This is a genomic window from Brevundimonas sp., assembly GCF_016463485.1.
In the GTDB taxonomy this organism is placed as follows: domain Bacteria; phylum Pseudomonadota; class Alphaproteobacteria; order Caulobacterales; family Caulobacteraceae; genus Brevundimonas.
This window is the reverse complement of the sequence record NZ_JAEMRD010000010.1, coordinates 1-46,520: the sequence shown is the minus strand read 5'-3', so window position 1 is coordinate 46,520 and position 46,520 is coordinate 1. Positions and strand designations below refer to the sequence as shown.

Here is a 46,520-nt window from a genome sequence, read left to right as displayed (position 1 = left end):
CCCCGACGACGAGGATGACGCGGTCGCCGATCCGTCCGAAGAGGCCGGCATGGGCTCGACCGACGGCGACGACGACGTCCTGGCCGACGACGACGACGATTCTGTTCCCTTCATCGAGGATGAGGACGACGACGCCTTCGACGAAGACCTGGCCAAGGGCGGCAAGGACGACGATCTCTAGGAGGCCTGGCGCTTGGTCGCGTGACTTGAGGCCGGTTGGAAAACCGGTCTCAAGCGGTATTTCGATCAAGCGAAAATAAACTGGCCAATCGGGGTTGATCGAGAAATCGCCCTGACATAGGTATCGCCGCCTCGCCGGGGACACCCGACGATCCGACCCGGGACAGCCCGTCTCAGGTTCGGGGCTTTAGCTCAGCTGGTAGAGCGCTTGCATGGCATGCAAGAGGTCAGCGGTTCGACTCCGCTAAGCTCCACCAATTTTCGAAGGGGTTAGCGGGAAACCGCTAACCCCTTTTTCTTGCTGGATAACGTCGGGGTAACAATCAGCGTAATCCTGGCCCGCAGGAGAGCCACGGTGTTGAGGCGGCTTCAGGCCGCATCCAGCTCGGTGCGGGCTCGGCCGCCGCCGCAGTCATTATAGTTCAGACTGTTCACCCATCTTCCACGAGCGGCGGATGGTCACAACGCGTTGCCCTGCAGTTCGGCAGCAGGCTCTCGGAAGTCGACAACACGGCTGGCCTTGCCCTGGGAGCGGGGGAGGGTTCCCTCCGGTCGAATCTGGATGTCGACCGTGATGCCGATCAGGTTCTTGATGCCTTCAGCCAGTTTGAGGCGATCGGAGCTCTGGGCCGGCTCGTTGGTGTCGGGCCTGCATTCGACCAGGATCCGCACCTGGTCCATTCGACCCGGTCGGGTCAGTTCTATCTGGAAGTGGGGTGCAAGCGCGGCGCAGCCAAGGATCTGCTCCTCAATCTGGCTTGGAAAAACGTTGACGCCACGGATGATCAGCATGTCGTCGGATCGGCCCGTGATCTTGTCCATTCTCCGCATCGTCCGGCTGGTGCCCGGCAGTAGGCGGGTAAGGTCACGGGTGCGATATCGAACGATGGGCATGGCCTCCTTGGTGAGGGAGGTGAACACCAGTTCGCCGAGCGACCCGTCCGGCAAGACTTCGCCAGTCACCGGATCGATCACCTCGGGATAGAAGTGGTCCTCCCAGATCGTTGGCCCATCCTTGGCTTCGACGCACTCGGAAGCGACACCCGGGCCCATGACTTCGGACAGGCCGTAGATGTCCACCGCGTCGATCGCGAAAGCCTGTTCGATTTCGCCGCGCATGGCGTTCGTCCAGGGCTCAGCTCCGAATACACCGATCCCGAGCGAGGAGGCGCGGGGATCCAGCCCCTGACGTTGGAACTCGTCCAGGATCGCCAGCATATAGCTGGGGGTCACCATGATCAGATCGGGCCGGAAGTCCTCGATCAACTGAACCTGTTTTTCAGTTTGCCCGCCTGACATCGGGATGACCGCGCACCCCAGCGCCTCGGCGCCATAATGGGCCCCGAGCCCGCCGGTGAAAAGGCCGTAGCCGTAGGCGACGTGAACCTTCATTCCTGCGCGACAGCCGGCTGCGTAGAGGGATCGCGCCACCACCCCGGCCCAGGTGTCGATATCCTTGCGCGTGTAACCTACGACCGTGGGCTTGCCGGTGGTGCCGGACGAGGCGTGAATGCGCGCCAGGCGATCCTGAGGAACGGCGAAAAAGTTGAACGGGTAGGCATCGCGAAGGTCCGCCTTGGTGGTGAAGGGGAACCTGGCCAAGTCCGCGAGACTCAAGAGGTCGTCGGGATGGACACCTGCGGCGTCGAACTTTGCCCGGTAACAGGGATTGCCTGTGTAGGCGTGAGTCAGCGAGTCCTTCAGTCTCTGAAGCTGAAGCGTCTCAATCTCGTCGCGCGACGCCGTCTCGATGGGGTCAAGACCTCGTAACTGCATGCGTCGCCTCCTGTATGCGGACGCGTGGCGTCCTGCCGACCGGTGAAGTCAAAGGGCGTTCGGGTTCGTCGCGACATTTCATACTGTCGGCTTCATTCCTCAACTGCCCGGTGCTCCGCCGCTCCCCTGCCCGACGTCGTCGCGCCGCTGTTTAATAGAATGACCGGACGAACAATTATTATCAAGGTCGAAAATTTGCGCTACGACGGTGCTTTCGGACGCCACCTCAGAACAGGGAAGCTGCATGGAAATGTCACGGGACGCCGTCGTCGTGGTCGTGGGGGCCGGAGCCATGGGAGGCGGGATTGCCCAGGTCGCCGCCCTGGCCGGGCATGTCGTTCGCGTTATAGATCCGTCTGCCGCCGCCCTTGACCGTGCTCGAAACACGATTTCGGCATCCTTGGCTGCCCTGACGAAGCGAGGAACCCACAGCACGTCAGAAACGAATGCGGCGCTGGCGCGCCTGACGTTCACGAAGGAAACCTCGTCTGCATCCGGCGCGACGCTGGTGATAGAGGCGATCGTCGAGCAATTGGCCGCCAAGCTGCAACTCTTTGAGGTCATGTCCCGCGTCGTCGGGCCCGACGCCATACTCGCCAGCAATACGTCGTCCCTTTCGATTGCAGATCTGGCGAACGCAACTCCGGGACCTCATCGCGTCCTTGGCCTGCATTTCTTCAACCCCGCGCCGATCATGCGGCTGGTCGAGATCGTGCCCGGTCCCGTGACGCCGGTGGCGACGATCGACGCCATGATCGCGCTGATGCGCACATGGGCCAAGCATCCGGTTGTCGTTCGCGACGTTCCCGGGTTTATCGTCAACCGCGTTGCACGACCCTACTATGCCGAAGGCTTCGCCGCCCTCGGTGAGGGTATCGCGCCGGAACGGATTGACGCCGCCCTCACGTCCTCCGGGGGGTTTCGTCTCGGGCCCCTGGCGCTCGCCGACCTCATCGGCCACGACGTGAACTATGCCGTGGCTTGTTCCATCTTCGACGCCTACGGCGGCCAGACGCGCTTCAGGCCGCAGAGCACCCAGAGGACGCTTTTCGAGGAGGGTCGGCTAGGACGGAAAACTGGCTCGGGGGTCTATGACTACGCGGCAGCCATGCCCTCCGCGACGGTCGAGGTCGACGGGCCTGAACCCCGGAAGATCCAGGTTTCGAGCTGCCCGGGCCGGTTCCTCGGACTGGCGACCGTTGCCCGTGAGGCCGGTCTTCCCCTGACGGTGGATCACGATCTGGGCGATGAGCGACTCCGGGTCGGAAACGAGGTGATCGCTTTCGGGGATGGACGACGCCTGCGTGATCGCCCGGGTGTGTCCGGCCTGATGGATACGCCGAGGGATCCGTCCGACTGGATGACCTGGGTCGCCAGCGCCGCTTCGCCGAGCGCCAGGGCCGTGATTGCCGGCCTCGCCGGCGCGCTCGGCCGGACAGTCCTGTTCGTGCCTGATCGTCCGGGCCAGATCGTCCTCAGGACCCTTGCTCAGTTGGCCAATTCCGCAGGCGACGCGGTACAGGATGGTGTCGCGTCGGAGGAGGGGATCGACGACGCCATGGTTCATGGTGCCAATCACCCCCAGGGCCCGTTGGCATGGGCGAGACGGCACGGCTTGGACAGGGTTGCACGGACGCTGAACAATATCGCCGATGCAACGGGCGAGGACTTCTATCGGCCGTCCCCCTGGTTCCGCGAGGCGCGATTGACACCTCGCCGCGCCGGAGGTGTTCGATGACCAGCTCCGCAGACCTCCTTTCGGACCGACCGGGCCCGGGGATACTTCTGCTTCGTTTGAATCGACCCGAGCGCAGGAACGCTTTGGCGACACCCTTGCTTCAGGCTGTGGCGGACGCGCTTGATCGGGCTGGGGGAGATCCTGACGTCCGAGTGGTCGTCGTGACCGGTGGTGAGCGTGTCTTCGCAGCGGGAGCCGACATAGACGAACTCGCGGCGTCCACCTCCTGCGATCCGATCGCCAGTCCCCGCTTCGATGCCTGGCGCCGGATACGGTCCTTTCCGAAGCCCCTGCTGGCGGCAGTTGATGGATGGTGTCTGGGTGCAGGCGCAGAGTTGATGATGTGTTGCGACATCGTCGTGGCCGGTGTCTCAGCAAGGTTCGGTCAACCGGAGACCAACCTGGGCATCATTCCCGGCGCGGGGGGCACCGCGACGCTCACTCGGTTGGTAGGACGGGCCCTCGCCATGCGGATGGTGCTTACTGGAGAGCCGATCGACGCGCATGAAGCCTGCCGGTCAGGATTGATCTCAGAAGTCACTGCGGATGGCGACACTCTTGCCCGCACCTTGGATCTGGCGGCGCTGATCGCCGCCAGGTCGCCAACGGCGTTGCGCGAAGCGAAAGCCAGCATACGCGATTATTCTGAACTCACCGAAGACGAGCATTTGCTGCACGAACGTCGGCGCTTCGTCTCCTTGCTGGACAGTTCTGACAAGTCGGAAGGCATCGCCGCCTTCAGAGAGAAAAGGCCGGCGGTCTGGGCGCTGGAGGCCTGATGGAAAGCGGAGCGGAGTTTCGAAATCCACCACGTCACGCTCACCATTCCGGGCCAATAATTGACCGTCCAGACGGTCTTCCAATTGGGTTTGATCAGTGTTAGCTGTTTCTTCGACCAAGCGGACGGCGAATGCCGCCATTCAAAAAACGGGAGGATGACAATGATAATTCGCACTCTGAAAGCGTCTGTGGCGGTGAGCGTTCTAATGGCCGCTGGCGCTGTGCAGGCCCAAGTCGCGACGCCGTCGCGCGGCCCTGACCAAGACGTCTCTGCGCTCGACGAGATTATCGTCACCGCCAATCGTCGCGCCGAAGCGCTGCAGGACGTGCCCGCGGCAATCACCGCCATTTCTGGCGAGACCCTGACAAGGGACAATATCAGTGGCCTGGAGGGGGTCGCGGACCGTACGCCTGGCCTGACCTTCGCTGCCTTCGCCGCCGGTCAACCCGAAATCGCCATTCGAGGCGTCGGCACCAAGGAAGACGGTCCGGCGGCGAGCGATTCAACCGTCGTGTCTGTTGACGGTGTCTATATCGCGGCGCGCTCGGCTCAGGTCTTCGATCTGTTCGATCTCGAACGGGTCGAGGTGCTTCGCGGGCCTCAAGGTACGCTCTACGGCAAGAATTCGATCGGCGGTTCGATCAACTTCGTCACCCTAAAGCCGACCGACGACTTCCGCCTGCGGACACGCGTAAAGGTCGGCAACTATGGACGCCTGGATGCGGCTGGCCTGATCAGCGGCGAGATCGCCGACACCCTTTTCGGCAAACTGGCCGCCAGCTATCGCTCGAGCGACGGCTATATCCGCAACGTCCTGGTCGGAAGCCCTCATTTCGGCGCGCGATGGGGCGAGACGGAGTCGCTGAGTCTGCGCGGCACGCTTCGCTGGCAGCCGACCGATCGCTTCGAGGCCATCCTTACTCTGGACGGCGCCCATGACGACAACGGGGCGACCAATCGTGAACCGGTGGGCAGCGCCGGGCCTCTCCATAATTGCGGGTGCGCGTCCGACCCGGTGGCGGTCAACGTTGCCTTCGGTGGTGCGGGGAGTCCCTTCACAAGCCTGGCGGATGTCGAAGGCTACTCCAAGCGGGACATTTTCGGTGCGGCCCTGACCCTGAATTACGAGCTGGACTTCGCCACTTTCTCTTCGATCACCAGCTATCGCCGTACCGAGTACGACTATCTTGAGGATTCGTCCGGTCTTCCAAGGTCCGCGGTCTTCACCGACCTGACCGGAGCATCCGGGAGTCCGAACGCGGTCCTGCTCTCGCCCGCGACCAACGGCTTCACCTTCAAGATCACCGACGCGGTTCAGGAGCAGCCGAGACAACTCACTCAAGAGCTTCGGCTGACGTCGCCGTCCGGGGATGTGTTCGACTGGATCCTCGGGGCTTTCATCAGCCATGAGGAAAATGCCCGGACCGAAGGGTTCAACTTTCCTTCCCTGGGTCGCGCGGACAGACTTCCGAGCGTTTCAAGTTCCTACCAGACCAACGACGGCCTGGCTTATGCAGCCTATGCGCAGGCTTCCTGGAGTCCGCTGGAGCGGCTGAAGTTCACGGGGGGGGCTCGATACTCGTCGGAGCGAAAGGAGATCACCTCGGAAGCGAGGATTGTTTCAGGTCTTCCGCTGCTCCTGCAAGCCTATCCCGCCGTCGCCGCAGAGGACAGCTGGGAAAACGTCACCTGGAAGCTTGTGGCTGACTATGAAGTCGCGCCGGGGATCATGACCTATGCGAGCGTGGCGACAGGCTTCAAGAGCGGAGGTTTCACCGGCACGGCCTCGACCGCCCTGGTCGCCAGCACCCCGTTCGAACCCGAGCAGGCGACAAACTACGAGATCGGGGCCAAGACCGAGTTGTTCGACCGTCACGTCCGATTGAATGTCTCTGCCTTCTACACGGACTACAAGGATCTCCAGGTCACGCGATTCTTTCAGCCTGCGGGGACCACGTTCGGGCAGTTCATCACCGAGAACGCCGGCGCGGCCGAGATCAAGGGGGTAGAACTCGAGGCCACGATCCGTCCGACGACGGCCTTCGAATTCGGCGGGACCGCCTCGATGCTCGACGCCCGGTACACGGAGTTCACCGGCACCCCGTCGCAGGTGGTCACGGGCGACTTCACGGGCAACCGCCTGCGCCAAGCACCGCGTTTTTCCTCCAGCGCCTACGCGAGTTACACCCACGATTTCGCTGACGGCGCAGCGCTCGGCGCGCGCGTAACCTACAAATACCAAAGCCTCAGCTACTACGACGCCGACAACAATCCGATCACGACAATTCCGGCTTACGAACTGGTCGACGGATCGGTCACCTACACAACCGCCGATCAGCGGATCGACGTCAGTGTCTGGGGGAAAAACCTGGGCGACGAGGAGTACCGGACCCATGTGTTTTCGCAACGCGACAGCCGGGTCGCCTTCGCCCTGTTCGGGGAGCCGCGAACCTACGGGGTAACCCTTTCCTACAACTACTGACCGGATGCCGGGATGACGACTCAAGCGGTGGCCGAAGGCGACGCCGATGCGCTTGCGCGCCGGGTCGCCGAGGCGATGCGGATCGGGGAGGGCCCGACGGCCCTTCTCGGTCTGAGCCTCGATTCCATCGGTGACGGCTACGCCCAGGCCTCACTGACTCTGGACCCGAGGATGCTGAACGGCCTGGGCGGAGCGCACGGAGGCATTCTGTTTCTGCTCGCCGACAATGCCTTTGCCTACGCCTGCAACTCCCGGAACGCCGCGACCGTGGCCCAGGCCTGCACCATCAGCTTCCTGGCACCCGGGCGTGACGGTGAGCGGGTAACCGCAGAGGCGCGACGAGCCGGAGAGGCGGGGCGGTCCGGCGTCTATGATGTCCGCGTCACGGGCGATGGCGGTCGGCTGATCGCCATCTTCCAGGGTCTGTCGCGTGCGCTCGGCGGGCCCGTTATCGATCCCGCCACCGGAGACCTTGTTCATGGCTGACGCCTTCATCTGCGACGCTGTTCGCACACCGATCGGTCGGTTCGGCGGCTCCTTGGCACAGGTGCGGGCTGACGACCTTGCCGCCGTCCCGATCCGCGCTCTCAAGGCCCGCAATCCCGGCGTCGACTGGTCCCGCCTAGACGACTGCGTCCTCGGGTGCGCCAACCAGGCCGGAGAGGACAATCGCGATGTCGCGCGCATGGCGGTGCTGCTGGCGGGGCTGGGCGAGACCGCGCCGGGCACGACGCTCAATCGCCTGTGCGGCTCGGGCATGGACGCCATCGGCGTCGCGGCGCGCGCCATCAAGGCGGGTGAGGCCGACCTCTATGTGGCCGGCGGGGTCGAGAGCATGACCCGGGCACCGTTCGTCAGCGCCAAGGCGACGTCCGCCTTCTCTCGGGATGTGCAGGTGTTCGACACCACGATCGGCTGGCGGTTCGTCAATCCGGAGCTGAAGCGTCAGTTCGGGACCGATTCCATGCCGGAGACCGGGGAGAACGTGGCTCAGGAGTTCGGGATCAGCCGGGCGGATCAGGATGCCTTTGCGGTCCGAAGCCAGGACAAGGCGGCCCGCGCCCAGGTCGAAGGGCGGTTCGACGCAGAGATCGTTCCGGTCGTCATCCCGCAACGAAAGGGCGATCCGGTCATCGTCGACCGCGATGAACATCCCCGCGCCACGTCGATGGAGGCGCTCGGCAAGCTCAAGCCGATCGTGCGGCCTGACGGTACGGTCACGGCCGGCAACGCCTCGGGCGTGAACGACGGCGCGGCGGCGCTTCTGATCGCCTCGCAAGCCGGCGCGGCGCTGCATGGGCTCACGCCCCGGGCGCGCGTGGTCGCCACCGCCGTCGTCGGACTGAGCCCGCGGATCATGGGCATGGGTCCGGCGCCGGCCTCCCGTGCGGTCCTCGCCAAGGCCGGCCTGTCCCTGGCGGACATGGACGTGATCGAGCTGAACGAGGCCTTCGCGTCGCAGGGTCTGGCGGTGCTTCGCGATCTTGGTCTGGCCGATGACGCGGCGCAGGTGAACCCCAATGGCGGTGCCATCGCGCTGGGCCATCCACTCGGCATGTCGGGGGCCCGGCTGGTGTTGACGGCGATTGAGCAGTTGCATCGAACCGGAGGCCGCTATGGCCTCTGCACCATGTGTATCGGCGTTGGTCAGGGCATCGCCATGATCGTCGAACGCGTCTGATCTGCATCGATAAATTAATTGACCGACCGGTCAATAAATGTTAGACCGACCGGCTAGCGAGGAGTCCGTCCATGTACGTTCAAGAGGTGAAATCCGCCGTCCGTGAAGCGCCCGTGGTGCTGGGTGTCGTCGAAGACCCGGAACGTCTGGCCGCGTTCGAGGCGCGGGTCGCGGCCGACGAATTCATCGAGCCAAAGGACTGGATGCCTGAGGCCTATCGCAAGACCCTCATCCGCCAGATCTCCCAGCACGCACACAGCGAGATCGTCGGCATGTTGCCCGAGGGAGCCTGGATTTCCCGGGCGCCGAGCCTGAGGCGCAAGGCGATCCTCCTGGCCAAGGTGCAGGACGAGGCCGGCCATGGGCTCTATCTCTATTGCGCGGCCGAGACCCTGGGCATCTCGCGCGACCAGATGACCGATGCCCTGCTGTCGGGGAAGGCCAAATACTCGACCATCTTCAACTATCCGACCCTGACCTGGGCCGACATCGGTACGATCGGCTGGTTGGTCGACGGTGCGGCGATCATGAACCAAGTTCCGCTGCAGCGCACCTCTTACGGGCCCTACGCTCGTGCCATGGTGCGGGTTTGCAAGGAAGAAAGCTTTCATCAACGCCAGGGCTATGAATCCGTCATGGCGTTGATGGCGGGGACGCCCGAGCAGAAGGCGATGGCGCAGGACGCACTGGACCGCTGGTGGTGGCCGTCGCTTATGATGTTCGGCCCGCCCGATGATCAGTCGCCCAACTCGGCCCAGTCCATGCGGTGGCGCATCAAGCGCGACACCAACGACGAGTTGCGCCAGAAGTTCGTCGACATGACGGTTCCCCAGGCTGAGGCCCTCGGCCTGGTGATCCCGGACAAGGCTCTCGTCTGGAATGAGGTCAAGGGCGGCTACGACTTCGGCACGCCCGATTGGGATGAGTTCTTCGCGGTCGTCCGGGGCGAGGGGCCAATGGCGTCCGAACGCCTGGAGGCTCGCCGCAAGGCCTGGGACGACGGGGCCTGGGTGCGTGACGCGGTCATGGCCCATGCCGACAAGCAGGCCGAACGGCTGGCGGCGTGACGCCGCAGATCCCTGATCGGAATCCTTGAAATGAGTCGTGAAATACCCCTCTGGGAAGTCTTCGTCCGCGCGAAGAACGGCCTGTCCCATCGCCACGTAGGCAGCGTCCACGCCGCAGACGCCAGGATGGCGATCGAGAGCGCGCGGGACGTCTATACGCGGCGAATGGAGGGTGTGAGCCTCTGGGTCGTGCCATCGACCGCGATCACGGCCTCGGACCCCGGCGACGCCGCCGCCCTGTTCGAGCCTGCCGAAGACAAGGTCTATCGCCACCCGACCTTCTATGTCGTTCCCGACAACATAAAGCACATCTGATGCCCGTCGACGCCCGTTTCGCCTATGTGGCCTCCCTCGGCGACGACGCACTGGTCCTTGGCCAGAGGCTCGGCGAATGGTGCGGCCATGCGCCCACCGTCGAACTCGATCTGTCCCTGGCCAACCTGGGACTGGACCTGATCGGCCAGGCCCAACACCTGCTCGGCTACGCGGCTGAACTCGAGGGAGCGGGACGTGACGCCGATGCCCTTGCTTTTCGTCGCGATGTCCTGGCGTTCCGCAACTGTCTGATGGTCGAACAGCCCAACGGCGACCTGGCCCGCACCCTGGCCCGTCACCTCCTGTTCTCGACCTGGCAGAAGCTGATGTTCGAACAGATGACCGCGATCCGTGACGACCGGCTGGCAGCGATCGCCTCCAAGGCGGTCAAGGAGGTCGCCTACCATGTGCGTTTCGCCTCCGAATGGGTCATCCGACTTGGGGACGGCACCGAGGAAAGCCACCGGAGAATGCGAGAGGGTCTGGCATGGCAATGGCGGTTTTCCGATGAAATGTTCGAGACACCGGACGATCTGAAGGGGCTGATCGCCGATGGCCTCGCCGTCGATCCGGCGACACTGCGTCACGACTGGGACCGGGCGATCGACGTCGTCCTGGCCGAGGCGCGGCTGTCGCGTCCACCCCAGGCGCGGGGCGTTACGGGTGGAAGGCAGGGGCGTCATGGCGAACATCTGGGCCTGATGCTTGCCGAGATGCAGTTTCTGCCCCGCGCCTATCCAGACGCCATCTGGTAGGACGATGATCACCCCCGTCTCCCTTGGCGATTCCGGGATAGCGGCGCGCCTTCTTGCTGTCCTGGCGGAGGTGCCGGATCCTGAAATCCCCGCCATCAGCCTCGTCGATCTCGGGATCATTCGCGACATCGAGACCGACCCGTCAGGCGCAACCCGTATCGTGATCACCCCGACCTATACGGGGTGTCCGGCGACGCTGGTGATCGAGACCAGCATCCGGGTCGCCCTCGACCGTGCCGGCCTCGAAGACGTCGCCATCCGGTCCCGGCTGTCGCCGCCGTGGACCACCGACTGGATCACCGACGAAGGGCGCGAAAACCTGCGCCGGTACGGTATTGCCCCGCCGGAACGCGGCGACGGTCACGGCAGCCTGAAGGCGGAAACCCCTGCGGCCTGTCCCCAGTGCGGGTCCGTCGACACCGTTGAAGTGAGCCGGTTCGGCTCGACGCCATGCAAGGCGCTGTGGCGCTGCCGGGCCTGCGCCGAACCGTTCGACCGCTTCAAATGCATCTAGAAAGCCGTCGCCCCATGGCCGTGAAGACCGAATTCCATTCCCTGACCGTCGCCGAGGTTCGCCAGGAAACGGCGGACGCGGTCTCGATCCGATTCCAGCTGCCTGAGGAGGCGCGGGAACGGTTCGCCTTCCAGGCGGGCCAGTATCTGACCTTGCGTGCCGAGATCGCCGGTGAGGATATCCGGCGCAATTATTCGGTTTGTTCTTCGCCGCTGGATGGCGAGCTCCGCGTCGCGGTCAAGGCGCTCGAAGGCGGCGTCTTCTCCGGCTATGCGACCCGCGACCTGAAGCCCGGAGACCGGATCGATGTCTTGCCGGCGACCGGGCATTTCACGGCCCCGTTCGCCGAGGGTCAGAACCGTCACTACGTGGCGTTCGCCGCCGGCTCGGGCATCACGCCGATCCTGTCGCTGATCAAGACCGCGCTGAGCGTGGAGCCCCAGAGTCGCTTCACTCTGTTCTACGGCAATCGCATGAGCGCCCAGATCCTCTTCCTTGAGGAGTTGTCCGGCCTGAAGAACCTCTTCATGGGCCGGCTTGAGATTTACCACTTCCTCACGCTGGAGGAGGAGGAAATCGATCTGTTCAACGGCCGGCTCGACCGTGCGAAATGCGACGAGATTCTCGACACCTTGATCGACCCCGCCGGGATCGACATGGCTTTCGCCTGCGGACCGGAGGGGATGATGCTGGCCGCGGAAGCCGCGCTCCTGGCCCACGACGTACCGGCGGATCGAATTCTGCTGGAGCGGTTCGCCAGCGGCGGAGCCCGGGTGCTGGACGCCGCGGCGCGTGAGAAGGCCGATGCCGCCAAGGGACGCCGGGTGGGCGTGGTGCTGGACGGCCGCAAGCTGACGGTCACCTTTGACGCCGAGGCCGGAAACATTCTCGACAGCGTGCGCAAGGCGGGGGCGCCGGCTCCGTTCGCGTGCAAGGGCGGGGTCTGTGCGACCTGCCGGGCCAAGGTCGTGTCCGGCGAGGTCGAGATGCGGATCAACTACGGCCTGACGTCCGAAGAGGTCGAGCAGGGCTACATCCTGACCTGCCAGTCCGTGCCGCTCAGCGACGACGTCGTCGTTAGCTATGACGGCTGATCATGAGACTCCAAAGGAACAGGGCATGACGAACGCAGTCGGTTTCAATCGGTTTTGGGCCTGCCTCGGCCTGTTGCTCATCTATCTGCCTATTCCGATCCTGGCGGGTCTGGCGGCGCGGCCAGGGTGGCTCGCCCTTTCTCCTCTCGGTGTCCCGGCTGCGTTGTGGGGACTGGGCGCTCTCATCATCGCCTTCGTCGCGGCCAGTTTCCTGGCCGCAAGCCATTCCGAGGCAAACGGATGACGCCGACAATTCCTGCATTTCTGGCAACGATCGCCATTACCTTCGCCATCACGATCTGGGCGTCCCGGCGAGGGGCAAGTCGCGAACAATTGTATACGGCGGGCGGTGAATTGAGCGGCGGCCAGAACGGACTCGCCATCGCCGGCGACTTCCTGTCCGCGACCACCTTGCTGGGCACCACCGCGCTGTTCTACGCCAGCGGCGTCGACACAGCGATCTATTATCTCTGCCCATTGGTCGGTCTTGGCATGATGCTCCTGCTGATTGCCGGACCCCTGCGTCGATTGGGACGGTTCACCTTGGGTGACGTTCTGGCGACCCGGCTCAAGGCGCCGCGGTTGAGGCTGTTCACAGGCATCAGTTCGCTGATCATTTCCCTGATCTACCTGGTCGCCCAGATGGTCGGGGCCGGCGCGCTCGTCTCGGTCCTCTTCAATTTGTCTTTCACGGCTGCTGTTGTGATCGTGGGAGCCCTGTCGACCATCTACGTTGGGTTCGGGGGCATGCTTGCCGCCACCTGGGTGCAGATCGTGAAGGCTGTCCTTCTGATTGCGACCATCGCTCTCCTGTCCGGCCTGGTCCTGGCCGAAACCGGGGGCTTTGCTGCCCTGTACGAGCGGGTCAGCGCGACCCACCCTCTGGGTGAGGCGTTGTTCCTGCCCGGCGGCTTCAAGCTCGATCTGTTCTCCACCGTTTCGCTGTCGCTGGGGCTTATCCTCGGGATGATGGGATTGCCCCATCTGCTGATCCGTCTCTTCACCGTCCCGGACGAGGCCGCCGCTCGACGCTCGGTTCTGGTCGCAACGAGCCTGATCGGCGCGGTCTTCTTCCTTCTTCTGGTCGTCGTGGGCCCCGGCGCGGTCGCCCTCGTGACGGGTGAGGCCCGCTATTTCGACGAGGCGGGCAAGGTGCTCGGCGGAGGCAATATGGTCGTGCTTCACCTGGCCGATGCGCTGGGCGGGGGTCTCTTGTTCGGCGTCCTCGCCGGCGTAGCCTTCGCGACGATCCTGGCGGTAGTTGCGGGGCTCACGGTCGCCGCGGCGTCATCAACCGCTCACGACATCCTGGGGGCGCTACGCCCGAGCCGGCCTCTGAGCGAGGCTCAGGAGGTGTTGGTGTTCCGGGGCGCGACAGCAATCGCGTCTCTCATCTCGGTGTTGCTGGCGCTTGCGTTTCAAGGCGTGAACGTCGCCTTCCTCGCAGCCCTCGCGTTTGCCGTGGCGGCCAGTACGAATTTCCCCGTGCTTGTCCTGACCCTCTATTGGGATCGCACCACGGCCCGGGGCGCGATCGTCGGCGGGGCCGTCGGGCTGATCTCGTCGGTTTTGCTGATTGTGGCTGGGCCGGCGGTCTGGGTCGGGGTTCTCGGGCACGAGGCGGCGCTCTTTCCGTCAGACTATCCCACCCTGATCACCGCGCCTCTGGCCTTCCTCGTGGCAGTTGTGGTCTCGCTGACCGACCGAACCGGCGTTGCGCGAGCCGGTGGTTCCGATACGTTCCAGGCTGGGGATTAAATTGACCGTCCGGACGATCTATTCTAGGTCAATAGCAGGCGGCATCACGATCGCCGGGGGAGCGACATGAGCTACGAGACGATCATCTTTGACGTATCCGCCGAAGGCGTAGCGACCCTCACCCTAAGCCGGCCTGACCGTCTCAACAGCTTCACCGTGCAAATGCACGAGGAGGTCCGCGAGGCGCTTGACCGTCTGGAGGCCATGAGCAACGTCCGCGTCCTGCTGCTGACCGGAGCCGGTCGCGGCTTCTGCGCCGGGCAGGATCTTTCCGATCGCGCCGTCGCTCCGGGCGGCGACACCGTCGACCTTGGGGATTCGGTCGAGCGCTTCTACAATCCGCTGATCCGCCGTCTGGTCGCCCTGCCGATCCCGGTCGTCTGTGCGGTCAACGGCGTAGCGGCCGGCGCCGGCGCCAATCTCGCCTTGGCCGCCGACATCGTCATCGCGACGCGCAGCGCCAATTTCATCCAGTCCTTCGCCAATATCGGCCTGATCCCCGACTCGGGCGGCACCTGGATCCTGCCTCGACTGATCGGGCAGGCGAGGGCGCTGGCGATCGCCATGACCGGCATACCCGTGACCGCCGAACAGGCCGAGGCCTGGGGCATGATCTGGCGAGCCGTCCCGGACGAGGACTTTACCGCCGAAACCCAAAAGCTGGTCTCCGGCTTCGCCAAGGCACCGACCCTGGGCCTCGCGGCGACCAAGACCCTGATCCGCGAGAGCGGCGCCCACAGCCTCGACGAAGAGCTCGATCTCCAGCGCGCCACGATGAGCCGGCTGGGGCGCACCGCCGACTACGCCGAGGGCGTCGCGGCCTTTCTCAACAAGCGCACGCCGGTCTTCCAGGGCCGCTGAACACCAGGAGCACTCCCCATGGGTCTACTCACCCTGCAGAATTTCGTCGGCGGCGAATGGCGCGGCGCCACCGCCGGAGCCGTCGAGGTCCCGTCCGCCCTGACCGGCGCTCCGGCGGCGGCGCTCGGATCCGGTGGTCTGGATTTCGGGGCCATGGCGATCCATGCCCGCACCGTCGGCGGGCCGGCCCTGCGCGCGATGACCTTCCACGATCGCGCCAGGATGTTGAAGTCCCTCGCCGAAGCCATCATGGCGCGCAAGGACGAGCTCTATGCGCTGTCGGCGATGACCGGCGCGACCCGGACGGACGGATGGGTCGATATCGAGGGCGGCGCCGGGACCCTGTTTGCCTATGCCTCCAAAGGAAGGCGCGAACTGCCCAACGACCGGGTGCTGCTGGATGGCGCTGTCGAACCCCTGTCCAAACGGGGATCCTTCGTCGGCCAGCATGTCCTCAGCCCGCTACAGGGCGTCGCTCTGCACATCAACGCCTTCAACTTTCCTGCCTGGGGCATGCTGGAGAAACTGGCACCCACCCTGCTCGCCGGGGTGCCCGCTATCGTCAAGCCGGCCTCCTCGACCGCCTATGTGACCGAACACTGCGTGCGCATCATGCTGGAAGCGGGCGTCCTTCCCGAGGGAGCCCTGCAACTGATCGTCGGATCGACCGGCGATCTGTTCGAGCACCTGACCGGTCAGGACGTGATCTCCTTCACCGGCTCGGCCGCTACCGCGCTCAAATTGCGGGCGCACCCCACGATCCAGAGCGAGAATGTTCGCTTTATCGCTGAATGCGACAGTCTGAACGCGACGGTCCTGGGGTCGGACGTGACGCCCGACGCGCCGGAGTTCGACCTCTTCGTCAAGGAGGTGGTGCGCGAGATGACCGTCAAGGCCGGTCAGAAATGCACCGCCATCCGCCGCATCTTCGTACCCGCCTCGCAGATCGACGCCGTCCAGGAAGCGATCACGGCCAAACTCTCCGCCGTGGTTGTCGGTGACCCCGCCATTGAGGGCGTCACCATGGGCGCCCTGGTCAGCCGCGCTCAGCTGGCCGACGTACGGGCCAAGGTGGCCGAGCTCGCCCAGGAAGCCCGGATCGTCTTCGGCGATCCGAATGCGATGCCCGAGGCAACCGACACCGCCGGCGCCTTCATGAGCCCGGTTCTGCTGCGCTGCGACACCCCGTGGGATGCCCCTCGCGTTCACGACACCGAGGCCTTTGGGCCAGTCGCAACCCTGATGCCCTATGCCGATCTCGTCGACGCCGTGGCCTTGTGCCGGAAAGGCGAGGGCTCGCTGGTCATGTCGCTGTTCACCTATGACCCGGCCGTCGCGGTCGAGGTCGTGGCCGGCACCGCAGCGTATCACGGCCGTGTGCTGATCCTGGACCGGGATTGCGCGCGGGAGTCCACGGGTCACGGCTCGCCGCTGCCGGGTCTGGTTCACGGCGGTCCCGGTCGTGCCGGTGGCGGCGAGGAGATGGGCGGCCTGCGCGGCTTGAGCCACTATATGCAGCGCACCGCCCTTCAGGGTTCCCCGCGCATGCTCTCCGAGATCGGCCATCGCTGGATCAGGGGGGCACCGGAGCTCAAGGAAGGACCACATCCTTTCCGCCTGAAGTTTGATGAACTCGCGCTCGGCAAGACCTTCGACAGCGCCTCGCGAACAATCTCGCTGGACGATATCGAACATTTCGCCGACTTCACCGGCGACACCTTCTACGCACACATGGATGAAGAGGCTGCCGCGGCCAATCCATTCTTCCCTGGCCGGGTCGCGCACGGCTATCTGATCCTGTCGTTTGCCGCGGGTCTCTTCGTTGATCCCGCCCCAGGCCCGGTCCTCGCCAACTACGGACTGGACAGTCTGCGCTTCCTCAAGCCGGTCTCGCCGGGCGATGCGATCGCCGTCCGCTTGACGGCCATGTCCAAGAGTCGTCGTAACGATGAATACGGCGAGGTCCGTTGGGACGCCCAGGTCACCAACCAGGACGGGGAGACGGTCGCCTCCTACGAGCTCCTGACAATGAACGCGATCTGATCGCGGACCGACCGGTCGGGTTGTTCGACCGGTCGGACTGGCGTCGAGACGGCCTTTCGCCTAAGCCTCTGGCGAACGGTAAAGAGGCAATTCATGGCGCGCACCCAGGCGCTTGATTACGACAAGCGACGTCTGGCCATCATGGAGACGGCCGCGTCCCTTTACGCCTCCCATGGTTTTCTCGGCACCTCGGTCGCCCAGATCGCCGAGGCTTGCAAGACGTCCAAGTCGCTGCTTTATCACTACTATCCCTCCAAAGAAGATATTCTCTTCGACGTGATGGACTCCCACGTCCTCAGCCTGATCGAGGCTACGCGTGAGATCGAGGCGCTCGACGCTACCGCATCGGAAAAGGTCCGGCGGCTTGCCGACGCCCTGATGGGCATCTACGTCGGCGCGCAGGCCCACCAGAAGGTCTTGCTCAACGAGTTGACCAATCTGGCCGAAGATCGGCGCACCACCATCATCAGCCACCAGCGGGAATTGCTGACTCTTGTCGACGGCCTGGTGTTGGTCTTGAGGCCCGATATGGCTAAAGCGAAGGCCGAGCGGAGGGCGCTGGTGATGCTGTTCTTCGGCATGATCAATTGGGCCCACACCTGGTACGACGCCGACGGGCCCGTGAAGCCGGCGGCGTTCGCCAAGATGGCGTCGGACCTTTTTCTGGGCGGGCTCGAGGCGGGGGCCGGATCAGCCGAGGCCGGCTGACGGTTACGGTATCCCCGAGGGGCGCGGATGGTCACCTCATTCTGTGCCAGCGCCACGGCTCAGAAACGCTAAAAGGCTCGCAGCGCTGAACAGGACCATGACGGCCGGTGCCGCAACGATGCCTGCGACATCGGATGTTGCGGCGACGAGCAGGCTCGCCAGCGCCATACAGGCCATCTGGAACGTATTGAGCAAGGCCGAGGCGAGGCCGGCCAGGTCTCCCATGGGTTCAAGTGCCGCCTGGGTCGCCGCCGGGGTGATCAGCCCATAGCCGAAGGTGGCTGTGACCAGGCAGATAGTGATCGACTGCAGGGATGGTCCGCCCAAGAGGATCAAAGCCAGGGCCACGGCTGGCGCTCCCGTCGCCAGGATCAGGCCGCCGCCGATGAGGTGTCGCCCGCCGAGACGCTTTCCGAGTGCACCCGAGACAGCAGACCCCGCGACGATTCCGAGTGCGGTGCAGGCGAAGAGGCCGGCATAGATGTGTGATGAGACTCCGTAGGCACCGACGAAGAGCAGCGGAGATCCCGCCACATAGGCGAACATGGACCCGGCGCTGAGCCCCCGGATCGCTCCGTTTTGCAACGGAATCCGTGAAAATATCCGGGCGAACAGTCGTCGTCCGGAGGGGGCGGCAGCGTTGGAGCGTCTCTCCGCCGGCCAGGTTTCCTCGAAGCCGAAGCTCACCCAGAGGACGAGGATCGCACCTAGCGCTGTGAGAACGGCATATATCGCTCGCCAGTCGCTCAGACTCAGGATGGCGGCGCCCAGACTGGGAGCTATCACCGGGGCAATGCCGAGAAGCATGCCCAGTGCGGCCAGACGCCGATGCATCGCGGTTCCCTGAAGTCGATCTCGGGATGCTGCGAAGGCCAGCGTCGGGCCTACGCCGGCACCCATTCCCTGCACCACGCGCGCAATCAGCAGCATGTCGACGGACGACGCAAAGGCGCAGCCCAGACCTCCAAGAGTGAAGAGAAGCAGGCCCAGGATGAGCGGGGCCTTGCGGCCTAGCCGATCCGACACGGCGCCGTAGGCGATCGGAGCCAGGGCGAAACCGGCCATGAACAGGCTGAGCGTCAGGCCCATCGCCAGCGGCCCGCCGCCCAGGTCATTCTGGGTCTGGATCGCCGCCGGAAGCGCCATGTCGATCGACAGGGGCGGGAGGGCGCAGAGCGCGCCCAACAGCAACAGACTGGTCGGCCGTTGGAGCCTGTCCGTCATGGTTTCCTTTCTGCGGCGCGGGGCCTGTCATGTCGTCTCAGGTCGTCGCTGGCCGACCCGTGTTCCCATTCCTGTCGATGCCGGGTCGCGTCAGGGTCGGTGCATGTCCCAGGCGGAAAGCCCAGCCGGGAGAGGAGGGCGGGCCGTCAGCGATTCAAGAGGTTCACCACTCTCGAAGCGCGTGACCATTTCGTCAGGGTCGAAGATCACGCCCATGAAATTCTCGACGTAGTTTCCGGCCTCGAAGAAGGCATTGACCTCCGCCGGGGTCCGCAACACGTCATACTGCAGTTCGACCTTCAGGCCGTCCGGATCCCGGTAGTAGATCGAGACCGTGGGTCCGTGGATGATCGGCCAGAAGGGTTCGATGCCGACCCCCTTGAGCCGAACATAGGTCGCCAGAAGCTCGCTCAGCGTCTCGAAAGTGAAGGAGATGTGTTCGACCCCGCATGAGGTCGCAACCAGGGGGGTGGCGTCGCGCGCATTGATGATGCCGATCCGATGGTGCTCATCGTCATAGCTCAGGAAGGCCACATCGTCGTTCTCGAACGATATCTCCGCGTTCAGCACCGTCAGATACCATGCCTTCGCGCGTGAATAGTGGGCGGTGCGCACGACGACGTGAGCGAGCTTGCTGGGCTTGGGCGGGACCTTATGCAACTCGGCCAACAGGGGGGTAGACATACTCGGGCTCATCGGTCCTCGCTTAAGCTCAACAAAGCCACACCCTATCTTGGCAGATTGTCGACCATATGCAATATGCAGGATGGGAACGGCCCTAGCCAAGACGCCTGGGCGGGGAGCCCGGGAAAGGCAGCCAGGTTTGAGTGCGCTGCATGACCATGAAGATCGAGGCATTGGCCTACGTGAGCGAATCCGCCAGCCCAGACCCTTCGGTTCTGAGCCTGGCGACTATTCTGGCCGCTTCAGAGCGCAACAACAGCAGGGACCAACTGACCGGTGCCCTGCTGCACAGCTCGGGCCGCTATTTCCAGGTGATCGAAGGCGACGCTGCCGATGTGGGGCGCCTTCTCCAGCGGTTAGAGAACGACCCTCGCCATCGACAGCTGACCATCCTCAGCCACGAGCGAAGCGCGGCACGCCTTTTCGCCCGGTGGACGATGATGACGCCACGCTTCGACCCTGGTCGCCGGGCCCAGATTGATGAGATTATCAGCCGCTGCGAGATCGATCCGACTGCAGCGGTCCGAAAGACCCTCACATTGGTCGAGGGGACCATGGCAGTTTGACCCGGGGCTATTACGATCCGCCTCACACGCACGAATGGGCGCAGTTTTCCTATCGGCTGGAAGGCATGGTGGTGATCCGTGCGGGCGAGGCCGCGGCGTCTGGATTCCGCCCGGCACGGTCCATGAGGTCTCCTGCCGCGGCCCGTCGCCTACACCGACGGCGCGCCGGCCCTGTCGGGTGCCTCACTCTGGCGTCCACGATGCAGTTCGCGATTGGCACAGACCAAACGTGCCGCGCGAGGAACGCAAATGTGCGACCTGGTCAAATCACGGTGCTGGACATGCCGCAGACCACCTGCGGACGGAAGTCCGATCTTTGAAGATTGTCGACCATATGCAATATTGTTGAAATGGTCGGGAGTCGAACATGAAGATCGCGATGCTGGGCACGGGCATCATGGGGTTCCCCATGGCGCGTCGGCTGGCCGAGAAGGGTTTGCAGGTCTCCGCGTGGAATCGCACCAAGGCCAAGGCTGCGCCTCTGGCGGCCTATGGCGTGCGGCTTGCGCCGACGCCCGCCGACGCGGTCGCGGGCGCCGACGTCATCGCGACCTGCCTGACAGACGCCGAGGCGCTGCGCAGCGTCCTGTTGGCGCGCGACGGCATCCTCGAGGCCGCGCCAGGGGTGCTGATCATGGACTTTTCGACCAGCAGTCCGGAAGCCACCCGCGTGCTGGCGGAGGCTGCGGCTGCAAGGGGTCGCTCCCCCTGGATCGACTGCCCGGTGTCCGGAGGCCCCTCGGCGGCGGCATCGGGCTCCCTGGTGGCCTTTTGCGGGGGAAACGCGGCAGACATGGCCACCGTGGATCCCGTGCTGAAGGCACTTACACGCCGGTTCACACACATGGGTCCGTCCGGTTCCGGCCAAGGCGCCAAGCTGTGTAATCAGCTGATCGTTTCAGCGACGATGATCGCCATCTCGGAGGCCGTGACACTCGCGCACGCCTTCGGCATCGACCCCGCCCGTCTGCCCGCTGCGCTTGCCGGAGGTTACGCGGATTCTCTGCCCTTGCAGATCTTCGGACCGCGCATGGCGGCAGAGACTCTGGAACCGCGGATCAGCGAAGTGGCTACAATGCTCAAAGACGTCCGCGAAGTCGCGAGCGAAGGTCGTCAGGAAGGCCTGTCGCTTCGCTTGGCCGAAACGTTAGAACTCATCTACTCTACAGCGGAGACGAAGGGGTTCGGCGGAGACGATCTGGCGATCCTGCCCCGACTCTCCCAGCCGGCCCGCCGCCCCGATACAAGCCGCTTCGCCGACAAGATCTTGTCGGCGACGTAGCCAGGACCCCAGAATGATGAACGACGACACCGCTGAGATTCTTAAGCTGCAGCCTCACTCCCTGCAGGCTCAGGTACTTGATCGCCTCCGCGACGAGATCATTCGCGGCGTGTGGCGGCCCGGCGTGCGCCTGCAGGAACGCGCGCTGTGCGAACGGTTCGGAATCTCGCGGTCACCGCTTCGCGAGGCCTATCAGGTGCTGGCTGCTGAAGGATTGCTTGAACTGCTTCGCAATCGTGGGGCCGTCGTCTCTGCCCCGAGCCTGCCGCTGGTGCTCCAGAATTACACCCTGCTGCGGACGCTAGAAGTCCTGGCCATCGAACTCGCCTGCGATGCGGCGACGGACGGCGACCTGCAGGCGATCGCCGCCACGCACGAGGAAGAAAAGCGCGCCGTCGATCCGGTCAAGGCGTTTGAACTGAACAACGCGCTTCACCGCATGATCGTGGTCGCCAGCCACAACCAGCCGGTCATCGATGCACACCATGTCGTCTCGCGACAGATCATCAGGGTGCAGAACGTCAATGGCTTCCCGGAACCCCGCGTGATGCCGGGTGACGAGCATGACACCTTCATCGATCCGCTGTTGAAACGTTCGAAGGCCGGGGCGGTCAAGGGGTTGAAGGCACATCTGACCCATGTCGAGGACAACCTCCGCCAGCGTCTGACCACGCTGGCGGAGACGGAGGAGTACCGGGTCAGCGCGTGATGTCGATCACGATCTTGCCCTGGGCCTGTTTGGTCTCGCAATACAGGTGGGCGTCGACGATCTGGTCCAGGCCGTAGACGCGATCGATGACCGGCCGGATGCGACCCTCGTCGACGAGGGCGGCGATGGTCCGCAAGGCCGCCCCGTTGGGCTTCATGAAGGCCCATTCGTATCGGCGCCCCAGTCGCGCCTGCTGAGCCTTCCGATCGGCGAGGAAGGCCTCCCCCCGGGCGATGCCATCCTCCAGACCGAACTGATCAATCATGTGCAGCTTGGGGGTCACGATGCTGACATAGGCGGCGTCGGCACCCGTCTTCAGCGTACCCAGCAAACCCTCTTCCGTATCGAAAGCGGTGTCGAAGGCGACGTCGTAGTCCTTCAGGACCTCCCGAAAGTCCTCCCGGGTGTAGTCGACAACCACATCCGCGCCCAGCGACCGGACGAGATCGACGTTACGGGTGCTGCATACGGTCGCGACATGGGCGCCCCAGGCCTTCATCAGCTGGATCGCGAAACTGCCGACTCCGCCGGCTCCGCGTGGGACGACGACCCGTTTGCCTTGCGTCGTCTCCGGCGTGAGGCCGAGGATGTCCACGAGCGCGGTCCAGGTGGTCAGCGCGACATAGGGCAGGGAAGCCGCTTCTGGAGTCGAAAGGGTGAGGGGCGCAGGTGCGGCCCACGCTGCCGGCAGCCCTACCTGTTCGGCGGACGCGAAGTTCGGAACGCCGGCGTAGACTCGGTCCCCCACCCTGAAATCGGAGATATTCGCGCCGACCGCAGCCACCACGCCGGCGACGTCTCGCCCGGGAATCAGTGGAATGCGGATCAGTCCCTCGCGGAGGAAGAAGGCGCTTCCGTAGCCGGCCCGCACGGCGCAATCGATCGGGTTGACGGTAGTGGCCCCGTTGTCGACCAGAATGTCATCCGGGCCGATTTCCGGAACAGGTGCGTCGGTGAGGACCTTCAGGACATCGGGTGCCGCACCGAAGACCGAGAACTGGGCCGCCCTCATGGTTCGGCCGTAACGGTGTTGGAGATTCGGCCCAGGCCCCCGACCTCGATCTCGACCGTCTGGCCGACCGTCAGGAAGCGCGGAGGATCCATAAGGGCGCCGACCCCCGGCGGGCAGCCGGTGCTCAGGATGTCGCCAGGCTCAAGGGTGAAGACCGTGGACAGTTCCTCGATCATCTGGCCGATCGAGTAGATGAAGTCCTGGGTCGAGCCGTCTTGACGCAGGTCGCCGTCGACCCAGGTGCGGATGCGCATGTCATGGGGATCGCCGGCCTCGTCCGGGGTCGTCAGCCAGGGACCGGTCGGGCCATGGGTATCGAAGGATTTGCCGAGGGTGGCGGTCGGGGCTCGCATCTGCCAGTCGCGGACGCTGACGTCGTTGCAGATCATGAACCCGGCCACGAACGACATGGCGTCATCGGCCTTCACATGACGGGCGCGCTTGCCGATCACCACGGCGAGCTCGCCCTCGTAGTCAAGCTGGCTGGAAACACGAGGCATGTGGATAGGGTCATTCGGGCCTGTGACGCAGGTCACCTGCTTGTTGAACCAGAGCTGGGTCTTGGGCATTTCGATCGGCACACCCTTCGCCTTGAGTTCGGCCACGTGGGACTTGAAGCTCAGGCCCAGGCCGAGGAATTTGCGCGGGTCAGCGACCGGCGCATGAAGGGCGACGGCGGCAAGGGGCAGGCGCGGCGCGGTTTCCCCAGCTCTCGACAGAGCGGCCATGGCCTCGTCGCCGGCGAGCAGCAGAGCCCGCAGGTCCGTGGGCAGGGTGGGGTCGGACACGCCGACGTCGGCCATCTGGTCGCCGAAGACGAGGCCGAGACGGGGTGCCCCGCCGCCCGTGGAGAAGGACGCGATCTTCATTCCGCGTCCTCCGGGGCCATGAAGCCGGAAAAGACCAGCTCCAGGCGACGGCTTGTGAAGGCCCAGCCGTCGGCCGTCCTGATAAAGGAGTCGAACGAACTGCCGCCCATCAATTGCTGACGGCCGCCCTCGCTTACCGCGGTCATGACATTGGTGATCGCGTCGACGCGATCGCCGTCGACGGTCAGGCGCAGGTTGCTCCAGTAATGACGGCTGACCCGGCCCTTGTTCGCCGATCGGGCGGTGAAGAAGGTTTCGATCTCCGTCTTGCTGGTCAGGGCGAAGGCGGGCGTCTCGACCCGGCCATCGTCGACGAACAGTTCGTGGATCGTGGCGCCCAGGCCATTGTCGATGCGATGACAGAACTCGCTGAGAAGCTGTTCCACGGCGGCGCGGATGTCGGGATCGGGGGGCGGGGGAAGGATCATGGCGAACTCGGCTTCAAAAGAGGGTCAGTGGGTCACCGCGCCCAGGTCGGCAGGACCGACCAGACGGGCGTATTTCGACAGGGTCGGCGGCAGGTCTTCGCAAGGGCGGGGCGACCAGCGCGCGCGCCGGGCGGCAAGCACCGTCTCTGCGACCAACAGGTCCAGGCGGCGGGCCTCGGTGTCGATGCGGATGCGGTCTCCGGTCTCGACCAGGGCCAGCGGTCCGCCCTCCGCGGCCTCGGGGCCGACGTGGCCGATACACATGCCCCGGGTCGCGCCGGAAAACCGGCCGTCGGTCAGCAGCGCGACCGCCTCGCCCATGCCCTGGCCGTAAATCAGGGCCGTAACGCCCAGCATCTCGCGCATGCCCGGACCACCCTTGGGCCCCTCGTTGCGGATCACCAGGACGTCGCCGGCTTCATACTGGCGCTCCCGCACGGCCGCGACGGCCTCCTCTTCACTTTCGAAGACCCGGGCCGGCCCCTCATGTGAATTACGGGCCAGGCCGGCCGTCTTGATCAGCGAGCCCGCCGGGGCCAACGTTCCGGTCAGGACCACCACGCCGCCGGTCGACCGGATCGGCGAGCCTGCCTTGCGGACCACCGCGCCGTCGGGCGGAGCGGCCCGGGCGGCGATCTCGCCTATGGAAAGGCCCGAGATGGTCGGCTGGTCCGCGTGCAGGGCTCCGGCCTCGAGCAGGGCGCGCAGCACGGTGGGAACGCCGCCGACGGCATGCAGGTCCTTGGCCCAGAAGCGTCCACCCGGTTTCAGGTCCGCGACCAGCGGAGTCCGCTCGAACACGGCTCCGACGTCCTCAAGCGTGAAGCGAATGCCGCGTTCGTGCGCGATGGCGGGCAGGTGCAGGGCGGCGTTGGTGGAGCCGCCGGTGGCGGCGACGGTCGCCGCCGCGTTCTCGAGCGATTCGCGCGTGATCAGGTCGGAGGGCAGGGGCCCGCCATCGGCGATCAACCGCGCCAGGGTCTCGCCGGCGTGTCTGGCCAGGGCGCTGCGGGACGCCGCGACTGCCGGCGTCATAGCCGTATGGGACAGGGCCAAGCCCATGGCCTCGGCGGCCATCGCCATGGTGTTGGCCGTAAACTGGCCGGCGCAGGAGCCGAGCGAACCGATTCCGTTCCGTTCAAGGTCGTCGAGATCCTCGACGCTCATCTCGCCGGCATAGACCCGGCCGACGCCTTCATAGACATCGACGATCGCCGTCTCCTCGCCTCGCCAGCGACCCGGGAGGGCGGCGCCTCCGTAGAAGAAGACCGCGGGCCGATCGAGCCGCGCCATGGCCATCATGATTCCTGGCAGGGTCTTGTCGCACCCGGCGAAACCGATCAGCCCGTCGTAGCCGTGCGCGGTCATCACCGCCTCGATCGAGTCGGCGATCAGTTCCCTGGAGACCAGGCTGAACCGCATCCCCGGGTGGTTCATGCCCATGCTGTCGGCGACGGTGATCGTGGAGAACTCGAACGGCGTGACCTGGGCCCCCTCCAGCCCGGCTCGTGCGTAGGCGATCTGGGGCGCCAAGGTCATGGCGCAGGGGGTGACCGAGCCGCCGGTGGAGACCAGGGCACCGAAGGGCTGGGCGATGGCCCGGTCGTCGTGGCCCATGGCGCGCAGGAAGGCGCGGTGGGGGGTGCGATCCAGGCCGCCGGTGATGACGGTAGACCAGCGTTTGCCCGGAGCCGTCATACGCGTCGACCGTACTGGCCGAGCAGCCACACGCAGGTTGCGGCCAGGACCGAGACCACACCGGCGATGATGAACAGCGGGCCGCGTTCAATCCCGAAGCTCAGCAGCACGCCGGCGATGGTCGGGCCGGCGACCGCGCCGATCCGGCCGATGCCCATGGACCAGCCTATGCCGGTTCCGCGCAGGCGCTCGGGGTAGTATTCCGCCGCTACGGCCGCCATGCAGAGTTGGGCGCCGATGCTGAAGAAGCCTGCTGCGGCGACGGCGGCGATGAGAAGGCCCATCGAGCCTGTCGCCATGCCGATCAGCGCGACCATGACGCCGCCGACGAGATAGGCAGAGGCCAGTATGCCGTGCGGCCCCCGGCGATCGACCATGCGCGCGAAGACGAGACTGCCCGCGACGCTGCCCAGATTGAGCGCCGCCGAGGTGAGCAGCGCGCCCCGCACCGGTAGGCCGGCCTCGCGCATGAGCGTCGGCAGCCAGCTGATAATGAAATAGGACAGGAGCAGGCTGAGAGCGAAGGTCGTCCAGATCAGCAGGGTTCCTACGGCTCGCTTCTCTTCGAAGAGCTGGCGAATCGATCCCTGGGCTCGGTGGTGCGGCTCAACATGCAGGGCGGCCGCATCGAGGGGCGCACCGGCGCGGGCCAGTATTCTCGCCGCCTTGCCGTCCGCGCCGCGCGCCTTCAGATGCGCCAGAGACTCCGGAAGAAGCGGAATGACCACAAGCAGAGCGGCCAGGGGAGCGAGCCCGCCGACGAGGAAAACCGCTTCCCAACCGAATACAGGGATCATCCACGCGCTCAGCAGACTTCCCGCGACCGCGCCGATGGGGAAGCCGCTGAACATCAGCATGATCAAGCTCGCCCTGCGGTGCCGTGGCGAATACTCCGCCGTCAGGGCGATCAGAGCCGGAACGGCGCCGCCGAGGCCCAGTCCGGTGACAAGCCGCCCAACCATGAGTTCGGGCACTGTCGTCGCCTGGGTCAGCGCAAGGGACGTCAGGCCGAAGACGAGCATTGACGCGATAAGGACGGGGCGGCGGCCCCAGCGGTCTCCGGCGGGGCCCAGCAAAAGGGCACCCATCAGACTGCCTACGAGGCTGGCGCTGAAAATGGGGCCGAGTTGATGATGTTCGAGTCCCCAGTCCGGGCCGAGCGCCGGTGCCACGAAGGCCATGGCCTGGGTGTCGAATCCGTCCAGCGCCGCGATCATGAAACAGATGGCGAAGACAGTGATCTGGATTGTGGACAGCGCGCGGCTGTCGAACGGCCCCGGTTGCGCCTCGCTGTGTCCGGCAGTTGTTCTCGTTGTCAAAACACACCTCCCGCGCGTCGCTCTAAACGGCAACCTCGTCACATCTTTCTGGCATATTGTCGACCAAATGCAAGCGATGGATTGTCAAATGGTCGACAATATGCAGATTGGTGATTGCCGTCCTTGGAACGGCTAATGTGATCGCCCGTCAACGAACGGCGACTAGGGAGGATGAAAACATGCACGGGACCCGAATCCGTCTGCTGGCCGGTGCCAGCATGGTCATGGCCCTGGGGGCCGCCAGCCGCACTTATGCTCAGGAGACCGCAGTCCTGGTCCAGCCTGAGACCACGACGGTCGAAGAAATCATCGTCACCGCGGAACGGCGAGCCACCAATATCCAGGACACGCCGATCGCCATCACGGCGCTGACCGAGCAGTTCCTGGAGGAGCGCGGCGTCGACAGCGTCGAGGATCTGTCGGAGTTCACACCGAGCCTGCAGATCTTCGCCGAACAGGTGAACAACGAATCCTACATCATCCGGGGGATTGGCCGGTCGAACGAAGACCTGACCACCGACGCCGGCGTCGCGGTCAATATCAACGACATCTATATCTCGCAGCCTGGCGAGGCCAACGCGGCGGTCTATGACATCGCCCGCGTCGAGGTCCTGCGCGGCCCGCAAGGCACGCTTTACGGCAAGAACGCCGTAGGTGGCGTCATCAACATTATCACCGCCGCCCCGACCGGGACATTTTCAGGCCAGGCGTCGGCCGAGCTGGGCGACTTGGGGCTCCAGACCTATCAGGGGCATGTCAGCGGCCCGATCGCGGACGGTCTGCAGGGACGTCTCGCCGCCTATTCGCACCAGCGGAACGGCGCCTATACCAACCTGACGACGGGCGAGCGTGCCAATGATATCGAGGTCTTCGGCGTTCGCGGGTCGCTTCGATTCCGCCCCGACGACCTGACCCAGGTCGATCTGGTTCTCGACTATTCGGATTCGAAGCAGGACGGGGTGTTGAAGAGCGTGATCGCTGACAATCCGGGAGATCGCTACATTCTGAAGGACTTCTTCGAGGTCGATGAGTTCCCGACCCAGGAGGCCGATATCCGCTCGGCCCGCAGCGAGACCAACGGCAGCCAGGGCATCGAGCAGTGGGGCGGATCGCTCAAGGTCACGCGCGACCTGGGCGGGGCGGACCTCGTCTGGCTCGCCGGCTACCGGACCGAGGAAAGCTACAATGTGGAGGACATCGACCGGACCGAACGGTTGATCAACAACTTCTTCTCGGACCAAGACACATGGTCGACGAGTCAGGAGCTCCGACTGGTTTCCCGCGACGACGGTCCCCTTTCATTCGGCGGCCGGCTTCACTGGACGGTGGGCGTCTATGGGTTCCATGAAGAAGGTGAACGCGACCAGAGCATCTTCCTCAAGGCGCGGGTTCCATCCAGTCAACCGGGCGATCCGGACAATGACGATGACGGCCTGCTCGGACCGGGGTCGCCTGACGCCCAGGACAGTACGGCCCGGTTCATCCAGAACGTCGACACGGACAGCTATGCCGCTTTCGGCCAGGCGACCTGGGATCTGACGGATCGTCTGAGCGCCACCCTGGGTATGCGCTACACCAGCGAGAACAAGGCCGTGGAGATCGTCGGGACGTCCACGGCGCGGCTGCCGGGCGGCGACCCCTATTCGCTGTTCCAGTCCGAGGGCGATTATTCGGCGGCCGACGATGAGACCTGGGAGAAGTTCACGCCAAAGGTGGTGCTGGAATATGCGTTCTCGGACGACATCAACGGCTACGTCAGCTACGCGCGCGGCTTCAAGAGTGGCGGCTACAACGGTCAGGCGAACAGCGCGGCCGACGTGATACCGTTCCGGCCAGAAGTCGCCGATAACTATGAACTGGGGCTCAAGAGCGAACTGTTCGATCGTCGGCTGCGCGTGAACATGGCCGCCTTCCTCGTGGAATTCAGCGACCTTCAGGTGGCGGGCACAAACGCCCAGGGGCTCGTCGTCACCAGCAATGCCGCGAACGCCCGGATCGAAGGGTTCGAACTGGAAGCCCAGGCCCAGCCCACGCGCGCACTCAGCCTGCGCGCGGGCGTCTCTCTGCTCAGGGCGGAGTTCCGCGACTATTTCGTCGAGGAGTTCAATCCCACGATCACGGATGGTCCGCCGTTCGAGATCGTCGACAAGTCTGGCGACCGGCTGGACGACGTGCCGGAGTATACCGTCAGCCTGGGCCTCGACTATGACTGGGACCTGGCAGGCGGCGCCACTACGCGCTTCAGCGTGGATTCGACACTGAAGGGTGACACGGTGTCCAACCAGAACACCCTGCGGGCCAGCGACTACGCGATCGTCAACGCAAGGCTGACCTATATGGCCCCGGACGGCCGATGGGCCCTGTCGGGCTGGGTCGATAACATCACCGACGAAGAATACTACCGGGGCGGCGGCGCCGTGCCGGATTTCGACAAGTTCGTCGCCCGCGTCGGCCTTGTCGCGGATCCGCGCACCTTCGGCGTCCAGTTGAAGGTCAATTTCGGCGACTGAGATCGCGCGAAGATCCCTGGATCTCCCCGAAGCTTGAGGCGACCATTCCACGTTGGAATGGTCGCCTTAAGTGCGCGCATCAATAGGCGACGTCGTCCTGATCCGATGCGATCGATCCCACCCATCCCTCGATCTCGCCCGCCCCCGAGGCGTCCGTCAGCGCGAGCGTCCAGCCGTGGTGGGAGGTGATCCCCCATCGACGCGATCCGCCGCCGTCGCCCGCGTCTCCGCCGGCGCTCACCACGACCCGCCGGCCGGCAGGAAGGGCGGTGGGATCGATCCTGCCGACGGCGAGGGCCGTGGGTGCGCCTCCGACCGGGCCGAGGCCGTCAAAGACGCTCAGCTCCGACCACTGGCGACGCAGGCCGACCCACCAGGCATCGCTGTTGACCCGCAGAACCGAGACGCCGCACCGGTTCATCGCATGGTCAAGAGCCTCCTCGGCGCTCTGGACAAGCTGAATGTCAGCGGCTGCGCCGAAGCGTCGGCGCGCGGCGTCGAGCGTCCGGGACGCATCACCGGGGGACCAGACCCGAACCTGCAATCTGCCTTGGCGGGCGGTGCTCCATCCCATGATCTCGCGCCAGATCGCACAGATCGCGGAGCGGTTCTCCTCCAGCCCCAGGCGGGTCAGTCGATCCAGGATCGCCTGCTCCCGATCCGGCCTTATGTGAGGTCCGGCGTTTGTAACTGCATCCTTGGCGGCGCCGATCCGGGCCGCGACCGCCAGGCGCCGTTCGAACCTTTCCATGAGTTCGAGGTCGATCCGGTCGATCTCGTCGCGAAGTTGAGCCAGGGAGGGATGCATGGCCCTTTCGGACCAGAGTCCTTCCGGAGCTTCAGGCGGGTGGGCGGTGAGGGAGTGGGTGTGGCGAGACATGAGAACCTTCGGACTGACTTCGACGGAGGTGCGCGCAAGCGCAGGCCGCTCGTTCGGAGCGGTCGCCGGAGAGGTCAGAGCCCAGGGCCCAAGCCTTATCCGGCGTATCGAAAGCCGGTAAAAAGGAAGGCGGCGAACGCAGGGGCGACCGCGCGCGAGCGGTCCAGAAAATCGGAAACATTTGCGCGCGACGAAAGCATGTTCGGAGCCAATGGAGACAAGATTGTCTACAATATACATTGTATCGAAGTGTGCTGGGAGGTCAAGCGCAGGTTGAGACGACAGGTCGCTGCCTGTCCCCGAGGCGCGGTTTTGCGAAAGTCGATGACACGGCTAGGGTTGAATGCGGTCGGCCTCCGGCCCGCATCTTCTTTTGGGGCAGGCATTGGCGAAACTGACGCGATCGGACCCCAAGGAGGTCAGGAGGCAGCCGCTTGTCACCGACCCACAGCCGGCGGCACCCCCGCCAAAACCGTCAAAGTTGAGGCCCCGGGACTTTCGGCTCGACGACTATCTTCCCTATCAATTGTCGGTGGCCTCCAACGAAGTCTCGAACTGGATCGCGAGCGCCTATGAAGCGAAGTTCGGCGTTACGATCCCTCAGTGGCGACTAATGGCTGTCCTCGGCGGCGGCGGCGAGGCTACCCCCCTCGAGCTGCGACAGAAGACCGTCATGGACAAGGTGACGGTAAGCCGGGCCGCAAAGGGCCTGCTTGACCGGGGCCTGATAGAAGGGCGAGACAACCTGCGGGACGGCCGGTCCCACATCCTGTCCCTCAGTGCCGCCGGGCTCGACCTGTATCGAACCATCGCGCCGGTGGCGCTCGCCTTTGAGGCCGCATTGCTCGACCAGTGGAGCCCCGAGGAGGTTTCGCAGCTCAAGCAGCAGCTGCGTAAGCTGCATCGGACGGCCTCGGTTTTGACGAGGCTGCCCTGAGGCATCCGCAGCGCCTGGTTTCGTGTGCAACTATAACTCGCTGAGACCGGGGACGGTCAGGTTAGCACCCAATGAACCTAATTTCCGGCTTGACTCTCTCGTCTACAGAGGCAAATGAGGTTTCATATGCAACTATAATCGCGAGGCTCGACAATGTCCGATCGCCTGAATCCCTTGGGCCTGAATGGCTTCGAGTTCGCAGAGTTTACCAGCCCGGATCCGGCGGCGATGAAGGCCCTGTTTGAACAGCTGGGCTTCGTCGCCGCTCACACTCATCCAACGCGGCCGGTCACGCGATACAAGCAGGGACGCATCAGCCTGCTGGTAAACGAGGATCCGGCAGGGCAGTCGGCCGCGTTTCGGGCGGCCCATGGGCCTTCGGCCAACGGCATGGCCTTCCGGGTCGCCGACGCGGCCGAAGCCTTCGCCGCGGCGATCCAGCGCGGGGCTCGGGCCGGCGACGCGGCGCCGGGCGTTCTGGGCGAGGGGTCTTTCGTCCTGGAGGGCATCGGCGGCTCCAATCTCTATCTCGTCGACCACGACATCTATTCGGCGTGGACCCCTGTGCCCGGCGCAGCCGAGGCCGAGGCCGAGAACAGCGTCGGCCTCGACCTGCTGGACCACCTGACCCACAATGTCCGCCGAGGCGAGATGAAAACCTGGTCGAGCTTCTATCGGGACGTCTTCGGCTTCGAAGAGCAGAAGTATTTCGACATCAAGGGCCAGGCGACCGGCCTGTTCAGCCAGGCGATGATCGCGCCCGACAAGGCGATCCGCATCCCTCTCAACGAGAGCCAGGACGATCACAGCCAGATCGAGGAGTTTCTGAGGCAGTACAACGGCGAGGGAATTCAGCACCTCGCACTGACCACGGCCGACATTTTCGACACCGTCGAGAAACTGCGCGCGCGGGGCGTGAAGCTTCAGGACACGATTGAGACCTACTACGAGTTGGTGGACAAGCGCGTGCCGGGACATGGCCAGGATCTCGAGCGGCTTCGCAAGAACCGGATTCTGCTGGACGGCAACGTCGGCGACGAGGGTCTGTTGTTGCAGATCTTCACCGAGAACCTGTTTGGGCCGATCTTCTTCGAGATCATCCAGCGCAAGGGCAACGAAGGCTTCGGCAACGGCAATTTTCAGGCCCTGTTCGAATCGATCGAGCTGGACCAGATCCGCCGTGGCGTCATCACGATCGACGCCTGATCCGATGACGTCGCACGACACGGTGGCGAACGGGGCGGGCACCGCGCCGGCCGGGGCGATGATGCCCGGATTCGGCAATCACTTCTCGACGGAGGCGATCCCGGGTGCCCTGCCGATCGGCCAGAATTCGCCGCAGCGCACCCCGTTCGGACTGTTCGCGGAACAGCTGTCGGGCACCGCCTTCACCGCGCCGAGAACGGAGAACCGGCGGGCCTGGCTTTACCGTCTGCGACCCAGTGCGAACCACCCGCCGTTCGAGCGGTACGCCGGCGCGCCGCATCTGCAGTCCTCGCCATTCGATGCCGCCAACGCCTCGCCGAACCGGATGCGATGGAACCCGCTGCCACTGCCCGAAGCGGCGACCGATTTCGTCGACGGCATGGTCACTTATGGGGGGACGGGGGACGTGGCGACCGGAGACGGCGTCGCCATCCATCTTTACGCCGCCAACCGGTCCATGGCGGATCGTGTCTTCATGAACGCCGACGGTGAACTGCTTATCGTGCCGGAGGTCGGCGGCCTGCGGATCGTGACCGAGATGGGCGTTCTGATCGTTGAGCCCTTGCAGATCGCCCTCGTTCCCCGGGGACTGCGGTTCCGCGTCGAGCTCTGCGAGCCCACGGCGCGTGGCTATGTCCTGGAAAACTACGGGGCGGCGTTCCGGCTCCCCGACCTGGGGCCCATCGGCTCGAACGGCCTGGCAAATCCGCGTGATTTCGAAACGCCCTCGGCCGCGTTCGAGGATCGGGATGTTTCGACGGAACTGATCCAGAAGTTCCAGGGCGGATTGTGGGCGACGCAACTCGATTACAGTCCGCTGGACGTCGTCGCCTGGCACGGCAATCTCGCGCCTTGCGCCTATGATCTGAGGCGGTTCAACACCATCAATACGGTCAGTTTCGACCACCCGGATCCGTCGATCTTCACCGTGCTGACCAGTCCCAGCCATACGTCCGGTACCGCCAACAGTGACTTCGTCATCTTTCCTCCGCGGTGGATGGTCGCCGAGCATACGTTCCGCCCGCCGTGGTTCCATCGCAATGTGATGAGCGAGTTCATGGGCCTGATCCACGGGTCCTATGACGCCAAGGCCGATGGCTTCGCGCCCGGTGGGGCCTCTCTCCACAATCAGATGAATGGTCACGGGCCTGATCGCGCCACCTACGAAAAGGCGATCGTCGACGATCTGACTCCGCACAGGATCTCTGACACCATGGCCTTCATGTTCGAAACCCGGCTGGTCATCCGGCCGAGCCGCTTCGCCGTTGAGACACCGCTTGTCCATCTTGACTACGACGACTGCTGGGCCGGCTTCGTCAAGCCGGAGGCGTTCCGGTGACGCGCCCCGGGCTGGACGAGACTCACGATCCAGATCTAAGGAGTTGGGTCGCAAGCGCGGACGGGGACACCGATTTCCCGATCCAGAACCTGCCGTTTGGCGTGTTTACCGCCGACGGTGCCGGCCCGAGGCCCTGCGTGGCCATCGGCGACCTGGTCCTCGATCTCGCCGGTAGCGCCACCGACGGTCTGTTGTCGGATTTCGAGGCTGCGGACCTCGTCGGACCGACCCTGAACGTGGTCCTCGCCTGGCCGCCCTCGCGGCGCGTGGCGCTGCGTCGCAAACTCTCCCAGCTCCTGTCAGACCGGGCATACGCCGGCCGCGTTCAACCCCATCTCCTGCGCCAGTCGGACGTCAGCCTCGGACTTCCCGCGCGCATCGGCGACTACACGGATTTCTACGTCGGCATTCATCACGCGACGAATGTCGGCAAGCTTTTCCGGCCCGACAATCCGCTGCTGGCCAACTACAAATATGTGCCGATCGGCTATCATGGACGGGCGTCCTCGATCCGGGCGTCAGGCGTTCCCGTTCGGCGACCTCGCGGACAGACCCTGCCGACCGGGGCCACGGTGCCGTCGTTCGGACCGGTCGGCCGGCTCGATTTCGAACTCGAACTGGGCCTCTGGATCGGACAGGGCAACGCCTTGGGCGAGTCCATCGGCATCGCCGAGGCCGGTGACCACATCGCCGGATATTGCCTGTTGAACGACTGGTCCGCACGTGATGTTCAGGCTTGGGAATATCAGCCGCTCGGCCCTTTCCTGGCCAAGAATTTTCACAGCACCATCTCTCCCTGGATCGTCACCAGCGAAGCTCTGGAGCCCTTCCGCCGGCCTCAGCCGGCACGTCCGGCCGACGACCCCGCGCCGTTGCCCTATCTCTGGGATGAACGCGACCAGGCACGAGGCGGTCTGGCGATCGAACTCGAGATTTCGCTGACGACAGCCGCGATGCGTGCCACGCGTCAGGATCCGGCCATCATAACACGCAGTCGCGCGGCGGAAATGTACTGGACGGCGGCTCAGATGGTCACCCACCATGCCTCGAACGGCTGCGAACTTCAGCCCGGCGACCTTCTGGGCACCGGGACCCTGTCCTCGGCGGATCGTGAGGGCTACGGCAGCCTGCTGGAAATCACGGAGGGCGGGCGCCAGCCTTTGACGCTGCCGAATGGTCAGACACGCACCTTTCTTCAGGACGGCGACGAAGTCTGCCTGAAGGGGCGCGCGAAAGCGGAGGGCTTCGTTCCGATCGGATTCGGCGACTGTCGAGCCACCGTGCTTCCGGCCGCCGACTGAATCATCAAGCTGGCGTGGGTGGCCTTCACAGGCCCGCCTGAATGATGGCGTGTCGCAGAGGCTCTTTCGGCATCGTCGGCAGCGGAGCGGCCGCAATCGCCTGGGCGCGGTCCTCCGGAACGCCGAAGGCGCGAAGCAGCATCAGCCCTGCGGCCTCTATATCACCAACGGCGAGGCCGTCGGTCATGGCCCGTCGGATAAGCATGACGACGAGTCCATAGCCCATATCCATGGCGACAGCAGGAGATGGCACATCGATGGCTGCGATCACCTGGGCCTGCCGCATCGACGCCTCGGCGTGCTGGCGCATGTGTGGCGTCGCCGGGCCGATCAGCGGAGTCACGCGAACCATGACCCCGCTGCAGGACGGGTCAGAGGATAATCTCAGAATCGTATACTGAATGTTCCGGCAGATCCTCTCGGCCGGATCCGTCAGATGATCAAAGAACAAGGACTGCTCGGTGTTCAGCTGGGCCGTAATGGTGGCCGCCATATCCTTGAGCATGTCTTCGTAGGTCGAGAAATAGTTGTAGAAGGATCCCCGGGCCAGGCCGGCGGCGTCCCGCACGTCATCGACAGTGACGCGGTCCATTCCCCTCTCATCGAACAGTCCGAAGGCCGCCGCCAGGATGCGCGCCCGCGTCCGCGCGCGTTTTTCACGCCCGACCCGCGTTCTGAAGGGCTCAGAGCCCTCAATCTCGATTGTCTCCGCCCTTGGCATTTGGATCCTGTCTCACGGCGCGATCCGCCGACGTCAACCAAAAAACCAGATTGACGAAACGTCATTATGACGATACGCCAGAGGTAATGATAAGGCAGAGGACGATCCACGTTCCCAAGCCGAGAGGGAGGACATGATGATCGATACAAGATTGTACGTCGGACTGTTGCTGGCGGGACTCCTGCCATCAGCAGCGATCGCTCAGGAAGCGGGCCCTGCTTCGCAGGCTACCTCACTGGATGAAGTGGTCGTCACAGCGCAGCGGCGCAGTGAGAATCTTCAGTCCGTGCCGATCGCGGTCAGCGTCGTTTCGGCGGAAACGCTCGCCTCGGCGGGCGCTACCGACATCACCGACCTGAACCACCTGGCACCGGGCCTTCATATCCAGGCGTCCGCGGGTTTTCTCGTTCCCCGCATCCGCGGGATCGGTACTACGGCCTACGGGGCCGGGCTCGAGAACTCCATCGCGACCTATGTCGATGGGGTTTACTACGCCTCAGGTGCCGGTTCGCTGCTGGGCCTGAACAACGTCGCCCAGATCGATGTTCTCAAGGGGCCGCAAGGCACACTCTTTGGCCGCAATGCCACAGGCGGCCTGATCCAGATCACCACGCGCGAACCCAGTCAGGCGTTCACCGGCCAGGCCAGCGCGACCTACGGCAACTATGAGTCCGCTTCGGCCAGCCTGTATCTCGCGGGCGGCCTGACCGACACCCTGGCTGCTGACCTCGCGATCCAGATTGCGGGACAGGGCGAAGGCTACGGGGTCAATCTCAACACTGGCAACGACGTCTATCGCACAGAGGAGGATTTCGCCGTCCGCTCCAAATGGGTCTTCTCACCCGGCCCCTCGACGGACATCCAGCTTATTGTCGACTACCTGGGTCGCGAGGGCAGCGGCACGGTCAGTTCTCACCAGGCGCCGGGCACCAAGCCCCTGTTTGGCCCCGCCTTCGCGGGCTCGCCGTGGGACATCGACTCCGACATCGATCCCGATCAGTCGCTGACCGGCGGTGGTGCCAGCCTGCGATGGGAGCAGGGCATTGGCGATCTGAATTTCTTGTCCATCACGGCCTACCGGGAGTCCTCCAGCTACCTGAGGTTCGACACCGACCTGACCCCGACGCCAGCCTTGACCCTGTCGAACTCGACGCTGGACGACCAGCAATTTTCGCAGGAATTTCAGCTTCAATCAGGCAGTGGATCGAACTTCCAATGGCTGGCGGGCGTCTATTATTTCAGCGCCGACGGTAAGTTCAATCCCAACGAACTCACCTTCGGAGGGCCTCTGATCAACCCTCGATTTCCAATCCAGACTGTCACCAGCCACGCAAACCAGAAGACGGAATCCTACGCCGCCTATGGCCAGGCGACATTCGCGATCGGTCCCGACACCAATCTGACCGCCGGTCTTCGCTACACCACCGAAACCCGCTCGATCCGGTCGCTGACGGAGGGAACGCTTGTCGGGGGAATACCGACTGGCCCCCTGGCTCCCGAGACCACGGATTCCAGGGACTATGAGAAGCCGACCTGGCGTCTAGCGCTCGACCACAAATTGGCTGAGGGCGTCCTAGTCTATGCCTCCTACAATCGCGGCTTCAAGAGCGGCGGGTTCAATGCGGCGCTGCCGAACGATCCGCCCTTCGAGCCGGAAGTCCTTGATGCCTATGAGGTCGGGCTCAAATCCGTTTTCCTGGACAGGCGCGTCCGGCTCAACGGCGCGGCGTTCTTTTACGACTACGCCAACATCCAGGTGGGTCGGTATCAGAACGGTCAGATCGGCTATTACAACGGCGCCTCCGCGGAGATTTACGGTGCCGATATCGACATCGAAGCCCATGTCGTCTCCGGCCTGACCCTGCGCGCCGGGCTCAGCCTGCTGCACGACCGGTTCAAGTCGTTTCCCAACGCAATCTTCGCTATTCCCCGTCCGACTGGAGGGACCCAGGCGGTCATCGCATCCGCCGAGGGAAATCGTCTCCCGCTGACCCCGGACGCTACCTTCAATCTGAACATCAACTACGAGAAATACACCACATCGGGGACCTGGACGGTGGACGCCGGCTACTATGCGAACAGCGGGTGGTTTGGCCAATCGGACAATATCCTCCAGCAGGACGGCTATTCCACGTTCGACTTCGCTTTGGGCTGGCGTGCGCCGGACGATCGCATCGGTGTCCGTCTGTGGGGCAAGAATCTGGGCGATGAAGCCGTCGCCAGCGCCCTTGGTGCCTCCGACATCTCGAGCATCGTGCAGTACGAGGCGCCGAGAACCTACGGCCTGACCCTCACCTCGAGCTTCTAGCTCGCCAGCCGGAAATCGCGCGATGGCCTACGACTCGATCTACGAACCCCTGCGCCGGTTTCCAGCGATGGATATCGGCAAGCTGAAAATGGCCCGCGTGATGATGCGGGCCATGCAGGCCGCCCACCCGAAGAAGACGTCGCCGGACGTCGAGATCGAGGATCAACTGATCGCGCGTGCGGGGCGTTCGATTCCCATCCGCCTTTACCGGCCGCGAAACGTCGAGAAAGCCGGCGTACTGCTCTTCTTTCATGGAGGCGGATTCATTGTCGGCAATCTCGACACCGAACACGCGCGGTGCGTTGACTATGCGGCGCTAGGGAAGTGCGCCGTGGTCTCCGTGGATTATCGGCTGGCGCCGGAGGACCCCTTTCCGGCGGCTCATGACGACGGCTGGGAAATCCTCAACTGGCTGCGCGAAGGTGGAGCCGGGGACAAGATCGATCCGACCCGGATCGGCGTGGGCGGCGGCAGCGCCGGGGCTACCCTGGCGGCCGGGCTGGCGCTGAGAGATCGCGACGAGGGCTCGGCGTCGATTTCATTCGTCCTGCTGATGCAACCCGTCGTCGATCATCTCTGCTCGCAACCTTCGGCGCAAACCTTCACCGACACCCTGTTCCTCAGGGCCGGGGATCTGCCGGTGTCCTGGCGTGCCTATCTGGGAAAGAGCCCGCCCACGGGCCCCCTGCTCAGCTATGCCTCTCCCTTCGCTGCAAGCGATTTCCGCGGGCTCGCGCCGACACTTGCGATCATCGGCGCGGAGGATCCCTCACGCGACGAGGCCCTGGCGCTGGCGTCGCGCATGATGGCCGACGATGTCGATGTCGAACTGCATTTCTTCCCCGGCGCTCCCCACGGTTTCGAAATGGTCGAAGCCGCGCCGGCGACGCAGACGTCTCTCGCGCTGCGCGCATCGGCCCTCATCCGCGCCCTCGCTCGCGCATGACGTCGCGGCATTCCTTTCGTCGAGCCGTCCTGAACCGGGCCGGGCGCGGCCCATGGCAGACCCCTGATGACAATTGACCCCTCTTTCGATGCCCTGAAGACACTGTTTCAACCCCCGGAAGGAGATCTGGCCTCCGTCCGAATCGCCGTCGCCGCCGGCGAGGCCGCGCGGCGACGCTCGGGCCCCTCCAGCGCACAGGTCGAGGCTAGGAGGCTGCCTGGTCCGGCGGGCGATGTGCCCGTAAGGCTCTACCGGCCCGGTCATGCCGATCCTGTCGGCGCTCTGATCTATTTCCACGGCGGGGGCTTCGTGGTCGGTGGGCTCGACGGCGAACACGACCGCTGCATGGACTACGCGGAACAGGCGGGATGCCTGGTGGTCTCGGTCGACTATCGTCTCGCCCCTGAGAATCCCTTTCCGGCAGCCTCCGACGATGGTCTGGCCGTTCTGACCTGGCTCGCCGAACACGCGGAGACGCTCGGCGTGGACCCCCGGCGTATCGCCCTGGGCGGGGCCAGCGCGGGCGGCGCCATCGCCGCCGGCCTCGCGCTCCGCGCCCGCGATCTCGGTCGGGGCGTGTGTTTCGTCCTGCTGGTGCAGCCCGCGCTCGACCACCTGTCGTCGTTCGCCTCGGCTCGAACCTTGGAAGGTGCCCCATTCCCGCAGCCCGGGCAGCTTGGCCAGACCTGGCGCGCCTATCTGGGTTCCGCGGCGCCCTCGGGCGCAACGCTCAGCTATGCGGCCCCCTTTTCCGCCGAGACGCTCGCCGGCTTTCCGCCGACCTGCCTGATGCTTGGCGGTGCCGACCCCTTGCGAGACGAAGGAATGGCGTTTGCGCGTCGCTTGCTCGACGCCGGATCGGAGGTCGAGCTTCACGTCGTGCCGGGTGCGCCCCACGGCTTCGACATGGTTGACGCCGCCGCTCTCACCCGCAGCAGCGTCGTGGTCCGTGTCGCCGCCCTGAACCGCGCGTTCACGCCTTCGGCGCCTGCCCGTTCAAACAGCCGGTCTGCCGCGAGGAACACGCTGATCGCCGCTTCGGTGGCGATGGCCCTCAGCATCCTGCCCGTTTTCGCCGGCACCTTCCCCTTGTTCCTCAACGTGCTGACCCGGGATCATGTCTTCACAGCGTCAACGTTCACCAGCCTGCTGCTGATCTCGGCCGTGTCGGCATCCCTGGCCAATGTCGCCGCCGGCTGGGCGGTTGACCGGTTCGGACCCAAGGCGGTCAGCCTGCCGGGGGTGATCCTGTTTGGCCTGTCGATCGCGGGGCTTTCATGGTCCGATCGCTTGGGCTGGGGTCTCTATCCGCTATGCGTCACGCTCGGCGTGGCGGCGGCGATGAGCGGACCCGTGGCTTACGCCAAGGCCATCGCCGGCTGGTTCGAGGCCCGGCGCGGTGTGGCCCTGAGCGTGGTCGTCACCGCCGCGCCCATGCTGTCGGCGGCGCTCATGGCACCGGTGGCGGCCCTCCTGATCGACCAGTTCGGCTGGCGCGGCGCGTATCAGATGATCGGCGGTGTCGTGGCGATCGTCGGTGCTGCGGTTCTGTTGACCCTCTTCCGCGACCCGCCGGTCGCACAGGCGGACGACCTGCTTGGAGCCGGACCAGGCTTCGGCGTTGATTTCGGCAAGGCGTTGAGCCGGGCACCCTTCTGGATGATCACCCTCGCCGTCGCCCTGGGTGGGGTCGTCGCAAGCGGAGTCTCCGGCCAGATGCTGACGATCGCAACGGAGGTCGGAGTCGATCGCTCCATAGCGGTCCTGGCCCTTTCGGCTATGTCCGGAGCGGGTCTCCTCGGTGCCCTGGCCTCCGGCGTCGTCGTCGATCGGCTTGAGACGCCACGGTCGGTCGCCTTCGGATTCCTTCTGGCGATCGCCGGCGTGGTCGTGCTGCGCCTGTCGGATCAGCCCGCGCTGTTCCTGACCGGCTGCGCCCTGCTGGGGGCCGGCAATTTCGCCGCGGGTTCGGCGCTGCCGTATCTGATGGGCCGCTTCTTCGGCATTCGGCGATTTGGCGAGATCTTTGGCGCCTGCGTCGCAGTGGTGGCGATCTGCTCGGCGGCAGGTCCACTGCTTTTCGGGATCGCTCAGGGATTGGGTCTGGGACTATCCGGCGTACTGAACATCTGTCTGGGGCTCCTGCTGCTGGCGACGTTCATGATCCTTTCGCTGCGCCGATATCCGGAAGCGTTCTGACGTCAGGTTCCATCAGCTGACCCACCGCTCAAGCCTAGAACGTCTTCCTCAGGCGCAGTGACACGAAGGTGTTGGGGTCGATCTCGCGGTCCTCGGTGAAGGCGATGGTGCGGGGCGTGCGCGTCGCATAGACCTCGCGGTGGGTCGTGAAGTCGTTCCAGATGTTCAGCTGGGCCCGCAGCGACAGGGTCGGGGTGGGCTTGTATTCGATGAAGCTCTCGAAATAGTTGGCACCGCGGAAAGAATTGGTCTGGTCCGGGTCATAGCTGGCCTGATGCAGGCGGGGCAGCCAGGCGATGCCGTACTGGATCTTCCAGCTGGTGATGTCCTGCTGGAAAGCGACGTTGGCCTGGCTGGCGCGAACGCCCGAGATCGGTCGGTCCTCGCCGGTGGTCGGGTCGGTGACGCTGGTCTTGTTCCAGTCGTTGCGGAAGGTGAAGCGACCGCCCGGGATCTTCAGCCTGTCGAGCGGGATCACCACATTGAGCGACAGCTGGTCGAGGGTCCCGTCGCCGATGTTGCCGGTCGCTGACAGGCCACCGGGCAGGGGCAGGCGGTCGATCACGTCGATGATCTCATCGTGGCGATAGCCGATCGAGACGATGCCTTCGCCCCAGAACCGGCGCTCATAGGCCAGTTCGGAGATCCAGCGCTGTTCGGGCTCCAGGTCGACGTTACCGCCGAACACCGTGCCGTCGTCGAGCTCGGCCGAGGCCGCGAAATCGCCGAAGTCGAGCTGGCCCAGTTCACGCTCGAAGCGGAAACGCAGCTGGTTGTTGGCCATGGGGGTCCAGGTGGCCAAAAAGCGCGGCTTGGCGAAGAAGAAGGACTTTTCCTGATTGGCGTCGCCGGACTGGCTGATGGTCGAACCTTCGAGGCGCAGGCCGGCCTCCAGCGTCAGGTTCGGCCGCACGCGCCACGTGCCCTTGCCAAAGGCCTCGCCGCGCGTTTCCTCGACCTTGACCGAGGCGGAGGGCAGGGGGACGTTGGTTCCGCCGATCGAGAAGGCCTGTGTCACGTCCAGGATATTGTAGGCCAGTTCGGCGCCGCCCTCGAACGTCAGGGTCGGCGAGCGTTCGTTACGCAGCAGGGCGCGGACGATCGATTCCGACTCGTCGCCTTCGGATGCAAAGACCTGCACCGGATCGTCGACGCCGTTGATGCGGGTATTGGAGGTCGAGATGTCTTCGGACTGCTCGAACTCGTGGATCGCCCGCATTTCCAGCGTCCAGCGGGGATTGAGCGGACGCGTCCAGGTCAGGCCCAACTCGCCGTTGGTCTCGTCGTCCTGGTATTCGCTGCGCCGGAACGCGGTCGCGGAGCGCAGTTCCTGCCAGCTCTCATAGTCGTTGACGCCGAGGCGCGAGGTCGCGTCGATCTTGCCGCCGAACAGGGGACCCGAATAGTTGCCACGAATGGCCTGGCCGCCGCCGCCCTGGTCGTTGCGGAAGGCCTCGTCGCGGATGATCGCGCCGGAGGCATTGCGGCGGATGCTGCGGCCCGGCCCGTTGGAATCGCTCGTCCCCATGCCGTCGGCCAGGGTGACGCCCCAGGAGCGGTCACCGACCTTGGCGGTATACTGATAGCGGGCCCCGAAGATGTCGCGCCCACCGTCGAAGAAGATGCCGTCCATGGAGAAGATGGACTGATGGCTGTTCTGGGTCTTCAGGATCACGTTGGCGATCACCGAATAGCCCTGCATGTCGATGCCCGGCGCACCGCCCCGGATCAACTCGATGCGCTCGACCTGGGCGGCGGTGGTGCGCGACAGGACGTTGGAGCCGGTGTCGGACTTGGAAGCCGGACGGGCGTTGTTGATCAGGACGTTGCCGACCGCGCCTTCAAAGCCTCGGCTGCCCGAGCCGTCCTCTACCGAGAAACCGGGCACGCGATTGACCATGTCGAGCGCCGTGTTCGGTCGCTGGGCGGCGAAGAAGTCGGGGGTGAAGACCAGCACGCCGCGCTGATTCGCATCCATCAGAGGGGCGCTCTGGGTCGGACCGGTGGGCACGGGGGCCTCGGCGACCTGGGGCGTGACGGGGGGCTTTGGATCGGGCTCGGCGAAGGCCGCGCCGGCGCTGAACAGCATGGCCGTTCCGGCCAGAAGAATGGTCTTGGTCATCGCCTGGGGTTCCCCTCGTTTGTGACCCGAGGTTTGCCGGGACAGGGGCGGTGTCTCCAGTTACAAGACGGACAGGTGGATTAAATCTCGGACATATTACAGGGGGCTAAGGTGGATGTTCTGTAATCATCCGCCTTTGTTTGGTCATGAAGACATCAGGCTGGCATATTGTGTCCGTTGCTGTTCTGGGCGCTCTGGCGTTGCAGACTGCGGCGCTTGCTCAGGACGTTCCGGACCCCGAGGCGACCTCGGTAGATGACGTCGTCGTCACCGCGCGTCGAGCGGGGTCGCCGATCTGGCAGGTCGAGCAGGGCGGCTCGACCGTCATCCTGGTCGGGGCCATCGGTGGGGTGCCCCGCGATTTCGACTGGCGTCCCGAGGCGCTGGAGGCGGCGACGGCGCGGTCGCAGCGCATCCTGTATCCTCAACAGGCCGAGGCCTCGATCAGCGATCTGCTGAGGCTGGTCTGGCGGATGCGGACCATCGCCAACCTGCCCAACGGCACGACCAGCGCCGACTATCTGTCGCCCGAACTTCAGGGGCGGCTGGAGGCGGTGATGGCGGGTGAGCGAGGCGACCGGTGGCGCACCCAGAGCTTCGTCGCTCTGGGGTTCGACCTGCTGGAAAGGGCGGGGCTGGACCGGCGTGGGCGGGGCGCGACCGATGCGGTCCGGCGTGCGGCGCGAGAGGCCGATGTCGACGGCAAGCCGGTGGGGGTAGTGCGCGGCGATGAGTTGATCGACAACCTGATCACCCAGCCGCCTTCGACCTATCTGCCCTGTATCGAGGCGGCGATCGCGGCGGCCGAGGCGGGACCAGCCGGGGCCATGGCGCGCGTCGAGGCATGGCGGTCGCTGCGGGTGCCCGACGTGCTGGCTACACCGCTGGACAAGGCGCTGAACGTCTGCTGGCCGTCAGGCGATCCGGAGATCGCGCCCGTGTTGCGGACCCAGTGGGCCGAAGCCGCGACGGCGGCCCTGGCCGAGCCGGGGGTCACCCTGGCGGTGGCACCCCTGCGCATCCTGGCCGAGCCGGGCGGTGTTCTGGACCAGCTGGAGGCCCAAGGGCTGGAGGTCATCGGACCGGACTGGAAGCCGGACGAGGCTCAGTAGAATTCGCTTTCGCGCGAAAGGCGGCCGCCTGACGAGGAATAGACGCGGCGGTCGGCGTCGTCTCGGGCGCGGGCTTCCATCCGGGCCTCCATCGCGGCGCGACGGGCCTCGCGTTCGGCACGCCAGTCGGGTCGGGGGGCGTCGAAACCGAAGGCCAGGGGGCGGGGCTGGTAGTCGTCGCGACGATCGTCCTGGCGTGGGGCCGGGTCTTCGTAGCGAGCCCGGTCTTCATAGCCCCGGTCATTGTACCCAGGCGGTTCGCGATCGTCGGCGCGCCAGTCGTCTTCCACATAGGCGGGCTGTTCGGCGTAGTAATCGGTGTTCTCGTTCGGTACGGGCTCGGGCATCCGGCCGTCGAAGCCGTTGTTCAGGGCACCCACATCCATGACGTCGCCCGGCTGGACCTCGCGTTCAACCGGGGGAACGACCGCAATGTTCAGGGCCGGGCCGGTGGCGCTCTCCGCATCCGCTGCGCTCCTGTTGGTCAGGGCGAACCCGCCCAGCGTCAGGGCCAGGACAGCGACGCCGCCCGCGATCCACCAGCGCACCTTCGGCTCGCTGAGCCGGTCGAGAAGGGGATGGGACATGAGGCCGCCTCCGATGAGAGCTCGATGAGCCCGTTTGTCCGCCCTGTCGTCAACGCCTGCGCCATCACAATGCGGCGAAGGGGCGGCGGTTCCTGACGGACCCGCGTCGCGCGAAGAGCCTAGACCGCCGTGCCGCCCACCGTCAGGCCGCCGATCTTGAGCGAGGGTTGGCCGATGCCGACGGGAACGCCTTGCCCCGCCTTGCCGCAGACGCCGACGCCGGGATCGAAGGCGAAGTCGTCGCCGATCATGCTGACGTTCTGCAACGCCGTGGCGCCGTCGCCGATCAGGGTCGCGCCACGCACGGGGGCGGTGATCTTGCCGTCCTCGATCAGATAGGCCTCGGTACACTGAAAGACGAACTTGCCGTTGGTGATGTCCACCTGGCCGCCACCGAAGTTCGCGGCATAGAGGCCGCGCTTGGTCGAGGCGATCATATCGGCCTGTTTGTCGCGGCCGCCCTCCATGAAGGTATTGGTCATGCGCGGCATGGGGACGTGAGCGAAGGACTGGCGGCGACCGTTGCCGGTGGCGCGCTGGCCCAGTTGACGGGCGCTCAGCCGGTCGTTCATCAGCCCGACCATGATGCCATCCTCGATCAGGACGGTGCGCGAGGTGGGCGTGCCTTCGTCATCGACCGACAGGGAGCCGCGCCGCCCGGCGATGGAGCCGTCGTCGACGACGGTGACGCCCGGCGCAGCGACCCGCTTGCCCATCATGCCGGTGAAGACCGACGAGCCCTTGCGGTGAAAGTCGCCCTCGAAGCCGTGGCCGATGGCCTCGTGCAGCAGGACGCCGGGCCAGCCGG

Annotated in this window: 41 protein-coding genes, 1 tRNA gene and 1 pseudogene; 30 read left to right on the top strand and 13 right to left on the bottom strand. The window is 65.0% G+C overall.

What is annotated here, in order from left to right:
• A pseudogene (locus JHC99_RS03250) lies at positions 1-181 on the top strand (TIGR02300 family protein); the annotation flags it as partial.
• A gap of 180 nt (positions 182-361) precedes the next feature.
• Positions 362-437: transfer RNA gene (locus JHC99_RS03245), tRNA-Ala, on the top strand.
• 202 nt (positions 438-639) lie between these two features.
• Here JHC99_RS03245 and paaK read toward each other — a convergent pair.
• The gene (gene paaK, locus JHC99_RS03240) at positions 640-1,956 is read right to left on the bottom strand and encodes a phenylacetate--CoA ligase PaaK (RefSeq protein ID WP_292152026.1); all 1,317 of its coding nucleotides are present in this window, start codon (positions 1,954-1,956) and stop codon (positions 640-642) included.
• A gap of 244 nt (positions 1,957-2,200) precedes the next feature.
• Between paaK and JHC99_RS03235 the strand changes: the two genes are divergently transcribed.
• The 15 genes from JHC99_RS03235 (at position 2,201) to JHC99_RS03165 (ending at position 17,753) form a co-directional block, all read left to right on the top strand.
• Entirely contained in the window at positions 2,201-3,694 is a 1,494-nt protein-coding gene (locus tag JHC99_RS03235) for a 3-hydroxyacyl-CoA dehydrogenase NAD-binding domain-containing protein (protein WP_292152025.1), read from the top strand.
• Positions 3,691-4,473 (top strand): enoyl-CoA hydratase-related protein, encoded by a 783-nt coding sequence (locus JHC99_RS03230; protein WP_292152024.1) that lies wholly within the window; start codon positions 3,691-3,693, stop codon positions 4,471-4,473. Before JHC99_RS03235 ends, JHC99_RS03230 begins: the two co-directional genes overlap by 4 nt.
• A 207-nt stretch (positions 4,474-4,680) precedes the next feature.
• Positions 4,681-6,957 (top strand): TonB-dependent receptor, encoded by a 2,277-nt coding sequence (locus tag JHC99_RS03225; RefSeq protein ID WP_292152023.1) that lies wholly within the window; start codon positions 4,681-4,683, stop codon positions 6,955-6,957.
• 12 nt (positions 6,958-6,969) lie between these two features.
• Complete coding sequence (gene paaI, locus JHC99_RS03220; protein WP_292152022.1) at positions 6,970-7,443, top strand: hydroxyphenylacetyl-CoA thioesterase PaaI; 474 nt, start codon at positions 6,970-6,972, stop codon at positions 7,441-7,443.
• Positions 7,436-8,638 (top strand): 3-oxoadipyl-CoA thiolase, encoded by a 1,203-nt coding sequence (pcaF, locus tag JHC99_RS03215; protein ID WP_292152021.1) that lies wholly within the window; start codon positions 7,436-7,438, stop codon positions 8,636-8,638. The genes paaI and pcaF overlap by 8 nt, the downstream gene beginning before the upstream one ends.
• A 71-nt stretch (positions 8,639-8,709) precedes the next feature.
• Positions 8,710-9,705 carry a 1,2-phenylacetyl-CoA epoxidase subunit PaaA gene (paaA, locus tag JHC99_RS03210; protein ID WP_292152020.1) on the top strand — a complete coding sequence of 332 codons (996 nt, stop codon included), beginning with the start codon at positions 8,710-8,712 and terminating at the stop codon, positions 9,703-9,705.
• 30 nt (positions 9,706-9,735) lie between these two features.
• The gene (gene paaB / locus JHC99_RS03205) at positions 9,736-10,020 is read left to right on the top strand and encodes a 1,2-phenylacetyl-CoA epoxidase subunit PaaB (RefSeq protein ID WP_292152019.1); all 285 of its coding nucleotides are present in this window, start codon (positions 9,736-9,738) and stop codon (positions 10,018-10,020) included.
• A complete protein-coding gene (paaC, locus tag JHC99_RS03200; RefSeq protein WP_292152018.1) occupies positions 10,020-10,775 on the top strand; it encodes a 1,2-phenylacetyl-CoA epoxidase subunit PaaC in 756 nt (251 codons plus the stop codon). The genes paaB and paaC overlap by 1 nt, the downstream gene beginning before the upstream one ends.
• A gap of 4 nt (positions 10,776-10,779) precedes the next feature.
• Positions 10,780-11,289, top strand: coding sequence for a 1,2-phenylacetyl-CoA epoxidase subunit PaaD (gene paaD, locus JHC99_RS03195; protein WP_292152017.1), 510 nt, complete (start codon positions 10,780-10,782; stop codon positions 11,287-11,289).
• Between the two features lie 14 nt (positions 11,290-11,303).
• The gene (locus JHC99_RS03190) at positions 11,304-12,383 is read left to right on the top strand and encodes a 2Fe-2S iron-sulfur cluster-binding protein (RefSeq protein WP_292152016.1); all 1,080 of its coding nucleotides are present in this window, start codon (positions 11,304-11,306) and stop codon (positions 12,381-12,383) included.
• Between the two features lie 25 nt (positions 12,384-12,408).
• Complete coding sequence (locus JHC99_RS03185) at positions 12,409-12,627, top strand: hypothetical protein (RefSeq protein WP_292152015.1); 219 nt, start codon at positions 12,409-12,411, stop codon at positions 12,625-12,627.
• Positions 12,624-14,141: a cation acetate symporter gene (gene actP / locus JHC99_RS03180; RefSeq protein ID WP_292152014.1), complete on the top strand. Its 1,518-nt coding sequence runs from the start codon at positions 12,624-12,626 to the stop codon at positions 14,139-14,141. The genes JHC99_RS03185 and actP overlap by 4 nt, the downstream gene beginning before the upstream one ends.
• Positions 14,142-14,207: 66 nt before the next feature.
• Complete coding sequence (paaG, locus tag JHC99_RS03175) at positions 14,208-15,002, top strand: 2-(1,2-epoxy-1,2-dihydrophenyl)acetyl-CoA isomerase PaaG (protein WP_292152013.1); 795 nt, start codon at positions 14,208-14,210, stop codon at positions 15,000-15,002.
• Between the two features lie 18 nt (positions 15,003-15,020).
• A complete protein-coding gene (paaZ, locus tag JHC99_RS03170) occupies positions 15,021-17,045 on the top strand; it encodes a phenylacetic acid degradation bifunctional protein PaaZ (protein ID WP_292152012.1) in 2,025 nt (674 codons plus the stop codon).
• A 93-nt stretch (positions 17,046-17,138) separates the two neighbouring features.
• Entirely contained in the window at positions 17,139-17,753 is a 615-nt protein-coding gene (locus JHC99_RS03165) for a TetR/AcrR family transcriptional regulator (protein ID WP_292152011.1), read from the top strand.
• 36 nt (positions 17,754-17,789) lie between these two features.
• Here the strand turns inward: JHC99_RS03165 and JHC99_RS03160 are convergent, their stop codons facing one another.
• Both JHC99_RS03160 and JHC99_RS03155 read right to left on the bottom strand, forming a co-directional pair.
• Entirely contained in the window at positions 17,790-18,977 is a 1,188-nt protein-coding gene (locus JHC99_RS03160; protein WP_292152010.1) for a Bcr/CflA family efflux MFS transporter, read from the bottom strand.
• A gap of 90 nt (positions 18,978-19,067) precedes the next feature.
• A complete protein-coding gene (locus JHC99_RS03155) occupies positions 19,068-19,661 on the bottom strand; it encodes a VOC family protein (protein ID WP_292152009.1) in 594 nt (197 codons plus the stop codon).
• A gap of 152 nt (positions 19,662-19,813) precedes the next feature.
• Here JHC99_RS03155 and JHC99_RS03150 point away from each other — a divergent pair, with 152 nt between their 5' ends.
• The 3 genes from JHC99_RS03150 (at position 19,814) to JHC99_RS03140 (ending at position 22,218) form a co-directional block, all read left to right on the top strand.
• A complete protein-coding gene (locus JHC99_RS03150; protein WP_292152008.1) occupies positions 19,814-20,227 on the top strand; it encodes a BLUF domain-containing protein in 414 nt (137 codons plus the stop codon).
• Between the two features lie 367 nt (positions 20,228-20,594).
• A complete protein-coding gene (locus JHC99_RS03145; RefSeq protein WP_292152007.1) occupies positions 20,595-21,509 on the top strand; it encodes an NAD(P)-dependent oxidoreductase in 915 nt (304 codons plus the stop codon).
• 16 nt (positions 21,510-21,525) lie between these two features.
• Positions 21,526-22,218 carry a GntR family transcriptional regulator gene (locus JHC99_RS03140; RefSeq protein WP_292152006.1) on the top strand — a complete coding sequence of 231 codons (693 nt, stop codon included), beginning with the start codon at positions 21,526-21,528 and terminating at the stop codon, positions 22,216-22,218.
• On the opposite strand, the gene JHC99_RS03135 is transcribed toward JHC99_RS03140, so the two are convergent.
• Genes JHC99_RS03135 through JHC99_RS03115 form a run of 5 tightly spaced genes read right to left on the bottom strand, consistent with a single transcriptional unit; the run spans position 22,208 to position 27,442 of the window.
• Positions 22,208-23,230: a zinc-binding dehydrogenase gene (locus JHC99_RS03135; protein ID WP_292152005.1), complete on the bottom strand. Its 1,023-nt coding sequence runs from the start codon at positions 23,228-23,230 to the stop codon at positions 22,208-22,210. The two genes, JHC99_RS03140 and JHC99_RS03135, sit on opposite strands and share 11 nt — an antisense overlap.
• Positions 23,227-24,099: a fumarylacetoacetate hydrolase family protein gene (locus JHC99_RS03130; protein ID WP_292152004.1), complete on the bottom strand. Its 873-nt coding sequence runs from the start codon at positions 24,097-24,099 to the stop codon at positions 23,227-23,229. The genes JHC99_RS03135 and JHC99_RS03130 overlap by 4 nt, the downstream gene beginning before the upstream one ends.
• Positions 24,096-24,527: a nuclear transport factor 2 family protein gene (locus JHC99_RS03125; RefSeq protein ID WP_292152003.1), complete on the bottom strand. Its 432-nt coding sequence runs from the start codon at positions 24,525-24,527 to the stop codon at positions 24,096-24,098. The genes JHC99_RS03130 and JHC99_RS03125 overlap by 4 nt, the downstream gene beginning before the upstream one ends.
• 24 nt (positions 24,528-24,551) lie before the next feature.
• The gene (locus JHC99_RS03120; RefSeq protein WP_292152002.1) at positions 24,552-26,225 is read right to left on the bottom strand and encodes a dihydroxy-acid dehydratase; all 1,674 of its coding nucleotides are present in this window, start codon (positions 26,223-26,225) and stop codon (positions 24,552-24,554) included.
• The gene (locus JHC99_RS03115; RefSeq protein ID WP_292152001.1) at positions 26,222-27,442 is read right to left on the bottom strand and encodes an MFS transporter; all 1,221 of its coding nucleotides are present in this window, start codon (positions 27,440-27,442) and stop codon (positions 26,222-26,224) included. The genes JHC99_RS03120 and JHC99_RS03115 overlap by 4 nt, the downstream gene beginning before the upstream one ends.
• Here JHC99_RS03115 and JHC99_RS03110 point away from each other — a divergent pair.
• On the top strand, positions 27,441-27,680 hold the full coding sequence (locus tag JHC99_RS03110) for a hypothetical protein (RefSeq protein ID WP_292152000.1): 240 nt from the start codon (positions 27,441-27,443) through the stop codon (positions 27,678-27,680). The genes JHC99_RS03115 and JHC99_RS03110 overlap by 2 nt on opposite strands.
• A 43-nt stretch (positions 27,681-27,723) precedes the next feature.
• Positions 27,724-30,054, top strand: coding sequence for a TonB-dependent receptor (locus JHC99_RS03105; protein ID WP_292151999.1), 2,331 nt, complete (start codon positions 27,724-27,726; stop codon positions 30,052-30,054).
• A 79-nt stretch (positions 30,055-30,133) separates the two neighbouring features.
• On the opposite strand, the gene JHC99_RS03100 is transcribed toward JHC99_RS03105, so the two are convergent.
• Positions 30,134-30,862, bottom strand: coding sequence for a chorismate mutase (locus JHC99_RS03100; protein ID WP_292151998.1), 729 nt, complete (start codon positions 30,860-30,862; stop codon positions 30,134-30,136).
• 415 nt (positions 30,863-31,277) lie between these two features.
• Here JHC99_RS03100 and JHC99_RS03095 point away from each other — a divergent pair, with 415 nt between their 5' ends.
• From JHC99_RS03095 to fahA, 4 genes are all read left to right on the top strand, one after another.
• Entirely contained in the window at positions 31,278-31,871 is a 594-nt protein-coding gene (locus JHC99_RS03095; RefSeq protein ID WP_292151997.1) for a MarR family winged helix-turn-helix transcriptional regulator, read from the top strand.
• A gap of 153 nt (positions 31,872-32,024) precedes the next feature.
• Entirely contained in the window at positions 32,025-33,077 is a 1,053-nt protein-coding gene (gene hppD, locus JHC99_RS03090) for a 4-hydroxyphenylpyruvate dioxygenase (protein WP_292151996.1), read from the top strand.
• Between the two features lie 58 nt (positions 33,078-33,135).
• Positions 33,136-34,416, top strand: coding sequence for a homogentisate 1,2-dioxygenase (gene hmgA / locus JHC99_RS03085; protein WP_292152027.1), 1,281 nt, complete (start codon positions 33,136-33,138; stop codon positions 34,414-34,416).
• Positions 34,413-35,717, top strand: coding sequence for a fumarylacetoacetase (fahA, locus tag JHC99_RS03080; RefSeq protein WP_292151995.1), 1,305 nt, complete (start codon positions 34,413-34,415; stop codon positions 35,715-35,717). Before hmgA ends, fahA begins: the two co-directional genes overlap by 4 nt.
• A 25-nt stretch (positions 35,718-35,742) precedes the next feature.
• On the opposite strand, the gene JHC99_RS03075 is transcribed toward fahA, so the two are convergent.
• Positions 35,743-36,438, bottom strand: coding sequence for a TetR/AcrR family transcriptional regulator (locus JHC99_RS03075; RefSeq protein ID WP_292151994.1), 696 nt, complete (start codon positions 36,436-36,438; stop codon positions 35,743-35,745).
• Between the two features lie 136 nt (positions 36,439-36,574).
• Here JHC99_RS03075 and JHC99_RS03070 point away from each other — a divergent pair, with 136 nt between their 5' ends.
• The 3 genes from JHC99_RS03070 (at position 36,575) to JHC99_RS03060 (ending at position 41,891) form a co-directional block, all read left to right on the top strand.
• On the top strand, positions 36,575-38,746 hold the full coding sequence (locus JHC99_RS03070; protein ID WP_292151993.1) for a TonB-dependent receptor: 2,172 nt from the start codon (positions 36,575-36,577) through the stop codon (positions 38,744-38,746).
• 22 nt (positions 38,747-38,768) lie between these two features.
• A complete protein-coding gene (locus tag JHC99_RS03065; protein ID WP_292151992.1) occupies positions 38,769-39,692 on the top strand; it encodes an alpha/beta hydrolase in 924 nt (307 codons plus the stop codon).
• A gap of 66 nt (positions 39,693-39,758) precedes the next feature.
• Positions 39,759-41,891, top strand: a complete 2,133-nt coding sequence (locus JHC99_RS03060) for an MFS transporter (protein WP_292151991.1) — start codon at positions 39,759-39,761, stop codon at positions 41,889-41,891.
• A 34-nt stretch (positions 41,892-41,925) separates the two neighbouring features.
• Here JHC99_RS03060 and JHC99_RS03055 read toward each other — a convergent pair whose 3' ends face one another.
• Complete coding sequence (locus JHC99_RS03055; RefSeq protein WP_292151990.1) at positions 41,926-44,013, bottom strand: TonB-dependent siderophore receptor; 2,088 nt, start codon at positions 44,011-44,013, stop codon at positions 41,926-41,928.
• A 170-nt stretch (positions 44,014-44,183) separates the two neighbouring features.
• Here JHC99_RS03055 and JHC99_RS03050 point away from each other — a divergent pair, with 170 nt between their 5' ends.
• Positions 44,184-45,125, top strand: a complete 942-nt coding sequence (locus tag JHC99_RS03050) for a TraB/GumN family protein (RefSeq protein WP_292151989.1) — start codon at positions 44,184-44,186, stop codon at positions 45,123-45,125.
• Here JHC99_RS03050 and JHC99_RS03045 read toward each other — a convergent pair.
• Together JHC99_RS03045 and JHC99_RS03040 are read right to left on the bottom strand one after the other, a co-directional pair.
• On the bottom strand, positions 45,119-45,712 hold the full coding sequence (locus JHC99_RS03045; protein ID WP_292151988.1) for a hypothetical protein: 594 nt from the start codon (positions 45,710-45,712) through the stop codon (positions 45,119-45,121). The genes JHC99_RS03050 and JHC99_RS03045 overlap by 7 nt on opposite strands.
• Before the next feature lie 119 nt (positions 45,713-45,831).
• Positions 45,832-46,520 (bottom strand): metallopeptidase TldD-related protein (locus JHC99_RS03040; protein ID WP_292151987.1); only part of this gene is annotated, 689 nt, incomplete at its 5' end.

What these genes read in the sequence shown, in the direction of transcription:
- paaK (WP_292152026.1), bottom strand. Translation starts at nt 1,956, where the DNA reads ATGCAGTTACGAGGTCTTGACCCCATCGAGACGGCGTCGCGCGACGAG.
- JHC99_RS03235 (WP_292152025.1), top strand. Translation starts at nt 2,201, where the DNA reads ATGGAAATGTCACGGGACGCCGTCGTCGTGGTCGTGGGGGCCGGAGCC.
- JHC99_RS03230 (WP_292152024.1), top strand. Translation starts at nt 3,691, where the DNA reads ATGACCAGCTCCGCAGACCTCCTTTCGGACCGACCGGGCCCGGGGATA.
- JHC99_RS03225 (WP_292152023.1), top strand. Translation starts at nt 4,681, where the DNA reads ATGGCCGCTGGCGCTGTGCAGGCCCAAGTCGCGACGCCGTCGCGCGGC.
- paaI (WP_292152022.1), top strand. Translation starts at nt 6,970, where the DNA reads ATGACGACTCAAGCGGTGGCCGAAGGCGACGCCGATGCGCTTGCGCGC.
- pcaF (WP_292152021.1), top strand. Translation starts at nt 7,436, where the DNA reads ATGGCTGACGCCTTCATCTGCGACGCTGTTCGCACACCGATCGGTCGG.
- paaA (WP_292152020.1), top strand. Translation starts at nt 8,710, where the DNA reads ATGTACGTTCAAGAGGTGAAATCCGCCGTCCGTGAAGCGCCCGTGGTG.
- paaB (WP_292152019.1), top strand. Translation starts at nt 9,736, where the DNA reads ATGAGTCGTGAAATACCCCTCTGGGAAGTCTTCGTCCGCGCGAAGAAC.
- paaC (WP_292152018.1), top strand. Translation starts at nt 10,020, where the DNA reads ATGCCCGTCGACGCCCGTTTCGCCTATGTGGCCTCCCTCGGCGACGAC.
- paaD (WP_292152017.1), top strand. Translation starts at nt 10,780, where the DNA reads ATGATCACCCCCGTCTCCCTTGGCGATTCCGGGATAGCGGCGCGCCTT.
- JHC99_RS03190 (WP_292152016.1), top strand. Translation starts at nt 11,304, where the DNA reads ATGGCCGTGAAGACCGAATTCCATTCCCTGACCGTCGCCGAGGTTCGC.
- JHC99_RS03185 (WP_292152015.1), top strand. Translation starts at nt 12,409, where the DNA reads ATGACGAACGCAGTCGGTTTCAATCGGTTTTGGGCCTGCCTCGGCCTG.
- actP (WP_292152014.1), top strand. Translation starts at nt 12,624, where the DNA reads ATGACGCCGACAATTCCTGCATTTCTGGCAACGATCGCCATTACCTTC.
- paaG (WP_292152013.1), top strand. Translation starts at nt 14,208, where the DNA reads ATGAGCTACGAGACGATCATCTTTGACGTATCCGCCGAAGGCGTAGCG.
- paaZ (WP_292152012.1), top strand. Translation starts at nt 15,021, where the DNA reads ATGGGTCTACTCACCCTGCAGAATTTCGTCGGCGGCGAATGGCGCGGC.
- JHC99_RS03165 (WP_292152011.1), top strand. Translation starts at nt 17,139, where the DNA reads ATGGCGCGCACCCAGGCGCTTGATTACGACAAGCGACGTCTGGCCATC.
- JHC99_RS03160 (WP_292152010.1), bottom strand. Translation starts at nt 18,977, where the DNA reads ATGACGGACAGGCTCCAACGGCCGACCAGTCTGTTGCTGTTGGGCGCG.
- JHC99_RS03155 (WP_292152009.1), bottom strand. Translation starts at nt 19,661, where the DNA reads ATGTCTACCCCCCTGTTGGCCGAGTTGCATAAGGTCCCGCCCAAGCCC.
- JHC99_RS03150 (WP_292152008.1), top strand. Translation starts at nt 19,814, where the DNA reads ATGACCATGAAGATCGAGGCATTGGCCTACGTGAGCGAATCCGCCAGC.
- JHC99_RS03145 (WP_292152007.1), top strand. Translation starts at nt 20,595, where the DNA reads ATGAAGATCGCGATGCTGGGCACGGGCATCATGGGGTTCCCCATGGCG.
- JHC99_RS03140 (WP_292152006.1), top strand. Translation starts at nt 21,526, where the DNA reads ATGAACGACGACACCGCTGAGATTCTTAAGCTGCAGCCTCACTCCCTG.
- JHC99_RS03135 (WP_292152005.1), bottom strand. Translation starts at nt 23,230, where the DNA reads ATGAGGGCGGCCCAGTTCTCGGTCTTCGGTGCGGCACCCGATGTCCTG.
- JHC99_RS03130 (WP_292152004.1), bottom strand. Translation starts at nt 24,099, where the DNA reads ATGAAGATCGCGTCCTTCTCCACGGGCGGCGGGGCACCCCGTCTCGGC.
- JHC99_RS03125 (WP_292152003.1), bottom strand. Translation starts at nt 24,527, where the DNA reads ATGATCCTTCCCCCGCCCCCCGATCCCGACATCCGCGCCGCCGTGGAA.
- JHC99_RS03120 (WP_292152002.1), bottom strand. Translation starts at nt 26,225, where the DNA reads ATGACGGCTCCGGGCAAACGCTGGTCTACCGTCATCACCGGCGGCCTG.
- JHC99_RS03110 (WP_292152000.1), top strand. Translation starts at nt 27,441, where the DNA reads ATGAAACAGATGGCGAAGACAGTGATCTGGATTGTGGACAGCGCGCGG.
- JHC99_RS03115 (WP_292152001.1), bottom strand. Translation starts at nt 27,442, where the DNA reads ATGATCGCGGCGCTGGACGGATTCGACACCCAGGCCATGGCCTTCGTG.
- JHC99_RS03105 (WP_292151999.1), top strand. Translation starts at nt 27,724, where the DNA reads ATGCACGGGACCCGAATCCGTCTGCTGGCCGGTGCCAGCATGGTCATG.
- JHC99_RS03100 (WP_292151998.1), bottom strand. Translation starts at nt 30,862, where the DNA reads ATGCATCCCTCCCTGGCTCAACTTCGCGACGAGATCGACCGGATCGAC.
- JHC99_RS03095 (WP_292151997.1), top strand. Translation starts at nt 31,278, where the DNA reads ATGCGGTCGGCCTCCGGCCCGCATCTTCTTTTGGGGCAGGCATTGGCG.
- hppD (WP_292151996.1), top strand. Translation starts at nt 32,025, where the DNA reads ATGTCCGATCGCCTGAATCCCTTGGGCCTGAATGGCTTCGAGTTCGCA.
- hmgA (WP_292152027.1), top strand. Translation starts at nt 33,136, where the DNA reads ATGATGCCCGGATTCGGCAATCACTTCTCGACGGAGGCGATCCCGGGT.
- JHC99_RS03075 (WP_292151994.1), bottom strand. Translation starts at nt 36,438, where the DNA reads ATGCCAAGGGCGGAGACAATCGAGATTGAGGGCTCTGAGCCCTTCAGA.
- JHC99_RS03070 (WP_292151993.1), top strand. Translation starts at nt 36,575, where the DNA reads ATGATCGATACAAGATTGTACGTCGGACTGTTGCTGGCGGGACTCCTG.
- JHC99_RS03065 (WP_292151992.1), top strand. Translation starts at nt 38,769, where the DNA reads ATGGCCTACGACTCGATCTACGAACCCCTGCGCCGGTTTCCAGCGATG.
- JHC99_RS03060 (WP_292151991.1), top strand. Translation starts at nt 39,759, where the DNA reads ATGACAATTGACCCCTCTTTCGATGCCCTGAAGACACTGTTTCAACCC.
- JHC99_RS03055 (WP_292151990.1), bottom strand. Translation starts at nt 44,013, where the DNA reads ATGACCAAGACCATTCTTCTGGCCGGAACGGCCATGCTGTTCAGCGCC.
- JHC99_RS03045 (WP_292151988.1), bottom strand. Translation starts at nt 45,712, where the DNA reads ATGTCCCATCCCCTTCTCGACCGGCTCAGCGAGCCGAAGGTGCGCTGG.